This is a genomic window from Cypionkella sp. PAMC25878 (genome assembly GCF_058135695.1).
Map to the genome: position 1 here is coordinate 4,111,415 of NZ_CM176871.1, position 54,377 is coordinate 4,165,791.

Here is a 54,377-nt window from a genome sequence, read left to right on the forward strand (position 1 = left end):
AAGATCGCGTCATAACTTCATATCAATTAAGAATAAACTTTGACAACAGGGCGTGTTTCCGCCATGTTTGGCCTTACAGATGTCCCTCTGTGAAAACAGGCAGTGGCGGGCGTGGTAAGACCCCTCAAAGGCTCCCCCCTCGGCGCACCAGTTCGGCAAATGTCGGGCTGCGGATGATGCTCAGTTAAGGCGGCCCTGGTGTGCTCTGACACCGTCAAGGGGCCGCCTAAACATTTGTGCAGACCGCTGGCCACCAAACCGAATTCTGTCGCAGAATTCGGCACGTTTTCTGACTTCAGAAAACGCCTCCGCCTATCAGTTCAGGCGTGCTTCGCCAACCGCGCCTCCAGCACATCAAACGGCAGTCCCGGCTCGTCCTTGGCACAGCGGATCACCAACGAGGTTTTCACGTTCGCCACATTTTCGGCCTTCAAAAGCTGTTCGGTCAGGAACGACTGAAAGCTCGACAGATCGGGCGCCACGCATTTCAGAATGAAATCAATCTCACCGTTCAGCATATGGCATTCACGCACCAACGGCCACGCACGGCAACGGCCTTCAAAGGTTGACAGATCGGCCTCGGCCTGACTTTGCAACCGTACCATCGCGAAGACCTGCACCTCAAACCCCATCTCGCGTGCGTCAATATCGGCGTGATAGCCCTTGATATAGCCCGCCTCCTCCAGCGTGCGCACCCGACGCAGGCAGGGCGGCGCTGAAATCCCCACCCGGCTGGCGAGTTCCACATTGGTCATCCGACCATCCGCCTGCAATTCCGCCAGAATGCGACGGTCAATCGGATCGAGTTTGCTGCCGGCCATATGGGCCTCCTTTTTGGCTTGTATCTATGCCTACACCCCGCCCTGCGCAACATTCTTTCACAACCGCGCAAGATGTTTTCGCAAAACACCCACGCGCCGCACAATTCCGCCATGCGTTTGCCAGCCCTTCCCCCGCGCACGGGCAACGCATATATCAAGCTCCACACGATTCCGGGGATGCGCCATGACCACGACACGCCACAGTAAAGTTCTGATCATAGGCTCCGGCCCCGCAGGATACACGGCGGCGGTTTACGCCGCCCGCGCCATGCTGGAACCCATTTTGGTGCAAGGCCTGCAACCCGGCGGGCAGTTGACCATCACCACCGAGGTGGAAAACTGGCCCGGTGACACCCATGTGCAAGGCCCCGATCTGATGGTGCGGATGCAGGCGCATGCCGAGGCGATGGGAGCGGAAGTGATCTCCGACTACATCACCAGCCTTGATCTGCAGAGCCGTCCCTTCACCGCCACATCCGACTCCGGTACCACGTATACCGCTGATGCTGTGATCTTGGCGACGGGTGCGCAAGCCAAATGGCTGGGTCTGCCGTCGGAAGAAAAGTTCAAGGGCTTCGGCGTCTCGGCCTGCGCCACCTGCGACGGTTTCTTCTATCGGGGCAAAGAGGTGGTGGTGATCGGCGGTGGCAATACGGCGGTGGAGGAAGCGCTGTTCCTCACCAACTTCGCCACCAAGGTCACCCTGATCCACCGCCGCGACACCCTGCGCGCCGAGAAGATCATGCAGGACCGTCTGTTCAAGCACCCGAAGATCGAAATGCTGTGGGACTCGGAAGTCACCGAGGTTCTGGGCTCTGACGCCCCCACTTCCGTCACCGCCGTCCGCACCCGCAATCTGAAAACCGGCGAAGTCAAAGACGTGCCCTGCCACGGCTTCTTCGTCGCCATCGGCCATTCCCCCGCCTCAGAGCTGGTGAAAGACCAGTTGCCGCTGCATGAGGGCGGCTATGTGCAGATTGAGGCAGGCTCCACTCGCACCGCCATTCCGGGCGTGTTTGCGGCGGGCGATCTGACAGACCACATCTACCGTCAGGCCGTGACCAGCGCCGGGATGGGCTGCATGGCCGCACTCGACGCCGAACGTTGGCTGCAAGAGCAATCCGAGCAATAGGCGCGATGCGCCTGCTCGCCATCTCGGGCAGCCTGCGCTCCGCTTCGACCAACACCGCATTGCTGCGGGCTTTGGCCGAAGCGGCCCCGCAAACTGTCACGCTCTATGAAAATATGGCCGACTTTCCGCTGTTCTCGCCCGACTTTGAGGCAGATACCCCCGCCCCAGTGCTAGCCTTCGCCGCAGCCATCGCCAGCGTTGACGGCCTCATCATCGCCTGCCCGGAATATATCCACGCCCTGCCCGGCGCCTTCAAAAATGCGTTGGATTGGTTGGTGTCGCGGCCCGAGTTGATCCACAAACCCATCGCCCTGTTGCACGCCTCGCATCGGGGGGAGGATGTTCTGGCCGATCTGCGTCGCGTGCTCGCCACCGTGTCAGATCGCTTCGCGCCCGATATATTCGCGCGCTTCCCCTTGGGCAAGCTGACCCCGCCCGATGTGGTCGCCCACATGGCCCAGCCCACAAACCGCGCCGCCCTACTGGCATTTCTGGCGCGGTTTACGGATTTCATCGCCGAGGCTGACCGCCCCGGCTAAGCCTCAGTGCGCGTTGACCGGTGCCATATCATGCTGACGCGCCAGCGAAAACGCGAGGGCTCGGTCGGCGACCAAAGCCAGTTGTTCGCCATCCTCGCCATGCACGGCATAAACGGTTTTCATGCCGTTGATCTGCGCCCGCACCTTTTCCGGCAGGCTTTCCACCGCGATGGGGCGCACATAAACGATGCGGTTTTCCGCCTCGGGCAATGCTTCGAATTTCACATCCATCATCATCTCTCCTTATTTGCGGCCAATACGAATGGTCTGCACAATGGTGTCGGGCACCATCCGGCGCAGGTCGATATGCAACAGCCCGTGGTCCAGATCAGCGCCTGCCACCTCAACCCCGTCGGCTAAAACGAACGAGCGTTGAAACGCCCGCGCGGCGATACCGCGATGCAGGAACACCCGCTCGCCCAGATCATCGCTTTGCCGTCCGCGCACCACCAGTTGACGATCCTCAACCGTGATCGCCAGATCTTCATCGCGAAAGCCAGCAACGGCCAAAGTGATGCGGTAGGTGTTCTCGGAGGTGGCCTCGATGTTAAACGGCGGATAGCCTTCCGAGGCGGTTTTGGCGGTGCGCTCGACCAGCCGTTCCAGCTGTTCAAACCCCAGCAGAAAGGGGTGCGAACCAAAAGTAAGTTTCGTCATGACCGATGCCCTTTGCAACAAGCGACATTGAAGCCGGGCCCAGACTGCGGCACCCGACCCCTTGAATATGGGGGCAGCGGTGCAAGCCCGCAAGTGGTGGATTGCCCAAGAAAACTTAAAGCCTGATGCAGAGATTTTCCGCCGATTTCAGGCGAATCACTGTATCCTAACGCCAAGCCATAAAGACTGGATTCGATCCTGCCATGAATGCCTCCTCCGAGATGAACTTTGAAGACATGCTGCGCGTGAAGCTGGAAGTGCTGCGGCGCGAGCATCGCGATCTGGATGAGGCGGTTTATGCGCTGGAAACCGCAGGCCGTCCTGATGTGCTGACGCTGCGGCGGCTGAAAAAGCAGAAATTGCAGATGAAGGACCAGATCGTGCGGATTGAAGATCTGCTGATCCCGAATATCATCGCCTGATCTGCCACGCCCTCGGCTAAAACCGACGCCCGCGCTACCAGATCGCTGGCTTTTCCTTGCCTCCCCCGCCTGCATTGCTATGAAGCGCTTGCAAACAGCCGGAGGCGCCAATGTCTGTTGATGTCGGGATCATCATGGGAAGCCAGTCAGACTGGCCGACGATGAAAGAAGCGGCCCTTGTGCTGGATCAGCTTGGCATCTCGTATGAGACAAAGATCGTCTCGGCCCACCGCACCCCGGATCGGCTGTGGGCCTATGGTAAAGCAGCGGCCGGTCGTTTGCAGGTGATCATCGCAGGCGCGGGTGGGGCTGCACATTTGCCCGGTATGATGGCCTCGAAAACCCGCGTGCCGGTGATCGGCGTGCCGGTGCAGACCAAGGCTTTGTCGGGCGTCGATAGCCTGTATTCCATCGTGCAGATGCCGAAGGGCTACCCGGTTGCCACCATGGCCATCGGTGCCGCTGGTGCCGCCAATGCGGGCCTGCTGGCAGCCGGGATTCTGGCGCTGCATGATCCGGCTTTGGCCGCACGGCTGGATGCATGGCGCGAGGCCCTGTCGGCCTCGATCCCTGAGGAGCCGAAAGATGAATAACCTACCCCTCGGCGCGACAATCGGTATTCTGGGCGGCGGTCAGTTGGGCCGGATGCTGTCGGTTGCGGCCTCACGCCTCGGCTATAAGACCCACATCTTTGAACCCAGCCAGAACCCGCCCGCCGCCGATGTCGCACATGCCGTCACCAGCGCCAGCTATGACGACATCGCCGCGTTGCAAAAATTCGCGGCCTCAGTCGATGTGATCACCTATGAGTTCGAGAACATCCCCACCGCCGCCCTTGACGCCTTAGAGGCCCTGCGCCCGATCCGCCCCAATCGCCGCGCCCTTGCGATCAGTCAGGATCGTATCCTAGAGAAAGACTTCCTCACCAGCCTCGGCCTGACCTGTGCCCCCTACGCTGCCGTGCAGACCCTGCCCGATCTGGAGGCCGCGATTGAAAAGATCGGTGTGCCTGCGATCTTGAAAACCACCCGGCTCGGCTATGACGGCAAGGGACAGGCGCGGATCAAGACCGCCTCGGATGCGGCCGAGGCGCATGCCAGCATGGCGGGGGCGGCTTGCGTGCTCGAAGGCTTCATCGACTTCAGCCACGAGGTTTCGGTGATCGCGGCGCGGGGGGTGGATGGCTCGGTTGCCTGCTACGATCCGGGCGAGAACGTGCATAAGGATGGCATCTTGGCCACCACCACCCTGCCCGCCAAATTGTCACCCTCGATGCGATCGGATGCGATCTTGCTGGCGGCGCGGATATTGAACGCGCTGGAGTATGTCGGTGTGATGGGGGTGGAGTTGTTTGTCACCCCAACCGGATTGATCGTGAATGAGGTAGCCCCACGGGTCCACAATTCGGGGCATTGGACGCAGAATGGCTGTGCTGTCGATCAGTTTGAGCAGCATATCCGGGCCGTGGCGGGGCTGCCGCTGGGTGATGGCGGGCGACATTCGGATGTGGTGATGGAGAACCTGATCGGTGACGATATGGATCGGTTGCCGGATCTTCTGAAAGAAAACGACTGCGCGGTGCATCTGTATGGCAAGGCCGAGGCAAGGCCGGGGCGGAAGATGGGGCATGTCAATCGGGTGATCCGAAAGGCCTAGTGTCCACGCGTGGACACAGCCGTCACTAGAGAGAAATCAAGGACTTAACAGGGTGTCATTCACACTTTGTTAAGCTTTGAGTATGGCTCAGGAACACACCACTGCGATCACCATAAACTTGCAGGTCGGCTTTTTCTTCACCGGCGCTACAACAGCGGGTTTTTTCTTGGTTGTGGTGGCCGCGGCTTTTTTGGTGGTTGATTTCTTCGTGGTGGCTTTCGGCGTGGTCTTCGTGGCCGATTTCACCGCTACGGCAGGCTTGTTGCAGGTCTTCTCCGGCTCGGCCAAAAGCGCGCGATAGACCGCTTCGCTCGGCTCCATCTCGCCGGGGGCGACCTTTTTCGCGTCATAATACGCCGCCATCGCGCGACGCGAGCCGTTGCCCCAATCGCCATCCACCGGCATGCCATAGCAGCCGATGCGGTCGAGTTCGGTTTGCACGCCCAAAGCCAAATTCTCGGGCAAAGGCGCATTCAGGCTGCGGGTGTCACTGTCCAATAAGGCCAGCTTATCATCGCCCACACCTTGGCCGATCACTGCGATGCCACCCGGAGGCGCAAGCGCGGTGGTTTGATCCGCCACCACGTCAAACGCGGGCAGCGCGTCTTCGGCGACGGGTGCAACCTCCGCCGGGGGCACGAAGAAGAACTGCTCACGCAACGAGGATTGCTCCCACGGGGTTTGCTTGCCACCCGTGGCGGTTTCCACATCATTGCGCACCGCGATCATCAGATCGGAAATATTCTGCCCCGGCTTGGCGATATGGGCCAGCAAGGCGGCGGTAAACGGGCTGTTCACCGCACCTTCGGTCTTGTCCCAAGCCACCTGCCCCGGTGCTGTGGCAAAGGCGACGAAGGTGCCAGCGCCGCCGTCAAACTGTGCCAGACCGCCCGCTTCTGCCGCGCCGCGCACGGCTTCGGGCAAGGGATTGTCGCGGCAGGCATCGACGAACAACAAAAGCTGATTAGTCTTTCCTTTCAAAGCCTTGGCGATGTCGTCCAACCGCCAGGTTTCGGTATCCAACGCCTTGGTATCCGCCAGTCGCGCATTAACCGGCACCAAATGGTTGACGCCGTCTTTCTGAAACGCATGGCCCGCGTAGAAGAACAAAACCGTATCGGCCTCATCGACCTGTGCCGCAAAAGTGCCGAGCACCGCCTGAAACACCGCAGGGCCGACATCGGTGAGCAAAGTCACCTCAAACCCTAGATTGCGCAAAGCATTTGAGACGCCTTGCGCATCCTCCACCGGGGTATTCAGACCCGGCAGCACGGTGTAAGCCTGATTGCCGACCACCAGCGCCAGCTTGCGGCCCGCAGCTTCCGCAGCCGCTGGCAATATGCCAAGCGCCAGGATGCCAAACAGGCAAAGCCGCAGAAAATGCCCGAGTCGATCAAACATCAGCACAACCCATTCTTCAAATGTGCCTGTAGTTTAGCCGAAAACCTGCTTTTCGCAAAGTCTTCTGTTCGGCCGCTGCGGTCTGGATTTTCTGCCCCTAAGACGGGTTGCGGTGATCTTGGCTCAAACGGCACGCCAAGCCCTGCGAGCAGTATGGGTCAGATAACACCAAACCGCGTTAAGCCTCGGGTGAGTCTGTATCGCAGCCGCCGCTGAGTTGCAGATCGCGCGCGTCGCGGGCCAAGGCCTCATATCGGATGCGGAACGCCTCCAGCGCCTTTTCGTCCAACTCTTCCAGATCGAGCAAAGCGTTATGCGCGCCGTTGGTGGCGCGGATCAGCTCATCCAGTTTCAGCTGAATGGCTTGGGTGTCGCGGTTCTGGGTATTCTGGATCAGGAACACCATCAGAAAGGTGATGATCGTGGTGCCGGTGTTGATCACCAGCTGCCACGTGTCGGAATAGCCGAACAACGGTCCGGTGATGATCCAGACGGCAATCACCCCGCAGGCCAGCATGAAGGTGCTGGGCCGTCCGCAGAACCGCGACACTGCCTTTGCAAGCCCGGCATATCCCAGCTTCGCCATCGGTTATTCCTTGTTGAAAGCGATGCGCAGCGCATCGGTGTAGCTGAGGTTATGATCAAAGCGCCCGGTGTCCAGAAAGATCAGGGTTTCGGCGATCACAACCGGATTCAGCATCATGAACGTGTGGGTTACGGGCAGTTCGATCTGATCACTCATCCCCGCGAGATGGGTGCTGGCGACCGAAACCTTGCCATCATCCGGGCCGGGAATCACCACCGAGGTGATCGGGTTCAAGGATTGCGTGCCCGCGATCACGCCCACGGGGTAATCCGGCTTTGGCAGCTCTTGCGGCACAGCGCCGGGGTCGGTGCCAAGTTGCAAGCCAGCGGGGCCGTTCATCCACTCAAACGCGCCGATCTCACCGAACGTATCGACCAGTTCTGAGCCGTGATTGGGTGGCCCGAGCATGACAACGCGGCCCATTTGGTCGGGCTTGTGGCTGGCCAGCCAGTAACGCGCAAGGATGCCGCCCATCGAATGGGTGACAAAATCGACCTTCGCACCTTGGGGGCATTGGGCGACGCGGCTGCCTACTCCGGCGGCGAGTTCGGCAATCGGGGCTGCGGTGGAGGGATAACTTTCGTTGATCACAAGGTGGCCCTTGGCCTCTAGTGCGGCCTGCATCGCGACCAATGAGGTTTCGGTGCGTGCAAGGCCGTGCAACAGGACAACACAATCGGCCAGAGCGGGGTCATTCTGTCCAAACGCCGCTAATAGGATAAAAACCATCGCTTTTCTCATGCAGGCATTAAAGCGCATCTTATGTGCAGGGCAAGCGGGGTTTGCGGCTTGTGTCCGCGCGGGTGGCTGGTAGAAATTGCGCGTCCGGGTCGTTCCGGGCATTCTCAGGGCGGGGTGAAAATCCCCACCGGCGGTATAGCCCGCGAGCGCCTTTGGCTTTGGTCTTTCGGGGCTTTGGCCTTGGGGTCAGCAGATCCGGTGTAACTCCGGGGCCGACGGTATAGTCCGGATGCAAGAGAATGCGCGCAGCCTCAACCGTTTTGCGGGGGGTGTTGGCGTGTCATGTCCCCCTGATTGATGTTGGTCTTGAAGGAGGACAGACATGAATCAGACGAATATTCCGCTGAAGGGCGCTGCCTTTATGGTGCTGGCGGGGATGGCCTTTGCGGCGGCCAATGCGATCACCTGGACCGTCACCTATAAGATGGGCTTCAAGCCGCAATCGGATGCGTTCTGGCAATATGCCATCGCGACGCTGTTCTCGTTGCCGTTCATCTGGCGACAGGGGCTGGCAAGTATGAAAACTGGACATCCCTGGCTGCATGGCTTGCGGATCGTGTTGTCGGTGCTGGGGGTGCAGGCATTCACCCAAGCTTTTGCGGCTGGCATGGCGCCCTGGCATGTGGTGGCCTTGGTGATGACCTCACCGTTTTTCGTAATGATCGGGGCGGCTTTGTTGCTGCGTGAGCGGGTGGCGGCAAACCGCTGGCTGGCGGCGTTGATCGGCTTTAGCGGTGCGATGATCCTGTTGCGACCATGGGAGGGCGCGTTGACCCTCGCCACGCTCTATCCCGTTGCCGCCGCGATCTGCTGGGGCGGGGCGTCGCTGATCACCAAGCGGCTGACCGCGACCGAGCCGCAAACCGCGATCACCCTATGGCTTTTGCTGTTGCTGACGCCGATCAATGGGTTGTTCTCGCTGCACGCAGGGTTTGAAATTCCAACCGGCAGCATCCTCGCGCTGCTGATCCTTGGCGGCGTGGTGATGTATGCCGCCCAGCATTTCCTGACCTTGGCTTACGCTGCCGCCGATGCGGGGTTTGTGCAACCGTTTGACGATCTGAAGCTGTTCTCCAACATCGCGGTCAGCTGGCTGGTGTTGGATTTCGCGCCGGAAGGTGCCTATTGGTTGGGCGTCGCCCTCATCCTTGCGGGCTCGATGTATCTGCTGTGGTCGGAACGGCAGGGGCAAAACCATCCCATTGCGGTATAGGCCCTTGACCTTGCGGCACGGGGGCTTCAGCCTAACGCCATGTCCAAACGCCCCACCCGCCTCGCCACCCGCGCGCTGATCTTGCATGAGGATCGGCTGCTCTTGGTCAACGCCTATCCCGGCGCGCGCTCTGATCTGTGGTGCGCGCCGGGCGGCGGCGTGGAATCCGGCACCTCGCTGCCCACCAATCTTGCCCGCGAAGTGCATGAAGAAACCGGACTTTCTGTCATCGTCGGCGCGCCTGCGCTGATCAATGAATTCCACGATCCGGTGTCAGGCTTTCATCAGGTCGATATCTTCTTCCGCTGCACCATCACCGCAGGCGCGATCAACGCCAGTTGGCGCGACCCCGAAGGCGTCGTCACCCAGCGGCGGTTTTTCAGCCGGGCTGAATTGGAATCAGGCCGCATCCGCTTCAAACCCGACAGCTTGATTGCCACCACATGGGGCGAGGGCATCCTCTATGACCCGCTGGAAGTCATCGTCAGATGAGCCGCTTGCATGAGTAGGGCTTTCGTCAAAGAAGGCGATGGCGACCTCGACCCCCTCCCCGATCTGCCGCTGTCGCCACATCCAAACTACGTCACCCCGCGCGGCCTTGCCGCTTTGCAATCGCGCCTGCGCGATTTGCAAACCACACTCGCCACCTTGAAATCCCGTTCCGAGCGCCTCGATAAACTCCCCGAAGCCGCCGCCGAGCGTGACATCCGCTACATCGAGGCCCGCCTGCGCACAGCTCTCTTGATTGACCCCACCACCCTGCCCCTCACCGAAGTCGCTTTCGGCTTGGCCGTCACCGTTGCAGACCACAACGGCCAGCAGACCACCTACGAGATTACCGGAGAGGATGAAGCTGACGCCCCGCTGCACCGCATCGCGCCACAATCGCCGCTCGCCCGCGCGTTGATCGGCGCACAGGTGGGGGATGAGGTCATATGGCGCAAACCCTCCGGCGCCGTCACTTTGGAAGTCCTGAGAATAAGCCATGCTGATCCGTGAGTTAGACCCAAGCCGCGACCTCGCCATCCTCACCACCCTGCAAACCGAGGCGCAAGATTACTGGCTGCTCGCCGACGGCCATTGCGACCCCGCGCAAAAGGCCGCCGCGTTTTTCACCGACACACCCCCGAACTGCGACCCAGCCCACAGTCATCGGCTTGGACTGTTCGATGACGGCCAACTCAGCGGAATAGCCGAACTGTCTTTCGGCTTCCCCAACCCCGGCGATGCCTATCTCGGCCTGATGCTGCTCGCCCCCCGCCTGCGTGGCAGCGGTTCCGGGCCAATCTTGCTGGCCGAGATTGAATCCCGCGCCCGCGCCGCCGGATCGCCAATCCTCTATCTCGCCGTGTTAGAGGCCAACCCACGCGGCCGCGCGTTCTGGCACCGCATGGGCTTCGCCCCCACGGGCGTCACCGGACATGACCCAGACACCGGCCACATTATGCACCGCTTGGCGAAACCTTTGCGCGCTTAACTCAGCGCATAGCTGAAATGCCCGGTCCACCAGCCATGATCGCTGGAGAACCGAGCCGCAAGTTTGGTCAGCCCGGCGATGATGCCAAGCGGCCCCAACACCAGTGCCGCGGTCTTCAGCCCGCCGGGTTCGTTCAATCTGGCAACTTGGGTTAAAATAACCCCCAGCAGCGCGGTGATCAGAACATCCAGCCCAAGATTCATCCAGACCAGCGTTTCGGGATCATACTCATCCGCCGTGATCATGATGGCATTGAACGCCCCGAACAGCAGCACAATGCTCATGCCTATCACCACATAGGCGTTGGTTTTTGCCTGTTTTGCAGGATCGGCCATGTCAAAACCTTTCAGGATTGGAATGGCGAAGTCTGGGCATAACACAGGCATTTTGGCAAAAGAAAAGGCGCGGCACCGCGCCCCTGCGCCCTCCATCCAGAGCGCCCTATACCGTCACCGCATCCCAGCCGCCCGTGGCAAGCGCCCACCGCGCGTAAGCGCTAAAAGGTCTTGCGGCGGCACGCCGCGCGATCAGATCATGCCTGTAACGACGGGCGGCGGCGAGGCCTTGACCAACCGCGTCACAACCCCGGAAAAGCCGCTGGATAGATCAGCCGGTCGGTCGGCACATCATCTCCCGGCCGCGCGATCAGGGTGTATTCCAACGGGTATTCCGAGATCAAAGCTGCCGCCCGCGCCTGCGAAAACCCGGCGCGCACGTAGAACGACGGCTTGCCGACCACGACCAAAGTGCTGGGAAAGTCCTTATCAGCCCATTTCGGGGAGGCCTTTACCCGCACCAGTTCCGGCAGCCAAGCCATCAAACGCGAACCTAAACGATACTGCCCCGTCAGGGCAGGCATCGGCGCAAGCGCGCCATCTTGCCATTCGGGCCGCACCGCCACCGGGGCCACGCAGCCCCAGCCTGCGGGGGCGGTCATCCGACTGATCGCGACATAAGCGCCGATTTTCCCCTGCCAATGCGAGACAAATTCCACCCACATCACGCCATCGCTGCGCAGCTTCCTCACCAGATCGGCTTCGTCCCCGGTCGGAAACGCCGCACGCAGCAGCGCGTCGACTTCCGCTTGCTCCTCCACCCGCATCTCTCTGACAGTATCCGGTCCGATCACCACAGCGGTCTCCAAAAGAAAAAGGGCGCCCCAACCGGAACGCCCTTTCCGTAACATGCCTGAATGGCGGATTAAATCATGCAAGCATGATTACATCATGCCGTCCATGCCGCCCATGCCGCCCATGCCGCCGCCCATGCCGCCGCCAGCGCCTTTAGGCTCCGGACGATCAGCAATCATAGCTTCGGTGGTGATCAGCAGCGATGCAACCGAAGCTGCATCTTCCAGCGCGGTGCGCACGACTTTCGCCGGGTCGATCACGCCGAATGCGAACATGTCGCCATATTCTTCGGTCTGTGCGTTGAAGCCGAAGGTCACGTCGGTCGACTCGCGCACCTTTCCAGCCACAACAGCGCCATCCACACCGGCGTTCTGTGCGATCTGACGCAGCGGAGCCTCCAGTGCTTTACGGACGATATTGATGCCGTTGGTCTGGTCCGGGTTCGCCCCAACCATACCTTCCAGCACTTTGCCGGCTTGGATCAACGCCACGCCACCGCCAACAACGATACCTTCTTGCACGGCCGCACGGGTCGCGTTCAAAGCGTCGTCAACGCGGTCTTTGCGCTCTTTGACTTCGATTTCGGTCATGCCGCCAACTTTGATGACAGCAACGCCGCCAGCCAGTTTCGCCACACGCTCTTGCAGTTTTTCACGGTCGTAGTCCGAAGTGGTTTCTTCGATCTGGGTGCGGATCTGCGAAACGCGGGCTTCGATCTCGGCCTTGACGCCAGCGCCATCAATGATGGTGGTGTTGTCTTTGGTGATCGAGACTTTCTTGGCTTTGCCGAGCATGTCGATGGTGACCGACTCCAGCTTCATGCCCAGATCTTCCGAGATCACCTGACCGCCGGTCAGAACTGCGATATCTTGCAGCATGGCTTTACGACGATCGCCGAAGCCCGGAGCTTTCACAGCCGCGATTTTCAGACCGCCGCGCAGTTTGTTGACCACGAGGGTCGCAAGCGCTTCGCCTTCAACATCTTCCGAGATGATCAGCAGCGGGCGCTGCGATTGGATCACGGCTTCCAGCAACGGCACCATCGGCTGCAGCGACGAGAGTTTTTTCTCGTGCAGCAGGATCAGCACGTCTTCCAGATCGACAATCATCTTGTCAGCATTGGTGACGAAGTAGGGCGACAGATAGCCACGGTCGAACTGCATGCCTTCGACAACGGTGGTTTCGGTTTCCAGACCCTTGTTTTCTTCAACAGTGATCACGCCTTCGTTGCCGACTTTCTGCATCGCGTCAGCAATTTGACGACCGATTTCAGCTTCGCCGTTGGCCGAGATGGTGCCAACTTGTGCCACTTCTGCGGTGTCTTTCACAGGGCGAGCAGCCGCTTTGATCGCAGCCACAACCTTGGTGGTTGCCATGTCGATGCCGCGCTTCAGATCCATCGGGTTCATGCCAGCAGCAACTGCTTTCATGCCTTCTTTGATGATCGCTTGCGCCAGAACGGTCGCGGTGGTGGTGCCGTCGCCAGCCTCATCATTGGTGCGGGAAGCGACTTCCTTCACCATTTGCGCGCCCATGTTCTCGAACTTGTCCGCCAGTTCGATTTCTTTGGCAACCGTCACACCGTCTTTGGTGATGCGCGGTGCGCCGAAAGATTTGTCGATCACAACGTTACGGCCTTTCGGGCCCAGCGTGACTTTGACAGCGTCAGCCAAGATGTTCACGCCGCGCAGCATGCGGTCGCGGGCATCGGACTCAAAACGTACGTCTTTTGCAGCCATGGTGCAAACTCCTCTAATCGGTTGGATTGGAAAGCGGGCTCAGGGCGAAGGCCCGAGCCCTATGCCTTAGGAAATGATCCCGAGGATATCGCTTTCTTTCATGATCAGCAGATCTTCGCCGTCAAGTTTCACTTCGGTGCCCGACCATTTGCCGAACAGAATCTTGTCGCCAGCCTTAACCGACGGTGCGATCAGCTCGCCACTGTCTTTGCGTGCGCCCGGACCTGCCGAGACGATCTCGCCCTCAGCCGGTTTTTCCTTGGCGCTATCTGGGATGATCAACCCGCCCTTGGTTTTGTCTTCGCCTTCGATGCGACGGACCAATACGCGGTCATGCAGCGGTGTGAATGCCATCTGGTTACACTCCCTTGAGTTTCCAGGTTTGAATGAGATTAGCACTCGTATTGCCTGAGTGCTAACGACGCTTGAGTTAGGCCCTCTGCCCCTTACAGTCAACACCCGCTTGCGCAAATTTTTTGCGACAGAGGCCAGATCGGCAGCCAAGTTCCGCCTTCGCTGCGTGGTTCGGGCTTGGCCTTACGCCTGCAAAATGCAACCCTTGTGCTACCTCCAAAAGCAGGACGCCATGCGCCAAATTTTATCTATAGTCATGGCCCTGTTGGCCTTTACCACGCCGGCCCTTGCCGAGTGCCAAGGCCGAAACCTGATTGCCGCCCTCTTGCCTGAGGCGCAAACCGCCCTGCGCGCCGAGGCCGCCAAGCAACCCTTCGCCATCGGCAATTTTTGGCTGGCGACCAAAGGGACCGAGGAAATCACCCTCGTTGGCACTTATCACTTCGACGATCCGCGCCATGCTTCTGCGCTGGCCGCGCTTGCGCCCGCATTGGCCAAGGCCAAGGTCTTGCTGGTGGAGGCTGGCCCGAAAGAGCAGGAATCGCTGAAAGCCCGCATGGCCGACGACCCATCCTTGATCGTCAATACCGATGGCCCCACCCTGCCCGAAGTGCTCTCGCCCGAAGACTGGCAACATCTGCGCGATGCGGCTTCGGCGCGCGGTGTGCCCAGCTTCATGATCGCGAAATTCCGCCCGTGGTATGTCTCGGTCCTGTTGGCGATGCCCCCGTGCAGCATGGACCTCGCCACGATGCCCGAGGGCTTAGACTCGCAAGTGATCGCAGCCGCCACCGCGCAAGGCCTGCCCGTTGAGGCGTTGGAGCCCTACGACACGCTGTTTTCGATTTTCGGCGATATGTCGCAACCCGAGCAACTCGACATGATCACCTCAGCCCTCGCGCTGGAAGACAAATCCGCCGATATGGCCGTCACCCTCGCCGACGCCTATTTCGCCGAAGAAGGTCGGCTGATCTGGGAGTTTTCCAAGCTGCAAACCCTGCAAATGCCCGGTTTCACCCCCGAACGGGTCGAGCGTGAATTTGCGGTGATGGAAAAGCTGATGATGAACGACCGCAACCAGTCCTGGATTCCGGTGATCGAAGCCGCGAGCGCCAAAGGCCCGGTGCTGGCGGCTTTCGGCGCGCTGCACCTGTCGGGCGATCAGGGCGTGCTGAAGTTGTTGCAGGACGATGGCTACACGATCACCCGGCTACCGCTTACTCCATAAAGGTCTGTTATGAAACGATTGCTGATGTTTGTGGTTGTCATAACGCTCGCCGTTCTCGGGACCGGTGGCTATCGCTATTACGCTTGGATCAACAACACCGCAGGTGCGCCTGATCCGTTTGATGAGGTGGGCATCGAGTTGCATCAGATGATGCCGGGTTTCGTGCAGGACTGGGGCTGCACCCGGTTGAAGGTCCATTTCGGCGATAAAACCCTGCCGCCCTATGGCTGCCAGTCGGAAATTGATCCGGGCAAGTGGCATTAACCTACCCTGCGTTTGCGGGGGGCCGCGACCTTGCGACCCCGTGACAATCCGCCCCCCTGCCCCTATAAGCCGGGCAAAATCCAATCGCGAAGGTTTGCCCCATGACCACTCTCGTTTTCGGCCACAAATCCCCCGACACCGATGCCACAATGTCGGCGATCATCTGGGCTTGGTATCTGACCCATGTCAAAGGCGGCGATGCCGAGCCACGCCTGCTGGGGACGCCGAACACCGAAGCCGCCTTCGTGCTGAAACACTGGGGCTTTGCGCAGCCTGAAATCATCCAAGATGTCGCCCCCGGTCAGCAAGTTGTGATCGTTGACACCAACAATCCGGCTGAACTGCCACCCTCGATCAACGAGGCCACCATCATGGCGATCATCGACCATCACATGCTGGTCGGCGGTTTGAAGTCCAAGACCCCGATCAATGTGGTGATGCGGCCCTTAGCCTGCACGGCCACTGTGATGCACGATATTATGGGCGCCGATCTGGCGAAATGCCCGCGTGAAATCAAAGGCGCGATGCTGTCCTGCATCTTGTCCGACACACTGGAATTCCGCTCTCCCACCACCACCCCGCATGATCGCGCCGTGGCCGAGGCTTTGGCGGCTGATCTGGGCGTGTCGATCCCGGAACTGGCAAGCGCGATGTTCGCCGCGAAATCCGACGTGTCGGCGTTTTCCGATGCGGCTTTGCTGCGGATGGACAGCAAGGAATACAATGTCGCCGGGCGCGAGCTGCGGATTTCGGTGCTGGAAACCACCTCACCCGCAACTGTGCTGGCCCGCAAGGCGGCGCTGATGGCCGCGATGCCCGGTGTCGCCGCCGAGGATGGGGCTGAGCAAGTGCTGCTGTTTGTCATCGACATTCTGCGCGAAGAAGCCACGTTGCTGGTGCCGAATGATCTGGTGAAGGCGCTGGCTGAGGCTTCCTTTGGCGTGATCGTGACGGGCGATACCGTGCTGATCCCCGGCCTGATGAGCCGCAAAAAGCAGATCATCCCGGCACTAAAGCTTTAAGTCGCAGCAATTTCCAAAGGGGCCGGAGCCGCTCCGGCCCTTTTGCGTTTGTGTTCAAGGTAGGCACAGACAAAGTACGCCCTCATCCCCGCGAAAAGGCCGCCCCATGACGCAGATCATCGCCAACCTTGCTCAAATTTCCGCCCGTTATGACGCGGTGTTTTGCGATCTGTGGGGCTGCCTGCACAACGGCGTCACCCCGTTCCCGGCAGCGGTGGCCGCCTTGCAAGCCTTCCGCGCCAAGGGTGGCCGGGTGATCTTGCTCACCAATGCGCCGCGCCCGAAATCCAGCATTGTCAAACAGTTGGATGAAATGTCCGTGCCGCGCGACGCTTGGGATGATGTGGTGACCTCGGGCGATGCCGCGCAATATGCCATGCTGACCGGGGCGGTAGGCCATAAAGTGCATTTCATCGGTGCGCCAAAGGATGAAGTTTTCTTCACCGATTTCGCCGAAGATCTGCAAGCGGTTGCCGCTGCCAATCCCCCGATAGAACGCGTGCCCACCAAAGACGCCGAGGGCCTTGTGGTGACGGGTCTGGTGGATGATCTGACCGAGACGCCCGACGACTACCGCACCACCCTGTTGCTGGCGAAAAACCTCGGCCTGCCCATGCTTTGCGCCAACCCAGACATCATCGTGCATTGGGGCGCCAAGCTTTTGTATTGCGCGGGCGCGCTGGCGAAAGAATATGAAGCGATGGGCGGCACGGCGCTCTATTTCGGCAAACCGCATCCGCCGATTTATGATCTGGCGCAGCGGCGCTTGCAGGTTTTGGGTGGCCCAGGAGACGCGCGTATCCTCTGCATTGGCGACGGCATCCACACCGATGTGCAGGGCGCGATTGGCGAAAGCCTTGATGCGCTTTTCGTCACCGGGGGCATCGCGCATGAAAGCTTCGGTGCAGATTCCAACAATCCGGACAAGGACTTGCTGGAAGATTGGCTAGAGGCGGGGATGCTGTCGCCCAGCTATAGCATTGGCCACCTGCGCTAGCGCAGCAACAAAATTACCCTAGAAGTCGTTTTTGCGCACAATTACTGCGCTTTAGATTTGCGCCGCACCGCAGCATCTGCTACGCTGCATCAGCACATCCAAGGGATTCGCATCATGCTGGATAACCAACCGCGCGGCACCATCTGCATCGAAGACCTTGAAATCGGCATGGTGCGCACGTTGCAAAAAACCATAACCGACCGTGATATCGAACTTTTTGCCGAGGTTTCCACCGATCATAACCCGGTGCATCTGGACGACTCCTACGCGCAGGACACAATTTTTCAGGGCCGCATCGCGCATGGCATGCTGACCGCCGGGCTGATTTCAGCGGTGATCGGAGAGCAACTTCCCGGCCATGGCACTGTTTATCTTGGACAATCTCTGAAATTCCTCGCCCCGGTCCGCCCCGGCGATACCGTTGAGGCGGTGGTGAAAGTGCTGGCCATCGACCATTCTCGCCGCCGCGTGACCCTTGAAACCCATTGCGCGGTGGGCAATACCGTGGTTCTGAAAGGCGAAGCGCTGGTTCTGGCGCCAAGCCGCAAGTTCGACTAGGGGCCTCTGCCGCCCCACCCTGGGATAAGATGCAAATAAACCAGCATTGGCAAGGGCTTGACCCTGACACACGCGGCGCTTCGGTGGCGATGGGCAACTTTGACGGCGTGCATCTGGGCCATCAATCGGTGATCGACCGCGCCCGTCCACATGGCCCCTTGGGTATCGTGGCGTTCGAGCCGCATCCCCGCGAATACTTTGCCCCCAACGCCCCGCCGTTTCGGTTGATGAACGCCGAAGCCCGCAGCAACCGCTTGGCCAAACTGGGGGTTAAGCAGTTGTTTCAACTGCCGTTTAACGCCCAAATGGCCAGCTTTACGCCGGATGATTTCGCGCGGCAGGTGCTGGCCGATGGCCTTGGCGTCGCTCATGTCGTCGTCGGGGCCGATTTCTGCTTTGGCAAAGGCCGCACTGGCAAGGCAGTTGATCTGCAAGCGCTTGGAAAACAATACGGATTCGGCGTCACCATCGCAGATCTGGTCAAAACCGCAGGCCGCGAGATTTCCTCCACCGCGATCCGCCAAGCCCTGACCGATGGCCGTCCCCGCGATGCGGCCTCGATGCTCGGACACTGGCACCGGATTGATGGCGAGGTGATCCACGGCGAAAAACGTGGGCGCGAATTGGGCTATCCGACGGCGAATATGTCGGTGCAGGGGCTACATCTGCCGAAACTTGGGGTTTATGCGGTGAAAGTTGACGTGCTGACCGGGCCGCAGATCGGCAGCTATCACGGGGCGGCCTCGCTTGGCGTGCGTCCGATGTTTGGCGAAAACACCCCGAATCTTGAGACCTATATCTTTGATTTCAAAGGTGATCTCTATGGCCAGCACGTCTCTATCGGCCTTGTCGATTACCTGCGGCCCGAGATGAAATTCGACGGGCTGCCCGGACTGATGGTGCAAATGGCCGCCGATGTCACCCAAGCGCGCACCATCCTCACCACACTCTAGCCCTTCCCTTTTCCGCGCGCCCACGTCATTTTGCTGCCATGACAAACCTGCGCCCGAAATTCTGGGAAACCGTTCCCCTCGCCAAAATGACCACTCCCGAATGGGAGGCGCTTTGTGATGGCTGCGGCAAATGCTGCCTGAACAAGATCGAATATGAAGACACCGGTGAGGTCGAATACACCCGCGTCGCCTGCCGCTTGCTGGATAATGAAACCTGCCGCTGCAGCAACTATGCGCGACGGTTTGAGTTTGTGCCGGAATGTATTCGCCTCAATCCCAAGACCTTGAAAAAGATCAGCTATTGGCTGCCCGCCACCTGCGCCTACAAGCTGTTGCAGCAGGGCAAAGCTTTGCCGGACTGGCACCCTTTGGTTACGGGTGACCCCGAGTCCACCCATACCTCTGGCCAATCGATGCGGGGTCAGACCGTCTCGGAAGTCACGGTCGATGAAGATGATTGGGACGATTATATCATTCAGGAAAATCTCTGATGTATTTCACTTCTGACAACGCCTCGGGCGCGCACCCCGAGATTCTGGCGGCGCTGACCCGCGCCAATGACGGCTTTGCCCGCAGCTATGGTACCGATGCGATCATGGACCGCGTCACGGCGCAGGTGCGCGAGGTGTTCCAGCATCCCGAGGCCGCGGTTTACCTTGTGACCACCGGAACCGTCGCCAATGCCCTGTCGCTGGCGATCTACACCAAGCCTTGGTCGGCGGTCTTTGCCCATACCGAGGCGCATATCGCCACCGACGAATGTGGCGCGCCAGAGTTTTACACCGATGGCGCGAAACTGATCGGCGTGCCCGGCGATCATGGCAAGATGACACCGGAAAGCCTTGCGCAAACCATTGGCCGGATTGGCGAAGTGGGCGTGCATGGCGTGCAGCGCGGCATGGTCTCGATCACCAATGTCACCGAGGCTGGCACGGTTTATACGCCTGCGGAGGTCGCCGCTTTGACCGCTGTGGCCAAGCAATGGGACCTGCCTTGCCATCTCGATGGCGCGCGCTTTGCCAATTCTTTGGCGGCGACCGGGGCCAGTGCGGCAGAAATGACATGGCAGGCGGGTATTGATGTGGTCTCATTTGGCGGCACCAAAAACGGCTGTCTCGGGGTTGAGGCGGTGGTGATGTTTGATCCCGAAAAGGCGTGGGAGTTCGAGTTGCGCCGCAAGCGGGCGGGACATTTGGTCTCAAAGCACCGCTTCCTGTCGGCACAGATGGAAGCCTATCTGACGGATGATCTGTGGTTGCGGCTGGCATCCCACGCCAATGCGATGGGCGCGCGATTGGCGCAGGGCGTCGCAGGCGCAGGTGCTACGCATCAGCATCCGGCGCAGGCCAATATGATGTTCCCGGAATGGGCGCTTGGCACCCATGCGCGACTGGAGGCTGCGGGGGCGGCCTATTACCAGATGCCTGCAAGCACGGGGATGGAGGCCGCGCGACTGGTCACATCATGGAACACCACCGAGGCGGACGTTGATCAGTTCTTGGCCGTTCTACGCGGCTAAGCAGCGTCCAGATGCGCCTGAACGCTTGCGGCGATGGCGGCGGCGTGGGTGATCGCCACCATATGCCCCGCCTTTTGCACAACCAACCGCGTGGCTTGTGGCAGGCGCAGCGCCAAGGCGCGATGCACCGCGTCGATGATAGCGGGGCTGTCAGCGCCCTCAATCAGCAGGACCGGGACATCAACGACTTCTAGCCCACCGGGGCGCAAGATGCCTGCGGCATCGTCAAGCAACGTCGGATTCTGCGCCACGATCAGATGGATACGATCCACCATGTAGGCGCGGGTGCGTTCCGGCAGATTGGACAAACAGTCGTCTGAGCCCCAATGACCGTGGAACAGTGCCGCTGCGGCTTCGCGGTCCCCGGCCTCGACCAGTTCGGCAAAGCCAAGGTGGTCGGCGCGGAAACGCTCATAGGCGGCGGCGGCGACGGCCTTGCTTGCGGCGAAGATCACCGGCTCGACCAGCGTCAGGCTGCGCACCAGATCAGGGCGCTCTACCGCGATGCGCAGGGCCACGGTGCCGCCAAAGCTGTGGCCGATCAGGTCAATCTTTGCACCCAGCCCTAGGCTTTCCGCCATTGCAACCGACTGCGCAGTGGCCAGTGCGTGCATATCAGTGCCCGGCAGCCAATCTGGCGCGCGGCCATGCCCCGGCGCGTCGGTGGCTGTAATCGTGACGCCATGCAAGGCCGCAGCCAGCCCCGACCACGCCCCGGCATGGGCAAGGCTGCAATGCAGCGCCAGTACCGGATGGGTGCCGCCGCGATGCCAGACACGATGCGGCGGCAAGGCGATTTGGTGCAGATCTTCAGGCATTAAGAACTTCCCAAGGTTACAGCTTACCAGACAGATAGAGGTCGAGGTCGTCCAAGCGGTCCTGACCCCAGAGCCGCTCCTCCCCAACCATATAGAACGGCACGCCGAATACACCGCGCGCCACCGCTTCTTCAAGGTTCGCCATATAGGTTTCCGCCGCCATCAGCATGTATTTGTCGGCGATCTTCGGATCAAAGCCGTGGGCGGCGAGGATTTCCTGCACCACCTCGTCCTCGGCAATGTTGCGGCCCTCGGCCCAGACCGCGCGCGGGAAGGCCTGCACCAAACCGCCCAGATCGCCACCGCCGACCTTGGCCGCCGCGATGATCGCATAAGACGCAGGCGCGGGGTTGACCGGGAAATGCGCGGGCTGCAAATCCAGCTTCAACCCCAGCCGCGCCGACCAGCGGCGGAGTTCCTGTATCCGGTAGGTTTTGCGGGAGTCGTGGCGATCCGCCAGCACCTGACCGCCGGTGCGCGGGAACAAAGCCGGGGCGTTGAGCGGAATATAACGGATGGTTGCGCCATGTTTGGCGGCAATAGCCTCCAGCCTGTCGCCTGCCAGATAGCAAAACGGCGAGATTGGCGCGAAGTAGTAGTCGATCTGCGGCATTTCATGCGCCCCCTAGGCTTCAAGGTTTGCAAGACCCTAGCTGGGTGATAAGCGGTGTCAACGATCCGAATCTGGCCCCCGGAGATCCCCATGCCCGCTATGACTGAGCCGAAACTGATTTCCGGCAACGCAAATCTATCACTCGCCAAATCCATCGCCCGTCGCATGTCGATGCATCGCGGCATGTCGGTCAATCTGGTCGATGCAAGGATTGAGCGCTTCAATGATCAAGAGATTTTCGTTGAGGTGTTCGAGAATGTGCGCGGCGAGGATATGTATATAATCCAGCCGACCTCGAACCCCGCCAATGACAACCTGATGGAGCTGTTGATCATGACCGACGCGCTGCGGCGCTCGTCGGCCAATCGGATTACCGCCGTGATCCCGTATTTCGGCTATGCAAGGCAAGACCGCCGCGCCAAGGCCCGCACCCCGATCACCGCCAAGCTGGTGGCCAATATGATCGCCGAGGCTGGGGTGGATCGAGTTTTGACGCTGGATCTGCATGCGGCGCAGATCCAAGGGTTTTTCGACATTCCGGTGGACAACCTTTATGCTTCGCCAGTTTTTGCTCTAGATATCGAGCATCACTTCAAAGGCCAGATGCAGGATCTGATGGTGGTCTCGCCGGATGTTGGCGGGGTGGCGCGGGCGCGGGAATTGGCGAAGCGGATCAACGCCCCCTTGGCCATCGTGGACAAGCGCCGCGAGAAGGCCGGTGAGATTGCTGAGATGATCGTGATCGGCTCGGTTGAGGGCAAGAAGTGTATCATCGTCGACGATATCTGCGACACTGCCGGGACTTTGTGTAAAGCGGCGGAAGTGTTGATGGAGAATGGCGCGACGGAAGTGCATTCATATATCACCCACGGCGTTCTCTCGGGGCCTGCGGTGGAGCGGGTTACCAATTCGGTGATGAAATCCTTGGTGATCACGGATTCGATCGAGCCGACCGAGGCGGTGAAGAACTGCCCGAACATTCGGATCGTGCCAACCGCACCGATTTTCGCGCAGGCGATTTTGAACATCTGGAACGGAACCAGCGTTTCGTCGCTGTTTGAGACGGATACACTGGTGCCGATTTATGAGGGCATGTATCAGCGGCCCTGATCATCCGAAGCCGAAAAAGGAAAGGTCCCAACTCGGGACCTTTTTTATTTGTTTTGTATCAATATGTTAGCGTGGCCGCTTTAACGAAATCTTTACGAATTCGCGACTTAAGCTCCGAGTTGCTCTTTTTGAAATACTCCCGCCGGAGGCTTCAACGCTCCAACCTCTCAATACAGCTGCCAGTCATCCTCACTCGCCGCCGAGCCCATGGCGATCCAGTCGGCGCGGACGCGGGCGACGCGGGTGTCGCCCCACGTGCGGAACACCAGATGGAAACCCGTCTCGGTTATATTCTCGGCGGTGATGTCGGCGCGGGACGTGTGTTTGTGATCAATGTCCCACATTGAGATTGAGGCCATCACGGTGGGCGCCTCGGTGAACGCCTCTTTGAACATCACCACATGACGGCTTTCGCGCGCGCCCTGCCCTGTCCACATCACACCGCCATCGGCAAAGTCTGAGAACAGGATGCGGCTGCCCTGTTGAATACCGATGGTGTTGGAGGTGATGCGTTTCATGCGTACTCGGATTCTATAACTGCAACGTAGCAATGAATTTCGGCGAAACTAGGTTAAATGCGGGTTAAAGCTGCAGCTATCGCAGGATTTTTGATGGGACTTCTGGCAGTTAAACCGCAAACCCGCCGAAATGAAAAGGCCCCGACAAAGCGGGGCCTGATCCATTCTGTCGCAGCAGGTTTAGAAACCTGCAGCGGCGCGCATCGCGACCAGATCGGCCATCGCCTTGTCGGCAGCGTCTTTGTCAACCGCAACGGCGGTGGCCTCAGAAGCATCCGCGATCAACTGATCCATCAGCGCAGCGTTCAACTCCTCAACCGGCACCGCACGTTCGGCCAGAACCGAAACGCTGGTGGCGCTGATTTCAGCAAAACCGCCGGTGACGACGAAGGATTTAGCGCCTTCAGCCGACACAACTTTCAACACGCCGGGGCGCAGGGTGGTGATGGTGGGGGCATGCCCCTCCATCGCCGTCAGGTCGCCATCGGCGCCCGGGATTTGCACTTCGGATGCCACAACCGAGGCCAGACGGCGCTCGGGCGACACGAGGTCAAATTGCAGCGTTCCAGCCATGATGCCCCCTTAGGCCGCAGCCGCAGCAAGACGCTGTGCTTTGGCTTTCACGTCTTCAATGCCGCCAACCATGTAGAAGGCTGCTTCTGGCAGGTGATCGTATTCGCCAGCCACAACTGCTTTGAACGAAGCAATGGTGACATCCAGCGGAACCTGCACACCGTCAGAACCGGTGAACACCTTCGCCACGTCGAACGGCTGCGACAGGAAGCGTTGGATCTTCCGGGCGCGCGACACGGTGAGTTTGTCTTCTTCGGAAAGTTCGTCCATGCCAAGGATGGCGATGATGTCTTGCAGCGATTTGTAGCGTTGCAGAACACCTTGGACCGAACGGGCCACCAAGTAGTGCTCCTCACCGATCACAGCCGGGTCCAGAAGACGCGAGGTCGAGTCCAGCGGGTCCACAGCCGGGTAGATGCCGAGTTCCGAGATCGCGCGCGACAGAACCGTGGTTGCGTCCAAGTGGGCGAACGAGGTTGCCGGAGCAGGGTCGGTCAAGTCATCGGCAGGAACATAAATAGCCTGCACCGAGGTGATCGAACCGGCTTTGGTCGAGGTGATCCGCTCTTGCAGAGCGCCCATGTCGGTCGCCAGCGTCGGCTGGTAGCCCACGGCGGACGGGATACGACCCAAGAGAGCCGACACTTCCGAACCCGCTTGGGTAAAGCGGAAGATGTTGTCGACGAAGAACAGAACGTCAGTACCGGACTGGTCGCGGAACTGTTCTGCCAAGGTCAGACCCGACAGAGCCACGCGCAGACGTGCGCCCGGTGGTTCGTTCATCTGGCCGTATACAAGCGCCACTTTCGATTTGGTCATGTCTTCGAGGTTGATAACCCCGGATTCGATCATCTCGTGGTAAAGGTCGTTGCCTTCACGGGTACGTTCGCCAACGCCTGCGAACACCGAGAAACCCGAGTGAACTTTGGCGATGTTGTTGATCAATTCCATGATCAGAACGGTTTTGCCCACGCCAGCGCCGCCGAACAGACCGATTTTGCCGCCTTTAGCATAGGGGGCCAACAGGTCGATGACCTTAATGCCGGTGACCAGCACTTTGGATTCGGTGGCTTGCTCGGCGAAGGACGGAGCCTTCTGGTGGATCGAGCGGTATTCAGTCGCCACAACCGGGCCTTTTTCGTCCACCGGCTCGCCGATGACGTTCAGGATGCGCCCCAAAGTTGCGTCGCCAACCGGAACTTGGATCGGAGCACCGGTGTCGGACACAGGCGCGCCGCGCACGAGGCCTTCGGTTGCGTCCATAGCGATGGTGCGGACGGTGTTTTCGCCAAGATGCTGGGCCACTTCGAGGACCAGTTTCTTGCCGTTGTTGTCAGTGATCAGCGCGTTCAGAATTGCGGGAAGATCGCCCGTGAACTGCACGTCAACCACGGCGCCGATGATTTGCGTCACCTTGCCTGCCGCGGCAGCTGCTTTCGGTGCTTTTGCCATGTTGTTTCTCCGGTTCCTCAGAGCGCTTCCGCGCCCGAAATGATTTCGATAAGCTCTTTGGTGATCGCAGCCTGACGCGAGCGGTTGTAGATCGTGGTGTATTTGGTGATCATATCGCCTGCGTTGCGCGTTGCGTTGTCCATCGCGCTCATCCGCGCGCCCTGTTCAGAGGCGCCATTTTCCAGCAAAGCCGTGAAGATTTGCGTGGCAATACTGCGCGGCAGCAAATCGGCCAGAATGGCTTCTTCGCTGGGCTCGTAGTCATAAAGCGCCGTTGCGGCACCCGCCTCAAACTTCGCTGGGATCACCTGCAACGCGGTCGGGATCTGGGCGATCACCGACTGGAAGCGGTTGTAGAAGATGGTGACCACATCGCATTCGCCAGCTTCAAAGCGGGCCAGCACGTCACGCGCGACGTTCTGCGCATTGACGTAGCCGACGCGCTTGACCTCACCCATGTCGACATGGCCCACCATGTTCGCCGCAAAATCCCGGCGCAGCTGTTCGCGGCCTTTTTTGCCAACGGTGAGGATCTTCACCGTTTTGCCAGCCGCGATCAGCTCGTTCGCCTTCGCACGGGCCAGCCGCACGATGGTCGAGTTAAAGCCGCCGCAGAGCCCGCGCTCTGAGGTCATCACGACCAGCAGTTGCACTTGGTCGCTGCCCGTCCCGGCCAGAAGCCGGGGCGCGCTGGCCGATTGTCCAACCGAAGACGCAAGGCCGCCCATCACCGCATTCATCCGCTCGGCATAGGGCCGGGCAGCTTCAGCGGCTTCTTGGGCGCGGCGCAATTTTGCCGCCGAGACCATCTGCATGGCTTTGGTGATTTTGCGGGTGTTTTTCACACTCGCAATCTTGTTTTTTAAGTCCTTAAGGCTGGGCATTGTCTATCCCCCTGCCCTTAGGCGAAGTCTTTGGCGAATGCCGCGATCTCAGCTTTGATGGCTTTCTCCAGATCGCCCGCAACTTTGCGGTCGTTCACGGTGATATCATCCAGCAAAGCTTTGCCAGCGCCGCGCAGGTGCTTCAGAAGGCCCGCTTCAAAACGGCCGATGTCTTTCACAGCCACTTTGTCCAAAGCGCCGGAGGTGCCCGCGTAGATCACGCAGACAATCTCGGCGTTGGTCATCGGCGCGTATTGCGCTTGCTTCATCAGCTCGGTCAGGCGCGCGCCACGGTTCAGCAATTGCTGGGTCGAGGCGTCAAGGTCAGAGCCGAACTGCGCGAAGGCAGCCATCTCGCGGTACTGCGCGAGTTCCAGTTTGACCTTGCCAGCCACCGATTTCATTGCGTTGGTTTGCGCAGACGAGCCCACACGCGACACCGACAGGCCGGTGTTCACAGCCGGGCGGATGCCTTGGTAGAACAATTCGGTTTCGAGGAAGATCTGGCCATCGGTGATCGAGATCACGTTGGTCGGAATGAACGCCGACACGTCGCCGCCTTGGGTTTCGATGATCGGCAGCGCGGTCAACGAGCCCGAACCAAAATCTTCGTTCAGTTTCGAGGAGCGTTCCAGCAAACGGCTGTGCAGGTAGAACACGTCGCCCGGATAAGCTTCACGGCCCGGCGGGCGGCGCAGCAGCAGCGACATCTGACGGTAAGCCACGGCTTGTTTGGAGAGGTCATCATAGATGATCAAAGCGTGACGGCCATTGTCGCGGAAGAATTCTGCCATCGAGGTCGCAGCATAGGGGGCAAGGAACTGCATCGGGGCCGGGTCAGACGCGGTTGCGGCCACCACGATGGTGTATTTGATCGCGCCGGTTTCTTCCAGCTTCTTCACCAACTGTGCCACGGTCGAACGCTTTTGACCGATAGCCACATAGATGCAGTAGAGCTTTTTGTATTCGTCGTCGCCAGCAGCCTCGTTATAGGACTTCTGGTTCAGAATGGTGTCCAAAGCCACGGCGGTTTTGCCGGTCTGACGGTCACCGATGATCAATTCGCGCTGGCCACGGCCAACCGGGATCATCGCGTCGACAGCTTTCAGGCCGGTTGCCATCGGCTCGTGCACCGATTTGCGCGGGATGATGCCGGGGGCCTTCACGTCAGCCTGACGACGCTCGGTCGAGGCAATCGGGCCTTTGCCGTCGATCGGGTTGCCAAGGCCATCGACAACGCGGCCCAGCAGGCCATTGCCAACCGGCACGTCCACGATGGACTTGGTGCGCTTGACGGTGTCGCCTTCTTTGATGTCTTGGTCGGAACCGAAAATAACGATACCGACGTTGTCGACTTCAAGGTTCAACGCCATGCCGCGGATGCCGCCGGGGAATTCCACCATCTCACCGGCTTGGACATTGTCCAGCCCATGCACACGGGCAATGCCGTCGCCAACGCTGAGAACGCGGCCAACTTCGGCCACCTCTGCATCTTTGCCAAAGTTCTTGATCTGGTCCTTAAGGATCGCAGAGATCTCAGCAGCCTGAATTCCCATCACCCAACCTCTTTCATTACATTCTGGAGCGCCGCGAGCTTTGCCTTGACCGAGGTGTCGATCATCGACGAGCCGAGCTTGACGATAAGACCGCCGATGAGGCTTTCATCAACGGTGGTTTTAAGTTTGACTTCTTTGCCGACCTTGGCCTTCAGGCTGGCCGCAAGCGCCTTGGCCTGAGCTGCCGAAAGCGCTGTCGCCGAGGTGACTTCCGCCGTCACTTCGCCTTTTTCAGCGGCGATGCGGGCGGTCAAATCGCTGACCAGCTGCGGCAGCACGAACAAGCGGCGGTTGGATGCCATCAAGGCGATGGTATTGGTCATCACCGTGGAAAGACCCATCTTGGCAGCAATCGCCGCCATAGCACTGGCTTGATCTTCGCGCGCCACAACGGGCGAGGCGATCATGCTGGCAAGCTCGGGGCTGGCAGCCAAGGCCGCTCCCAAAGCATCGGTATCGGCCTCAAGCGTTTTAAGACCGTTTTCTTCTTTCGCAATCTCAAACAAGGCCTGCGCGTAGCGCGAAGCGATGCTCAAGGAGATTGAAGCTGGTTCGGACACGTCAACCCTTCCGCTGTTAGGCCCCTCACAATGACCGCATCCGGGTTACAACCCATTTGCGGCGCATACTTGGGGCATGCGTCTTCTCGATTTCGGGCGTCTCTAGCAGACGATTGGCCATCCCGCAACGGGGAAGGACACTCAATATCCGCGTGCGCGCGTGCGATATATCGGCATGGCGGTTTTGTCGCAGGGGTGGCGGGTTTGGGCGGCGGTCGATCACGCGGGCTTCACCTTTTCGGCATTGCTTTGTTTATCAAGGCGAAACAATGGGTTTGCGCGGGATGCCCCTCCAAGCCGCTGCAAACGCGTCATATATTTGTAACAGACTTGGTTGCCCAAAGCGGCGCTGGCGTGATCGCTTCAAAGCGCTATGAGCCTTGGCAATACATCAGTGATTCTCAGATGTCAGAGATAGTGCCTGCAACGCACAGGTTAGCGTCCTGAACCCGTCCGCTACGCAGCGTCGGCAGCGCCGCCCCCACGCCGTCCAGCACCCGCAGCGGCTTGCGCACCGCAGCACCCAAACCGCCGCGCGTCGGGGCGTAGACCTGTTTGCTGGCTTCCACCATCAGCACCCCGCCCGCCAGCCATGGTAGCCTACGGCCAAAGCCCTCCCAAAAGTTCGAGGTGCCAAGCCAGAACCGGCTTTCGGAAGGGGGGGCAAACAGCGAGGTCATGCTGCGCTCTGGGGTGAAGCCATGCGCCTTCAGTTGCGCCTCAAGCTGGCCGCCGGAATAAGGGCGGCCAAAGCCAAACGGCGTGCCATCGCGGCGCGCCCAGAGGCCTGCGCGGTTTGGCACCACGAACAGCGCGCGCCCTCCGGGGCCAAGCACGCGGTGAGCTTCTTCCAACACGGCGGTGGGGTTATCCGAGGTCTCCAACCCGTGCATCAGCACCAGCCGATCCACATGCCCGGTCGGCAGCGGCCACAGGGTTTCCTCACATAAAACCGAGACATTCGCCATTCCGGCAGGCCATGGCATCACCCCCTGTGGCCCCGGCATCAGCCCAATCACCCGCCGCGACTCTGCCAAATAGGGCCGTAGCAACGGCACGGCAAAACCGAACCCCGCCACGGTCTGCCCCGCAAGCGGTGGCCACAGACTGACCACCTGATCGCGGATCGCCCGCTGCGCCACCCGGCCCAACTGAGTGCGGTAGTAGAAATTGCGCAGATCGAGCACATCAAGATGCATGGGGTCGGGGCTTCCTCGGCGGTAAAATCGTGGCAATCATAGCCGGATGCGTCCGTATGGCTATGGCCGAAACCCATCCCCTGCCGATTAAGCAGACCGCTTGCGGCAAGGCCACGGAATTTCTCAAATTCCGTCTGGTAGGCCGCCTGATTATTCAGCACTCTGGCGCAAATCTGGAAAGGCTGCCCGCATGACCCTGGAACTTGTCACCATCCCCTGCCTGAAAGACAATTACGCCTATCTGCTGCATGATCCGGCCAGCGATGAGACGACGCTGATCGACGCCCCCGAGGCAGCCCCGATCCTTGCCGCGTTGAAATCCCGTGGCTGGCATCTCGATCAAATCCTGCTAACGCATCACCACTGGGATCATATCGACGGCGTCGGCCCGATTGTTGAAGCCACCTCCGCCACCATCCTGGGCGCTGCCGCTGACGCCCACCGCCTGCCGCCCTTGACCCGCGAACTGGTTGAGGCTGATCAGGTGAAGGTCGGGGATGAAATCGGCTATGTCATTGATGTGCCGGGCCATACCGTCGGCCATATCGCCTTCTATTTCCCCGTCGCGGGCCTGTGCTTCACCGCCGACAGCCTGATGGCCGCAGGATGTGGGCGCTTGTTTGAGGGCACCCCGCAGCAGATGTTTGAAAGCCTTGCCAAGCTGCAACAACTTCCCCCCACCACGCTGATCTGCTCGGGGCACGAATATACAGCCGCCAACCTTGCTTTCGCGATCACCGTCGATCCCGAGAATGCAGCGCTGCAAGCCCGCATCCGCGCCGTGACGCGCGAGCGCTCCGGAAACCGCCCCACCGTGCCGGTCACGCTATCAGAAGAATTGGCGACCAACCCTTTTCTGCGCGCGCAAGACCCCCATATAAGGGCTCATCTGGGTATGGCTGATGCAACCGATGCCCAAGTCTTCACCGCAATCCGCGCGCAAAAGGACAAATTCTGAGTCCTTTCAGCACCGCGCCCATCACAAATTGCATCACTGCCGACAATTTACGAAATCTTGCTGAAATAGGGCTTGAAGATCGCAGAATAAAACCGATCCTTTACCTTATGAGGCCATGGTTGGATTAGGGCCACCCGCCCGTCCGACCCGCAGGACAGGAGCACGACCAAGTGCCATCATTTTCGACGACCCTCGAACAAGCCATCCACGGCGCTTTGGCGCTTGCCAATGCCCGCCGCCATGAACTTGCCACCTTGGAGCATCTTTTGCTCTCGCTGATCGACGAGCCTGACGCTGCCCGCGTCATGAAGGCTTGCTCGGTCAACCTCGATGATCTGCGCAAGACCCTGAACGACTTCATCGACGACGATCTGTCGACTTTGGTCACAGATGTCGAAGGCTCTGAAGCCGTGCCGACTGCCGCCTTCCAGCGCGTCATACAGCGCGCGGCGATCCATGTGCAAAGCTCGGGTCGCACCGAAGTCACCGGGGCCAATGTTCTGGTCGCAATCTTCGCCGAGCGCGAATCCAACGCCGCCTATTTCCTGCAAGAACAGGATATGACCCGCTATGACGCGGTGAATTTCATCGCCCACGGCGTCGCCAAAGACCCGTCTTACGGCGAAGCGCGCCCGGTCACGGGTGCCGAAGAACACCACCATGAGACGCCGAAAGCAGAAGCCGGCGAGGCCAAGGAATCCGCGCTGTCGAAATACTGCGTGGATCTGAACGTCAAGGCGATGAAGGGCGATGTCGATCCCTTGATCGGGCGGGAAGATGAGGTGGAACGCGCGATCCAAGTGCTCTGCCGCCGTCGCAAGAACAACCCGCTGCTGGTCGGTGATCCGGGCGTGGGTAAAACCGCGATTGCCGAAGGGTTGGCGAAGAAAATCGTGGATAAACAAACACCTGAGATTTTGGCGCATGCCACGATCTACAGCCTTGATATGGGCGCATTGCTGGCAGGCACCCGTTATCGTGGTGACTTTGAAGAACGCCTGAAAGCGGTCGTCAAGGAAATGGAAGATCACCCCGACGCGATTCTGTTCATCGACGAAATCCATACCGTGATCGGCGCGGGGGCCACCTCTGGCGGCGCGATGGATGCCTCCAATCTGCTGAAACCGGCTTTAGCTGGCGGCAAGCTGCGCTGCATGGGCTCCACCACTTACAAGGAATTCCGTCAGCATTTTGAGAAAGACCGTGCTTTGGCCAGGCGCTTCCAGAAGATCGACGTGAATGAACCATCTGTGCCGGATGCGATCAAGATCCTGATGGGTCTGAAGCCGCATTTCGAAGAACACCACGACCTGCGCTACACCAACGATGCGATCAAATCGGCGGTGGAACTGGCGGCGCGCTATATCCACGACCGCAAACTGCCAGATTCGGCGATTGACGTGATCGACGAAGCCGGGGCGGCGCAGCATCTGCTGGCGGATTCGAAAAAGCGCAAAAGTTTGGGCGTAAAAGAGATTGAGGCTGTGGTGGCCAAAATCGCCCGCATCCCGGCCAAGACCGTGTCGAAAGACGATGCCGAAACCCTGCGCGATCTGGAAAAGACCCTGAAACGGGTGGTGTTCGGGCAGGATAAAGCGGTGGAAGCTTTGTGCTCGGCAATCAAACTCGCCCGCGCGGGCCTGCGCGAGCCGGAAAAACCCATCGGCAACTACCTGTTCGCAGGGCCGACGGGCGTGGGCAAAACCGAGGTCGCCAAACAGTTGGCCTCATCCTTGGGCGTCAAGCTGCTGCGTTTTGATATGTCAGAATACATGGAGAAACATGCCGTTAGCCGTTTGATCGGCGCACCTCCGGGTTATGTCGGCTTTGATCAAGGCGGTATGTTGACCGATGGCGTCGATCAAGACCCGCATTGCGTGCTGTTGCTGGATGAGATGGAAAAGGCGCACCCGGATGTCTACAACATCCTGCTGCAGGTGATGGACCACGGCAAGCTGACCGACCACAATGGCCGGACAGTGGATTTCCGCAACGTGATCCTGATCATGACCTCGAACGCAGGCGCTATGGAGCAGTCGAAAGAGGCGATCGGCTTTGGCCGCGCCGCGCGGACTGGCGAAGACACCGCCGCGATCGAGCGGATGTTCACGCCGGAATTCCGCAACCGTCTCGATGCGGTGATCAGCTTCGCCCGCCTGGGCAAAGAGGTGATCATGGAAGTGGTGACCAAATTTGTGCTCCAACTTGAAGCGCAACTGATGGATCGCAACGTCCATATTGACCTGACCCCCGAAGCCGCCGCTTGGCTGGGTGACAAGGGCTATGATGACAAAATGGGCGCGCGGCCTCTGGGCCGGGTGATTCAGGAATACATCAAGAAACCTTTGGCCGAGGAGTTGTTGTTCGGCAAGCTGACCAAAGGCGGTCTGGTGCATGTCCATGTCAAAGACGGCGAACTGGCTTTGACTTTTGAGGAACCGCAAAAGGCCCGCCTGACCGGGCAAAAACCGCCCCTGCTTACGGCGGAATGATCAAGACTTTAACCTTTTCAATGGCCCTCGCCTTCCCGGCGGGGGCCATTGAATTGGCGTTCCCCGCTGATTGTCGCTTGGGCGATACCTGCTATATCCAACAATATGTAGATCACGACCCCGGCCCCGGCGCGCAGGATTTCACCTGTGGGCCACTGTCGTATCAGGGCCATGATGGCACCGATATCGCTTTGCCCTCCCGCGCTGCGATGTTTGCGGGCGTGAATGTGCTCGCCGCAGCGCCGGGAACGGTGAAGGGTCTGCGCGATGGCGTGGCCGATTTCGTAGCCCCGGTGGCGGATCGTGAGTGCGGTAATGGGGTGCTGGTCGATCATGGCGGTGGCTGGGAAACCCAGTATTGCCATATGAAACAAGGTTCTGTGCGGGTGAAGGTGGGCGACGCAGTTGTGCCCGGTTCGGTGCTGGGCCAGATCGGCCAATCCGGCATGGCGGAATTTCCACATCTGCACCTGTCGGTGCGCCATAACGGCGTGGAACTTGACCCCTTCGCGCCGGACAGCCTGACCAGTTGCGGCCCCCCCGGCCCCGAAATTTGGGATCATCCGCTGGCTTACCAGCCCGGCGGGGTGCTCAGCCTTGGCATCAGCGCCGCCATTCCCGACTATCAGGCGATCAAGGCCGGGCTTGCCAGCCCTGCCCTTCCCAGCGATGCGCCTGCTTTGGTGGTCTGGGCCTATCTGTTCGGTCTGCAAGCGGGGGATGCAGCTTTGTTCCGGCTGACGGGGCCTGAGGGCGAGCTTCTGACTGAGCGTTCTGTGATCGAGAAACCGCAAGCGCAGGCGTTTCGGGCTGTCGGGCGGAAGCTGAAAGCGGCGGAATGGCCAGCAGGCCGCTATCAGGGTGAGGCGATTTTGCAGCGCAGCTGGGTGGAATTGGGGCGTGAGCAGATCGAGATTACTGTGGGTCAGTAGTTAAGAAATGATGAGCGCCCACCCCTTAACCCCTTGATTTTATAGAAACCGCAGCCCTGTCCACGCGCGGACACTATCTTTCGGTCAGCTTCAACTCAATCCGCCGATTTTGCGCCCTCGCCTGCGGACTGTCCCCGGTAGCCACGGGCTGATACTCGCCAAACCCGGACGCAGCCAATCTCTGCGGCGGGAAGCCCAGATTGTCCTGCATGAACCGCACCACAGACAAAGCCCGGGCTTGGCTCAGTTGCCAGTTATCCTTGAACGCCCCCGTCCCCGACAACGGCACGTCATCGGTGTGACCATCCACCCGGATGATCCAGTCGATCCCCGGCGGAATTTTCCCCGCCACCTCATCCAAAATCTTCACCACATCGGCGATCTGAGCCTGCCCCTCGGGCGCCAAATCGGCCGAGCCGGGGTTGAACAGAACCTCGGACGAGAACACGAACCTGTCGCCAACAACCCGCACGCCTTCACGCCCCGCCAAAAGCTGCGAAAGCTGGCCGAAGAATTCGGAGCGGAATTTCGCAAGATCGGCATTCTCGGCTTCTAGTCGCAGCCGCTCGGCCGCTTCCATTTCGGCACGCTTCTTCTGCTCGGAGGCGACCTGCGCCAAAGCCGCGTTCAACTGGCTGCCTAAGGCTTCGATCTGCACCTTATTGGTGGAATCCACGGCAGCGGAGGCATCAAGCAGCCCCTGCAACTCGCCCAGTTGGACACGAAGGGCGGCGATTTGCTGGTTGAGCACCTCGGTCTTGCGGGCGGACTCAACGGATTTGGTTTGCTCGGCGGTCAGGGCTTGCTGAGCCACGGCAAGCAGGGTGGCGTTTTTGTCGCCTGCGGTGGCCGATTGCGCGGCCTTGGTGTTGGCGGCGGCCAGAAGCGTGAGGGTGTCTTCAGCCTTTTTGCGTTGATCTTCCAGCGCCAAGGTCATCGCCGTCAGTTCGGCATCCGAATTTTTCAGCTTGTCGCGCAGGGCAGCGAGGGCTGCGGCATCGACCAGACGCGTGGCTTCGGCCTCGGTGATTTTGGTTTGGGCGGCTTTGAGGTCGGCGGCGCTGGCGTCACCCTTTGCTTTCAGATCGGCCACCAAAGTTTCCAAGGCTTCACGCGGGGCGGCGGCGAGGCGGGCGGCCTCCGCGCTGGCGTCGAGCTCGGTGCGGGCTTTGGCGAGGGCGAGGTCGAGGGCCTGTTTTTCGGTCAGAAGTTTCGCGCCTTTGGCTTGTAGATCGGCAACTTCGGCGGTCAAGGCGGTCGCCTGCCCGCGTGCGGCGTCGCGTTCGGAGAGAAGCGAGGCGACTTGGGCTTCAAAACTGGTGATGCGGGTTTGGGCGGCGGCGATTTCACCTTCTTTGGTCGCAATTTGCCCGGTGAGGGTGGCGATCAGCGCGGACTGTTGCTCGCCTTTGGTCTGGGCTGCGGTCAGATCGGAGCTGAGCGTGCCGACTTCACCCTGCAAATCACTGACCTTTTGCCTTTCCAGCCCCAAGGCATCGGCAAGGCCCGCGATTTGCGCGGTGAGGCTGTCAAGCTCGGTCGATTGGGTGGTTATGGTGTCGCGCAACACCGATTGCATCACGGTGAAGATGGTGAGGACGAACATCAGCACCATCAACAGCGTGGTGACGGCGTCGACAAAGCCGGGCCAGATCATCGCGGAATCGCGTTTGCGGCGCAGCGCCATCTTAGCCCCGCGCGGGGATGCCGCGCGCCAGTTGGCGGACGGAGGCGGTCAGCGCCGAGATGTCGCCGCGCAGATCGGCGAGGCTTTCTTGCCGACCAGCGGAGATTTCCTCAAGGATACGCAGCAGTTGCACGTCGATTGAGCGCAGGCGCATCCGGCTTTCGGCGTCGGAATGGGCGCCACCTTCGGCTCCGGTGAGGGCGGCGATCAGGCGTTCTTGGCCTTCGGCGATGCGGTTGAGCGCTGCGGTTTGACCACTTTCGGCACCGATTTGCTCGGTCAGTTGGGCGACTGCCCCGGTCAAGTCGCCAAGCCCCTGCCTGAGATCGCCAAGCCCCTGCTCTAACCCCGCGAGGCCTTGCTCGACGCCGGAGCGGTTGGCCTCGACCTGCGCGAACAGGCTTTGCATCACTTCGATTTGCTCGGCCAGATGATCCAGCACGGCAGAGGTAACGCCCGCCTCGCCGCCCTCGGCATCGCCACTGGAGAAGCCGACGCGGGTGATCGAGGACAGCCATTCTTCCAATTCGCGCGCGAAACGGTTCTGGCCGTGGTTGGCGAACAGTTCCAGCAGGCCAACGACCAGCGATCCGGCGAGGCCCAAAAGCGACGAGGAAAACGCGGTGCCCATGCCGCCGAGTTGGCTTTCCAAGCCCTTCATCAGCTTGCTGAACACCTCCATCCCGGATTCGCCCTGCTGTGGTGCGAGCGAGCGGATGGTTTCGACGATGGCGGGGACGGTGGTGGCAAGGCCGTAGAAGGTGCCGAGAAGTCCGAGGAAAACCAATAGGTTGATCAGGTAGCGCGTGATGTCACGGGCTTCCTCAATCCGGGTTTCCACCGATTCCAAAATCGAGCGCGAGGCGGAGGAGGAGATTTGCATCCGCGCGCCACGGGTGCGCAACAGCTGCGCCAAGGGCGCGAGAAGGCGCGGTGCGGCGGCGTCTTCATAGCCGGTGTCATGGCGCACGAAACGCTCAATCCACGACACCGATTGCACGAGGGTGAAGACCTGCCAGAAGCAGGTCACGACGCCCAAAGCGAAGACCAGGATGATGAAGCCATTCAGCAGCGGGTTGGTGTCGATGATGCCAAGCACGGTGCGATGGATCAGCCACGCGCCTGCGCATACCAGTGCCACGGCCAGAAGCATGGTGACAATCTGGCGAATGGGTTGGCTGAAGAAGGTCGACTGCTCGGCCTTAGATATTTCCATTTAGACGGTTCCGCCCCGATGTTCTGCTCGGGTAAAGCATAGCAGGCGGCGGGCATCTGCCAAGTAAAACCCTTACAGATTGCGAACTTGTGTGGAAAGCCATGTCAAATCGGGGTCGGCGATGCCGAGCTCGGCGAGGTGATCGGCGGTGGCGAAAAGGTAATCACGGTTGGGACCGCGCCCGCCTGTGGCATGGGCGATGATTTGCGCCTGTTCGGTGAGGGGGAGATTGCCGCAGTATTGGTCATGGTCGGGGTCGATCACATAGGCTAAGGCAATGATAATGCGACCATCTGACAGAGTGAGCGACAGAGTGATTTCTAAATATGCCGAGGAAATCAGCTCGCGGTCGCGCAAAGCTTGCAGGGTTTCCGCCTCGGCCCCCGGGGTGACGCGGAAGGCGACGCCATCGCAAATCGCACCCTGCGCGTGATCAAGCGCAAGCACAAGGCCGGGGCTTTCGACGCTGCCGCGATGGTGGATCGAGCGCATACAAAAGCTGCGGTGCCAATCGGTGGCGCGGGCGATTTGGCGCTCGGCGACGGGGAAATCCGGGTTCCAGATCAGCGAGCCATAGCCGAAGACCCAAAGCGGTTCTGGTATTTCTTGGCTGTCTGGCATTGGCTATCCCTCTGTTCGGCTTAGGTGTAAGCATTGGGCAAAGCAAAGAAAAGGGGCGAGGATGCGCGCGCTTTTGTGGATTGTGCTGGCGGCTACGGCGGCGTGGACCGGCTATTGGTGGGTGGGGGCATCGCAGATTGAAAGCGAGGTCAAGGCGTGGATTGCGCAGCAACCGCCGGGGGTGGTGAGCGCTTCCAGCGTGGAGGTGCATGGCATCCCGAACCGCTTTGATCTGACGGTTTCCGATCTGGTGCTGGCTGATCCGGCGCAGGGCGTGCAGGTTTCCAGCCCGTTTGTGCAGGTTTATGCGATGACGTGGAAGCCGTGGCATGTGATTGCGGCTTTGCCTTCGGGTCAGGTGATTACGCTGCCGGATCAGGTGGTTACGGTTGGCTCTGAGAAACTGCGGGCGAGTGTGCAGGTGCATCCCTCGACCGCGCTTGCGCTGAATGAGTTGGTGGGTGAGGCTTCTGGTGTGAAGCTGACCTCGGATGCGGGCTGGACGCTGGGGATCAATACCGCCTCGGTTTCGATGGCCGAGGATGTGACCCGCGCCAACACCTATCGGCTGGGGCTGCGGGTGGCCGAAATTGCGCCGGATGCTGCGGTGTTGCAGGCTTTGGCGGCGACGGATTTGCCCGATCTGGTGGATGAGGTGTTTCTGGATGGTCATGCTGTGCTGACCGCGCCGCTGGACCGCAATGCGGTGACATCCAAGCCTGAACTGATGGCGCTGGAGATTGCGGATGCACGGGTGAGTTGGGGAGCGTTGAAGTTTTCCGCCAAGGGGGTGCTGACGGCGGGGCCGGATGGGCTGGCGGAAGGCGAGATCGCGTTGCGGGTGGAAGGCTGGAAGCGGCTGCCGCCGATCTTGGTGGCTTTGGGGCTGGTGAAGCCGGATGTGGCGCCGACGGTGGAGCGGATGCTGGGGATTGTGGCACAGCAGGGCGGCGATTTGGAGGTTTTGCAGATCAAGCTGATCTGTAAGGATGGCGGCATGGTGCTGGGGCCGCTGCCGTTGGGGCCTGCGCCCCGGATGCGGAATATGGGCGGGGCTTAGGTTATCGGCAGTAGGCCGAACCGCGCCGCTCTGCGGTGTCAAAGTGCAGATGGTCTTCGTGATAGCCGTCGGAGCCAGGGCCGAGGGTGGTGCCGAAGATGCCGCAGGCGGCTTTCTGGGCACGACGGATCTGTTTGTTGTAGTCGCGCGCTACGGTCCATTCTTTGCCGTCTGAGAAGATAAACCCAGCGATATCAATGGCTTTTCCGCGCCCGTGTTCTGAGATTTTTGCGCCCCGGACGTTGTTGCGGCTGCGGCACATGTAGCTGCCGAAGATGTGCAACTGCACCACCTCACGGTTGCCGAAGGCGGGGGCCATGCCTTCGCGCATCCAGCGTTTCAGCGCGAGCGCGGTGTCGCAGTCGATTGTGGCGGGCTGGCTGAATGGGATGCCGTCGATGGCGGTGACGCGGACAGGCTCGGCGATGCCGCAGCCTTTTGTGCGTGAGGTGACGGCGGGGATTTCTTGGCCCCGGATCGCAGGGTCGCCGCAGACGGAGCCTTTGCGGGATTCCTTTTTGGATTTGCGGCTGGGGGTGGCTTCCGGCTCGGGCTGGGCCATCGCCACTTGTTCGACTTCAGCTTGCAATCCCTTGGGGCGAGGCCGGGGTCGCAGCGTCGGGGCAACCGCTGCGATTTCTGGGGCGGCTTGTTGTCGTGCTGGCTCCACGGTGGTTTGCGGCGCGGCGGCGAGTGTGGTTGGGCGATGCCGGGGGCGGAGGATGGGCGCGACCACAGGCGTTTCGGGTTGCGCAACGGTGGGGCGTGGGGCGGGATGGGGGGAGGATTTCGGGGCCTCGGCCATCGCCATCCCAGCGAGTACCGCCAAGATCAGTGTGAGGGGGCCAATGGCCCGCATGTTAGGCCTCGCCTGCGGGCTTTGCCGCAGCTGGGGCGCGACCGAAATCGGGGGCGGAGGTGTCTTGCCCGGCCTCAATAATGCCGCGACGGATGGCACGGGTGCGGGTGAAATAATCGTGCAGATGATCGCCGTCCCCCATGCGGATGGCGCGTTGCAGCACGAACAATTCCTCGGCAAAGCGACCCAGAATATCCAGCACCGCGTCTTTGTTGGTCAGGAACACATCGCGCCACATCGTAGGGTCAGAAGCCGCGATGCGGGTAAAATCGCGAAAACCCGAGGCGGAATATTCGATCACTTCAGAGTTGGACACTTGTGCGAGGTGATCCGCGACGCCCACCATCGTGTAGGCGATCAGGTGTGGGGTGTGGCTGACCACGGCTAAGACCTGATCATGGTGCGGCGGGTCCATCAAATTGACCTTGGCCCCCATGCCGATCAGCAGAGATTGCAGGCGTGCGAGGGCCGCAGGGTCAACTTCGGGTGCCGGGGTCAACAGCCACCAGCGGTTTTGAAACAGCGTCGCAAAGCCCGAGCGCGGGCCGGAATATTCGGTGCCTGCCATCGGGTGGCCGGGAATAAACTGAATGCCTTCAGGGATATAGGGGGCGACGGCGGCGATCACGGCTTGTTTGACCGAGCCTACATCGGTGACGGTGCAACCCGGCATAAGATGCGGGCCGATTTCTTCAGCAATCGCCGCCATAGCACCCACGGGAACGGCAAGCACGACCAGATCAGCGCCCTGCACGGCTTCGGCAGCAGTGGCGTAAACATGATCGCACAGGCCCAGTTCCAAGGCGGTCGCGCGGGTTTCAGCCGATTTGGCGTGACCAACGATCTGCCCCGCAAGGCCGTTGGCGCGCATCGCATGGGCCATCGACGAGGCGATCAGGCCCAGTCCGATCAGGGCCACCCGGCTGTAGATTTGCGTCATTTCACACCCTTGAACTGCGCAATCGCGTGGACGACGCGGCGGCACGAGGCCTCATCCCCCACGGTGATGCGCAGGCAGTGCGGCAGTTTGTAGCTGACGACGCGGCGCACGATCAGGCCCTGCTTTTGCAGGAACAAATCGCAGGCCTCGGCTTCTTCCGGGCTAGCAAAGCGGGCGAGGATGAAATTGGCAAGCGAGGTGTCGGAGGGGATGCCAAGCTCGGCCAAAGCCTGCGCAAGCCACGTCCGCATCCGGGCGTTGTCGGTGCGGCAGCGGTTGACGAAATCCTGATCACGCACGGCGGCTTCGGCGGTATCCAGCTGGGTGTTCGACAGGTTAAACGGGCCACGAATGCGGTTCAGCACGTCGATGATTTGTTTGGGGCCATAGCCCCAGCCGATGCGCAGACCGCCCAGACCGTAGATTTTCGAGAAGGTGCGGGTCATCACGACGTTGGTGCGGGATTCGATCAGGGCGAGGCCGGCATCAAAACCTTCAACAAACTCGGCATAGGCACCGTCGAGCACCAGAATGGCCTGCGCAGGCAGGCCCGCAGCAAGGCGTTCGATCTCGGCGGCAGAAATCATCGTGCCGGTGGGGTTGTTCGGGTTGGCGATAAAAACCAGCTTTGTCCGACGGTTGCAGGCTCGAAGGATGGCATCGACATCGGTGGTGCGGTCGCGCTCGGCCACTTCAACCGGGGTGGCCCCTGCGGCGAGGGCCGAGATGCGATACATCAGGAAGCCGTGTTCGGTGAACACCACTTCGTCTTTCGGGCCGGCATAGGCTTGGCACAGGAAGGTGATGATTTCATCGGAACCGACACCGCAGATCACGCGGCTGGCGTCGAGGCCATGCACGTCGGCGATGGCTTGGCGCAAGGACGCGTGGTCTGTGTTGGGGTAGCGGTGCAGGTTGTGGACCGAGCGGGCGAAGGCGTCTTTGGCTTTGTCAGACGGGCCGAACGGGTTTTCGTTCGACGACAGTTTCAGCACATTGGTCACGCCTGCGATGGCGGCTTTGCCACCTTCGTACAGAGCGATGTCCATGATGCCGGGCTGTGGGCGGATTGCGTCGTTCATCGGATTCCCCAAGTGTTGCGCGGGTTTTAGCGAGGGGGCGGGTGCAATGCCAGCAACATTTGGCCTATCGGGCTGCGCAAGGGGCTAGCCCTTGCGCAAATGTCTCAAACCGCGAGGAAGTTGGTGAACTGCCACGGATCGTCTTCGTCCCGATCCTCGGCAAAACGGTTGATGCGGTTTTGCAGCGGGGTCCAGTCGGTGTAGTGGCACTCGATGCGGCCCAAGTAGGGGCGTTGGACGTCGAGGCAGCGGGCGTGGTCCATCTCATCGGCTTCGACGAAGCCCATGCGGGGGTTTTCGGCGGTCCAGACCATTGCGGCGAGGACGGCGGAGGTCACCTGCATGCCGGTAGCGTTCTGGTAAGGGGCCAAAGCGCGGGCTTCTTCGATGGTCAGGCGCGAGCCATACCACATAGCCCCTTTGGCGTGGCCGTAGAGAAACACGCCCAGATCGTCGCCGCCGCCGATGATTTCATCAGCGGTCAGGATGTGTTTTTGTTCAGGGAGTTTTCCTGCGCCATTGGTTTCGTGCAACGATAGGATCGCGTCCGGGCATGGGTGGTAGGCGTAGTGGCAGGTCGGGCGGTAAAGGGCGCGGGGGCCGTCCCAGACCGTGTAATAGTCGGGGATCGACAGCGATTCATTGTGGGTGACGACGAGGCCAAATTGCGGGCCTACATCGGGGCACCAAGAGCGCACGCGGGTATCGGCGCCAGGGCGGTCGATCCAGATCGCATAGCCGGGGCCGGATTTGAATTTGTGGCCGTTGGGGGGTAGTTTTTTCTCATGCGTGCCCCAGCCGAGTTCGGCGGGTTGGTAGCCTTCCGAGAGCAGGCCATCGACCGACCAGGAGTTGACGAAGGTGCCTTGGGGCTTGGGGCGGGCAGAGACCTGAGTGTCGCGCTCGGCAATGTGAACGCCGTTGACGCCAAGGGTCATCGCGAGCCGGGCCCAGTCTTGTTGGGTCTTGGGGTCGGTTTTGACGCCAGTATCTTTGGCGAGGCGCAGCAGCGCTTCCTTCAGCAACCAACTGACCATGCCTGGATTGGCGCCGCAGCAGGAGACTGCTGTCGGGCCGCCGGGATAGGTTTTGCCCAACGCGCGGACCTTTTCGCGCAGGGGATAATTGGTACGGTCGGCGTTCGGCAGCGGCGAGTTGAAATAGAAACCGGGCCAAGGCTCCACGACGGTGTCGATATATTGCACGCCAAGCTCTTGGCAGAGCTTCATCAGTTCGATGGAATCTACGTCGACGGAAAGGTTAACGATGAAGCCTTTGCCATTCGGGAACAGGCTGCGCAGGGTTTCGGCGAAGTTGTCCTGCGTCAACGCCAGTTGCAGGTGTTTGATGCCATGTTCGGCCAGCATCGGCGCGAATTCAGCCGAGGGCTCGATCACGGTGAACTGGTCGCGGTCGAAATCGATGTGGCGCTGGATCAACGGCAGAGTGCCACGGCCAATCGAGCCGAAGCCGATCATCACCAAGGGGCCGTCGATGCGGGCGTGTACGGTGTAGGTCATAAGGTCCTCAATGCTTGTCGGTTTTCGCCGACAGCCAATCCATCAGAGCGAGCAGAACGCCCGAGGTCACGAAGGTCAGGTGGATGATCACCATCCAGCGCAAAGTGTCGGGGGTGACGGCATAAGCCGAGTCTGGCTTACCTAAGCCCATGAATACCTTTAGCAAGTGAATACCTGAAATCGCCACGATCGAGGCGATCAGTTTCATTTTCAGGCCCGAGAAATCGACCTTGCCCATCCAATCGGGTCGGTCATCGCTGGTGATGTCCAGCTTAGAGACGAAATTCTCATAGCCGGAAAACAGCACGATCAGCAGCAGGTTGGCGGCAAGGCTAAGGTCGATCAGGGTCAACACCGAAAGGATACTTTGATCGGCTGTCATCGTCAGGACTTGTGGCGCGTAATAAGCCAATTCCTTTACGAAAATCACTACTAGCATCGCAAGGCTGACCACCAGCCCAAGATACATCGGCGCCATCAACCAGCGGCTGGCGAACAGACCCTGTTCAAACTTCGATTCAAGCGTGGGTTTGTCTGACATCACGGGCTCCGATGAAAGAGAAAAGGCCCGCCATAAAGGCGGGCCGATCATAACGGTTTCGCCTCTGCCGAGTGGGGCAGAGCTTAGTTTTTGGCGTAATATTCGACGACCAGGTTCGGTTCCATGACGACCGGATACGGGATGTCGCCCAGACCGGGGGTGCGGATGAACTTCACGGTCAGTTTATTGGTGTCGATTTCCAGATAATCCGGGGTATCACGCTCGGTCAAAGCCAAAGCTTCGGCGATAATCGCGAGTTGACGCGACTTTTCGCGAACGGCGATGATGTCGCCCTCTTTGACACGGTACGACGCGATGTTGACGCGGCTGCCGTTGACGGTGACGTGGCCGTGGTTCACGAACTGACGCGCTGCGAACACGGTCGGCACCAGCTTGGCGCGGTAGACGACGGCATCGAGGCGACGCTCCAGCAGACCCACCAGCATCTCGCCGGTATCGCCTTTGACGCGTTCTGCTTCGGTGTAGATTTTGCGGAACTGCTTTTCGGTCAGATCGCCGTAATAGCCCTTCAGTTTTTGCTTAGCGCGCAACTGAGTACCGAAATCCGACAGCTTGTTCTTGCGGCGCTGACCGTGCTGGCCGGGGCCATATTCGCGCTTGTTCACCGGGGATTTCGGACGGCCCCAGATGTTTTCGCCCATGCGGCGGTCAATTTTGTACTTGGCAGAGGTGCGTTTTGTCATCTCTGATCTCCTTCTTAAGTTACGAAGGGCGTTGTCCTTTAACCCGAAGGTTCGACAGGGTTCTTCTTGCGAAGTCCACCAACACCAATGAAAAGCCCCGGACTTTCATCCGGGACGTAGGGCGGCTTATACAGTCGGCCTAAGCAGAGTCAACCGCTGCAGACCACTTTATGCCGCCAGTTCGTGCCGCAGGATGGCGGCCTCGGACCCCGAGATATTACGGCGGGCGTAATCGCCGTAGGCGTGCGGATTTTCTGCGATCTCGGGCAGGATGTGCAGCAGGCCTTCGCGCTGTACCGGATCGACAGTATCGAGCGCGGTGTTGGAGGGGTGGAAGCTTTCGGTTTCCAGCCCATTGGCCCAGACGATATTGTGCTGCTCCAACAGGATATGCACATAAGTCACCTCGCGTAGCACATGATCAACGGCGATGGTGGCGTCGTTGACCAGATCTTCGGCGGCGACCAGCACTTCCGATGTGTTGAACAAGGCCTGTGCTGCGGCACCTTTGACCAGCATCCGGTGCTGCGGCGAGACCAACAAATCCTCATCCGGGCGGTAGAGGCCCATCGAATTTGCCCGAAATCGAATGGGCCGCAGATGTGGCATGGCGTAAAGCCGCGCGCCGGACATCCGCCTGTGACCGGTCCAGAGAACCTCTTGCGGGCCATTGTCGCGGGTCAGGATCATATCACCGCTGCGCAGGTGACGGATTTGCTGCACACCGTCGGGCGTGGCCACGCGTGTATCAGGCGTAAAGCAAATCACCCCGCCTGCGACGCGCGCCCCTGCCCCGGAATGGGTGCGGTCAATCGCGGTGCGCACCACCCACAAATCCTGATCGCAGGGCGGCAGATCGCCGACCAGCATCAACAGATGCGCCCCGGTGTCCGGCACCGGAATGATGGTTACCGTGAAGGACTGATGCCCATCGGTGACGATAAAGCCCTGATCGGGAAGATCAGGATAGGGATCTGTTTCGTATTCCGGCTTAACCTCGCCACCCACCGCTACACCCACCAGTCGGCGCACCATGCGCGCCGCCCGTTTGCGTAAATCCGCCGCCCCTTCAGCCTGTTCCAAAAGTAGCAACCCCTGAGGACCGTCCACACGCACGGCCGCACCCGTCCAGCGCCATGCGGCACCGACGCTCAGTAAGTCCAAGGATGCGGCCTTGAGGCCGTCTACTTCTGTTTGTGACCAAGAGATGACGAACGTGCCCAAAGAGCCCGTTTTCATGCCTGTTTGCCTGCTCGTTTTTTTTGTTTCTTATCTGGAAACGTTAACAGAGGGTTACGCGAATTCCTATGGTAAAAAGGCAACAGAGCAAGTGAATGTTGCTTTATACAACCTTGAGTTGAGCCGGTGTTCTTCGGCCGATTCGATTTGCTTAGAACTTGAGGTTCAGGTTCAGCCCGCCAACCAACTGGCCTTCCGGCTGCTGATCAAATTCCTTGCTCAGATAGCTGACGCCATAGAACACCGAGGCCTTTTCGCCCTGCCAATGCACCCCCGCGCGCAGGCGTGAGCGGTCTTCGGTCAGGGTGGCCACGCCATCTGCGGGCAGCAAAGCCGAGTCAAACACCCGCGCGATATCACCGCCGAGAATAAAGCTAACGCCTTGATCGCGCGTGCCTTCCACAGCGCGGTAGCGCTGGCCTGTGACGCCTTCGCGCACCATCAGATCATCGCGGCCCAGCGTGCCGATCACCAGATCGCCGCCAACGCGCACAAAGCTTTCGACCCCGGCTTGCGCCTGCACGAAGGGGCGCAGTTCGGCCCGATCCCCGAGTGAAAATTTGTGGCCCAGTTCAGCCTCCAGCGTCGGATAGATGCCATTGCCGATCTGGTTGTCGATCACCGTGGGCTTCTCCAGCCCGACCATGTTGTGAATCCATTTCTGGAAATTGCTGATCCCGGTCTGCGGCCCCAGCAGCACCAGCTCGGTGCCGACGCTGACATCATTGCCGTGCCAGTCAAATTGCGTGTGCAGCCCAAACGACAGTTGCGCGGCATAGCGGCGGTCTGTTGGCGGCGGCGAGACCAGATCTTCGGGCGCTACGATCTGCGCCGAGCCGCGGAATTCGAGGATCTCGCCGGGTGTGGTTGGCAAAGCGCCATCCCACGCATAGCCCCGGATGCGGCTGACCTGATAGCCGCCGGTGCGCCAGCGGTCTTTTTGGTCACCCAATGCGTCATTGGTGAACATGCGGCCCCAACCCAGCGTCACCCGATCTTTGGCATGGGCGGGTAGGGCGGCGGCAAGCGTCGCGGCAATCGCCAAGGTTTTTACAAAGTCCAACATCTCGATCCCCAACTCCGCCGTCTTTTGGCCTATTCTGCCACAAACCGCGCTTTTTATCGTTATAGTTTAACTGCCACCTGAGCAGTGCATCTGCTGTTGTTGCATTTGCACTATGGCAAGAAGATGGAAAACATATTCTTACTGCAAAAGAATTTTCCGCACGAAAGGATGTGAGATGGCCACAGCATTCTACCATGACGAACGGTGCCTATGGCACACGGGCGGCGAGCAGGCGCTGTTTATGCCCGCAGGTGGCTATGTACAGCCGCCCTCTGCCACCGGATTTGCGGAGAACCCTGAGACGAAACGGCGGTTCAAGAACCTGCTGGAAGTGGCGGGGATGTGGCCGCAACTGGAGGTGCGCACGGCTGCGCCATCAAGTCGGGAAGATTTACTGCGGGTGCATACCGCCGCTTATCTCGACCGCCTTAAGGCAATGTCCGACACAGGCGGCGGCAATATCCCGCCGCATTTCGCGCCGTTTGGGCAGGGCAGCTATGAGATCGCCTGCCTGTCTTCGGGGCTGGTGAAGCAGGCGGTGGAGGATGTGGTGACGGGCGTGTCCTCAAGGGCCTACGCGCTGTCGCGGCCGCCGGGCCACCATTGTTTGCCTGATGCCTCGATGGGGTTTTGCCTGCTGGCGAATATCCCGGTGGCGCTGGAGGCGGTGCGCGCCAAGCATGGGCCGTTGCGGGTGGCGGTGGTGGATTGGGATGTGCATCATGGCAATGGTACCCAGACGATTTTTTATGATCGCGCCGATACGCTGACGATATCCTTGCATCAGGAAAACTGCTTTCCGCCGGGCTATGGCGGGGCGGAAGATCGTGGTATCGGTGCGGGGCATGGCACAAATCTCAACATTCCGCTGCTCGCAGGCTGCGGCCATCAGGCTTATCTTGATGCCTTTGAGCTGTTGGTGACGCCAGCGCTGCGGGAGTTCAAGCCTGATCTGATTGTGGTGGCTTCGGGCTACGATGCCTCTTGCGTCGATCCTTTGGCGCGGATGCAGGCGACATCTGAGACGTTTCGGGCGATGGCGCGGCAGGTGTTTGGGTTGGCGGAGGAGCTGTGTGGCGGCAAGATTGTGGTGGCACATGAGGGCGGCTATTCCGACATTTATGTGCCGTTTTGCGGGCTCGCCGTGGTCGAGGAACTGCTGGGCACGCGCAGCCCGGTGATCGACCCGCTGCTGGAAATGTCTGATCTGCAACAGCCGCCCGCCGATCTGATCGCGTTTCAGCGGGCAAGGCTGGAAGCGCAGGCTTGGCGGATTTTCGGCTGATCACGAAGGTTTTCCGCCCAAGGCAAAGCACACCCTTCCCTGCGCTTGCGCCAGACTGTATCATGCCGCGTGAACGGGTCTGAAACGACCAACGGCAGAGGCAAAGCCACCAAAAGGTGGGAAAGCGCGAGCAATACTACGCGCAGGGGAGCAGGGCATGACAAGTTTGGCAATGCGACGTTTGATGATCGCGGTGGCAATGGGTGCGATTTTGACCGGGTGCCAAGAGGGCAAGGGCCCGCTGGCCGCCAAGGCTCCACCGGATGGGACGGCGCAAGGTGAGATTCCGGCCTCATCGAAATCTGTCAAGCTGGTGGACCGCGATGTGGAAGACCCGTCGATTTTTCAGGCCACCGATCAGGCTTTGTGGGACGGCCGCCCCTCGCTGGGCGGTGTCTGGGTGGCCTCGCCCGACGCAAAAGACCCCGAGCGGGTGATACTGCGCAACACCGCCAACGGCAAATTCGTCATCGGCGCGCTGTTCCGGCGCGAGTTGGACAATCCGGGACCGAAGCTGCAAATCTCATCGGATGCGGCGGCGGCTTTGGGCTTGCTCGCGGGCGAACCGGGCAAGGTTTCGGTGACGGCTTTGCGGCGTGAGGAAGCGGCGAAGACAGCACCCGATGCCAACAAGCCCATTCTCGACGCGGCGGAAACCGTGGCGACCGAAACGCTCGACCCGATCCCCGGTGCGGCGGCGGCGATTGACCGCGCAGCACCGAAGGGTGGCAAGCCAACCGCGCCGCCGATTGCAACCGTGCCCGCCAGCGGAAAACCTGCGGCGGCGGCCCCTGCCCCGGCGGCAGCTAAGGCTCCGGTTGCCAGCGGCAAGGGTGGATTGATCCAGGTCGGCATCTTCTCGGTTGAGGCCAATGCCAAACGCGCGAGCGACCAGTTGAAAGCCGCAGGGATCACGGCTGATATCCGCGCAGAAACGGCCCAAGGCAAAAGCTTCTGGTCTGTGACAGCGCGCGGCGACAAGGCCCTGATGGGTAAAATCAAGCAGGCGGGATTCAAGGACGCCTATTTCCTGAAAGGCTAACCCAATGATCTTCCGTTTATTTTCCGCAGCCGCTTTGTTTTTGACCGCCAGCCTGCCGGGTCAGGCGTTTGAAACCAGCGCAATAGCGGCATGGGTTTATGATGTGACCACTCATACCGTGCTGATGGATAAAAACGGGGAAGAGGCGTTGCCGCCAGCCTCGATGTCTAAGCTGATGACGGTTGAGATGCTGTTTCAGGCGCTGAAAGATGGCCGGGTGCAGATGGACACCAGTTTTGGCGTCTCGGCTGAAGCGATGAAGTTCACCGATTTGAACGGCTCGACCATGTTCTTGCAGCGCAACGACCGCCCCACGGTCAGCGATCTGATCCAAGGCATGGTCGTGAACTCGGGCAACGACGCCTGCACCGTGGTCGCCGAAGGGTTGGAGGGCAGCGAGGCTGAATTTGCCAAGAAGATGAACGAACGCGCAAAGGTTTTGGGCCTCGAAAACTCGACCTTCGCCAATTCATCGGGTTGGCCGGACCCCGGCCAGCGGATGAGCATGAAGGATCTTGGCCTGCTGTCGGTGCATCTGATCACCACCTATCCCGATCTCTATCCGGTGTTTTCGCAGACCGAATTCAACTACAAAAACCGCGCGCCGGCCAATGCCAACAACCGTAACCCCTTGCTCGCCTTGGGGATTGGTGCGGATGGCTTGAAAACCGGCCACACGCAAGAGGCCGGGTTTGGCATGGTGGGATCTGTCAAACAAGGCGAGCGCCGGATCGTGTTTGCGATCTCGGGCATGGCCTCGGCAGAAGAACGCTCGAAAGAAGCCGAGAATATCGCCAACTGGGCATTCCGGCAGTTTGCGCTGAAAACTGTGGCGAAAGCCGGCAGCGAAGTGGCGCAAGCCGAGGTGTTCATGGGCGAGGCGGCCAGCGTGGCCTTGGTGCCAGCCGAAGATTTGCGCCTGCTGATCCCGGCGGGGGCTGCCGAGGCTGTGCAGGCCGAAGTCAGTTATACCAGTCCGATTAAGGCGCCGGTGCTGAAGGGCACCAAACTCGCCGAATTGCTGGTGCATCTGCCCGACATGCCGGATCGCCGAATTGATCTGGTGGCCGGGGCCGATGTTGGCGCGGGCGGGTTCATGACCCGGCTTAAAGCTGCTGCGCAGAAGTTGCAGGCTGATTATCTCGGCGATAAGACCGGCGAAAAGGCTCCGGCGACGTGAGCGTTTTCCTTTCGTTTGAAGGCATTGACGGTTCTGGTAAGTCTACCCAAGCCCGGTTGTTGGCCGAGGCTTTGCGCGCACGTGGGCTGGTGGTGTGTCTGACCCGCGAACCCGGCGGCAGTGCCGGGGCCGAGGAAATCCGGCGTCTGGTGCTGGAGGGCGCGGCGGATCGTTGGTCAACCGAGACCGAGTTGTTGCTGTTTACAGCTGCACGGCGTGATCATCTGGAGAAGACCATCCGTCCGGCTTTGGCGCGGGACGAGGTGGTGATCTCGGACCGGTTTGCGGATTCATCGCGGATTTATCAGGGCCTGACTCGCGGCGATCTGCGCGACACGGTCGACCGATTGCACGCGCTGATGATCGGGATGGAGCCGGATTTGACCGTGCTGATCGACATTGATCCCGCCGAAGGGCTGGCGCGGGCCGTGGCGCGGGCTGGACGCGAAATGCGCTTTGAGGGCATGGGCTTGGGAGTGCAGGAAAAGGCCCGCGATGGCTTTCTGGCGCTGGCTGCGGCACATCCGGCGCGGTTCCGGGTGATCGCTGGCGCGCGTCCGGCTGAGGTGGTGGCGGCGGATGTCTTGGCTGCCGTTCTGGCGCGGCTATGAGCGAGGATCTGCCCGAACCCGACCGGATTGAGGGCGCGCCGCATCCGCGCCATACCGCGCGGTTGATCGGGCAGGCGCAGGCGGAAGCCACGTTTCTGCAAGCCTTCAACGGCACAAGACTGCATCACGGCTGGCTGATTACTGGGCCGCGCGGGGTCGGCAAGGCGACTTTGGCGTGGCGGATCGCTCGGTTTCTGTTGGCGACGCCCGACGATGACGGCGGGATGTTTGCGCCGCCGCCGCCAGACAGTTTGGACATACCGGACAACCATCCGGTGTCGCATCGCATGGCGGCGCTGACGGAATCGCGGATGTTTTTGCTGCGCCGTGCGCCGAATGACAAAGGCGATCGGCTGCAAAGCGTGATCTCGGTAGACGAGGTGCGCAAGATGAAGTCGTTCTTCGCGCTGTCGGCTGCGGATGGCGGGCGGCGGGTGGCGATCATTGATTCCATTGACGAAATGAACGTCTCTGCTGCCAACGCCTTGCTGAAACTGCTGGAGGAACCGCCCGCAAAGGTGACGATTCTGATGATTTCGCATCAGCCCGCCAAGCTTTTGCCGACCATCCGCTCACGTTGTCGCGAATTGCGGTTGGGGCCGTTGTCCGCGGAAAATTTGTCCGATGCGCTGACGCAAGCGGGCGGCGATGTGGAGCCTGCGGATCGTGTGGCGTTGGCGGAACTGGCGGGCGGCTCGGTGGGTGAGGCGTTTCGGATGACCAATCTCGACGGGCTGAAGCTGTATGAAAACCTGATCCGGCTGTTTGCCACCCTGCCCCGGCTGGACCGCCCCCGCGCGCAAAACCTGGCCGAGGCGGGGGCGGGCAAGGGCGCGGAAGCACAGTTCGAGCTGATCGTCACACTGCTGGATTTGTTTCTCGCACGTCTGGCTCGTGCGGGCACGCTGCAAATTTTGCCGCCCGAGGCTGCGAAGGGGGAAGGTGATCTGATCGCCCGGCTGTCGCCGTCGCCCGATCATGCCCGGACTTGGGCCGATGTGGCGCAACATTTGGGCTTGCGCGCGCGGCGCGGCAAGGCGGTGAACCTTGACCCTGCTGCGCTTCTGATGGATATGGTTCTGCATATCAATGAGACGGCGACAGAGCTCGCCTAGAGGTGCAGCATGGCTTTTGAGATTGTTGACAGCCATTGCCATCTCGATTTTCCCGACTTTCAGGGCGAGTTGCCGCAGATCATCGCGCGGGCGCATGAGGCTGGGGTCAGTCGGATGGTGACGATCTGCACGAAGCTGCATAATTTGCCAAATGTGCGGGCGATTGTGGCGGCTTATCCCTCGGTGTTTTATGCCGCAGGTATCCATCCGATGAGCGCGGCGGAACATCCACCGGTGAGCGTCGAGGATCTGGTGGCGCTGGCTGACGATCCGAAGTTTGTCGGCATTGGGGAGACCGGGCTGGACTATCACTACACCGCCGAGACGGCCGAAATTCAACAAAAGTCGCTGCGCATCCATATTGAGGCGGCGCAGGAAACCGGGTTGCCGTTGATCATCCACTCGCGTGCGGCGGATGATGATATGGCGCGGATTTTGGCCGAAGGCATGGCCACGCGCCCCTATGCCTGCGTCATGCATTGCTTTTCCTCGGGTGAGGCTTTGGGACAGGCGGCGCTTGAGATGGGGTTTTATCTGTCGATGTCGGGGGTGGCGACCTTCCCTAAGTCGCAGGAATTGCGCGATATTTTCGCCCGCGCCCCGTTGGATCGGATTTTGTTGGAGACCGACAGCCCGTATCTGGCGCCGCCGCCCTATCGCGGGCGCCGCAATGAGCCAGCCTATACCGCTTTCACGGCACGGGTCGGAGCAGGGGTGTTTGGGGTTTCGGAAGAAGCCTTCGCCGCCGCCACCACCGCGAATTTTGACCGCCTGTTCCCCCGCGCGGCCCGCAAAGCACAGGCGGCATAATGGCGACGCTGCGGTTTACCATTCTCGGTTGCGGGTCGTCGGGCGGCGTGCCTCGGCTGGGCGGTGATTGGGGCGATTGTGACCCGCTGAACCGCAAGAACCGTCGCCGCCGCTGCTCGCTTTTGGTGGAGCGGTTGGCGGGCGATGCGATCACGCGGGTGCTGATCGACACCTCGCCGGATATGCGCGAGCAACTGCTGGATGCCGGGATTGGCACGCTGGACGGCGTGGTGTTCACCCATTCGCACGCCGACCACACCCATGGCATTGATGACCTGCGCCAAATTGTCTTCAACATGCGGCAGCGGCTGGCGGTCTGGGCCGATCATCCGACGCAAGAGGCGCTGCTGGCACGGTTCGCCTATGCGTTTGTGCAACCCGAAGACTCGCCCTACCCGCCAATCCTTGATCTGCACACCATTGGACATGGGGCTTTTGAGGTGCCGGGACCTGCCGGGGCGATACGGTTTGAACCGATGGTGGTGGATCACGGCTCGATGGAAGCTTTGGGGTTTCGGATTGGTGGTCTGGCCTATATCCCCGACGTGGTGACTATCCCCGCGGCAGTTTGGCCGCAACTTCAAGGACTTGAGTGCTGGATCATCGACGCTTTGCGCCGCAAGCCACATCCAACTCATGCACATCTGGCGCTGACATTGGAGTGGATCAATCGGGCGCGTCCGGCGCGTTCGGTGATCACCAATATGCATCTGGATATGGATTACGACACGCTGTTGGCGGAGCTGCCAAAAGGCGTGATCCCCGCGTTTGACGGCATGGAGCTGGTGTTTGAGAATGTCGTATGAGCGCGTTGCTTGACGTTATTCTGCCGGTGTTTTTGCTGATTGGCTTTGGGTATGCAGCGGCGCGCGCCAAGCTGTTCAGCGACAGTGCTATCGATGGTGTGATGCGCTATGCGCAAAGTTTCGCGCTGCCAGTGCTGTTGTTCAAGAATGTGGCGACGCTGGATTTGGCCACCGCCTTCGCGCCGGGTCTGCTGATATCCTTCTATACCGGGGCGGCGGTCTGCTATGCTTTCGGGTTTTGTGTGGCACGCTTTGGCTTTGGCCGCCCCTTGACGGATTCGGTGGCGATTGGGTTCGCCTGCACGTTTTCCAACTCGCTGCTACTGGGGGTGCCAATCACCGAACGTGCCTATGGCACCGAGGCCCTGGCCGGGAATTTTGCAATCATCTCGATCCACGCCCCGCTGATTTACACCTTTGGCATCGTGTTCATGGAATGGGCACGCTCGCGTGAACTGGGGGGCCGGAGTCACCGCGATCTGGCGCAGCAGGTGCTGCGGGGGGTGTTTACCCAGCCGCTGGTGGTGGGGCTGATGATCGGCTTCGCGGTGAACCTGAGTGGGGTGCCGCAGCCGGGATTCTTCATGGCGGCGGTGGATATGATGGCGAAATCGGGCCTGCCGGCGGCACTGTTTGGATTAGGCGGCGTGCTGCTGCGCTATCATCCCGAGGGCGATAAGGGGTTGATTGCGACGGTGTGCTTTGCCTCATTGCTGCTGCATCCGGCGATTGCCTATAGCTTGGGGCGCTTTGGCTTTGGCTTGGATGTCAATGGCTTGCGGTCGGTCACCGTGACCTCGGCGATGGCACCGGGGGTCAATGCCTATATGTTCGCCAGTATGTATGGCGTCGGCAAGCGGATCAGCGCGACGGCGGTGCTGGTGGCGACGGGGCTGTCGATTTTCACTTCTTGGGGCTG

At 60.3% G+C, this 54,377-nt stretch carries 60 protein-coding genes and 1 riboswitch (1 of these 61 cut by a window edge); of the genes, 30 read left to right on the forward strand and 30 right to left on the reverse strand.

Going from position 1 to position 54,377, the window contains the following annotated elements:
* Positions 1-320: 320 nt before the first annotated feature.
* Entirely contained in the window at positions 321-821 is a 501-nt protein-coding gene (locus ACS5RD_RS20250; RefSeq protein WP_054007010.1) for an Lrp/AsnC family transcriptional regulator, read from the reverse strand.
* Positions 822-1,005: 184 nt separating this feature from the next.
* Here ACS5RD_RS20250 and trxB point away from each other — a divergent pair, with 184 nt between their 5' ends.
* A complete protein-coding gene (gene trxB, locus ACS5RD_RS20255; protein ID WP_054007009.1) occupies positions 1,006-1,953 on the forward strand; it encodes a thioredoxin-disulfide reductase in 948 nt (315 codons plus the stop codon).
* 5 nt (positions 1,954-1,958) lie between these two features.
* Complete coding sequence (locus ACS5RD_RS20260) at positions 1,959-2,492, forward strand: NADPH-dependent FMN reductase (RefSeq protein ID WP_489928880.1); 534 nt, start codon at positions 1,959-1,961, stop codon at positions 2,490-2,492.
* A gap of 3 nt (positions 2,493-2,495) precedes the next feature.
* Here the strand turns inward: ACS5RD_RS20260 and ACS5RD_RS20265 are convergent, their stop codons facing one another.
* Positions 2,496-2,723: a DUF1150 family protein gene (locus tag ACS5RD_RS20265; protein WP_054007182.1), complete on the reverse strand. Its 228-nt coding sequence runs from the start codon at positions 2,721-2,723 to the stop codon at positions 2,496-2,498.
* Positions 2,724-2,735: 12 nt separating this feature from the next.
* Positions 2,736-3,149: an Hsp20 family protein gene (locus tag ACS5RD_RS20270; RefSeq protein ID WP_054007007.1), complete on the reverse strand. Its 414-nt coding sequence runs from the start codon at positions 3,147-3,149 to the stop codon at positions 2,736-2,738.
* A 203-nt stretch (positions 3,150-3,352) separates the two neighbouring features.
* Here ACS5RD_RS20270 and ACS5RD_RS20275 point away from each other — a divergent pair, with 203 nt between their 5' ends.
* From ACS5RD_RS20275 to ACS5RD_RS20285, 3 genes are all read left to right on the forward strand, one after another.
* Positions 3,353-3,571, forward strand: a complete 219-nt coding sequence (locus ACS5RD_RS20275) for a YdcH family protein (protein WP_304927167.1) — start codon at positions 3,353-3,355, stop codon at positions 3,569-3,571.
* A gap of 110 nt (positions 3,572-3,681) precedes the next feature.
* Positions 3,682-4,164, forward strand: coding sequence for a 5-(carboxyamino)imidazole ribonucleotide mutase (gene purE, locus ACS5RD_RS20280; protein ID WP_054007005.1), 483 nt, complete (start codon positions 3,682-3,684; stop codon positions 4,162-4,164).
* A complete protein-coding gene (locus ACS5RD_RS20285) occupies positions 4,157-5,227 on the forward strand; it encodes a 5-(carboxyamino)imidazole ribonucleotide synthase (RefSeq protein ID WP_489928881.1) in 1,071 nt (356 codons plus the stop codon). Before purE ends, ACS5RD_RS20285 begins: the two co-directional genes overlap by 8 nt.
* Positions 5,228-5,314: 87 nt before the next feature.
* Here the strand turns inward: ACS5RD_RS20285 and ACS5RD_RS20290 are convergent, their stop codons facing one another.
* From ACS5RD_RS20290 to ACS5RD_RS20300, 3 genes are all read right to left on the reverse strand, one after another.
* On the reverse strand, positions 5,315-6,628 hold the full coding sequence (locus ACS5RD_RS20290) for a caspase family protein (protein WP_489928882.1): 1,314 nt from the start codon (positions 6,626-6,628) through the stop codon (positions 5,315-5,317).
* A 178-nt stretch (positions 6,629-6,806) separates the two neighbouring features.
* A complete protein-coding gene (locus tag ACS5RD_RS20295; protein ID WP_489928883.1) occupies positions 6,807-7,214 on the reverse strand; it encodes a low affinity iron permease family protein in 408 nt (135 codons plus the stop codon).
* Positions 7,215-7,217: 3 nt separating this feature from the next.
* Positions 7,218-7,943: an esterase/lipase family protein gene (locus ACS5RD_RS20300; RefSeq protein ID WP_082351649.1), complete on the reverse strand. Its 726-nt coding sequence runs from the start codon at positions 7,941-7,943 to the stop codon at positions 7,218-7,220.
* 108 nt (positions 7,944-8,051) lie between these two features.
* Positions 8,052-8,200, forward strand: a riboswitch (FMN riboswitch).
* A 77-nt stretch (positions 8,201-8,277) separates the two neighbouring features.
* Here ACS5RD_RS20300 and ACS5RD_RS20305 point away from each other — a divergent pair.
* From ACS5RD_RS20305 to ACS5RD_RS20320, 4 genes are read left to right on the forward strand one after another with little or no spacing between them, the layout of a single operon-like run.
* Positions 8,278-9,168 (forward strand): DMT family transporter, encoded by an 891-nt coding sequence (locus tag ACS5RD_RS20305; protein WP_489928884.1) that lies wholly within the window; start codon positions 8,278-8,280, stop codon positions 9,166-9,168.
* Between the two features lie 39 nt (positions 9,169-9,207).
* Positions 9,208-9,660 (forward strand): NUDIX domain-containing protein, encoded by a 453-nt coding sequence (locus ACS5RD_RS20310; RefSeq protein ID WP_054007000.1) that lies wholly within the window; start codon positions 9,208-9,210, stop codon positions 9,658-9,660.
* 9 nt (positions 9,661-9,669) lie between these two features.
* Positions 9,670-10,167, forward strand: coding sequence for a GreA/GreB family elongation factor (locus ACS5RD_RS20315; protein ID WP_489928885.1), 498 nt, complete (start codon positions 9,670-9,672; stop codon positions 10,165-10,167).
* Positions 10,154-10,645 (forward strand): GNAT family N-acetyltransferase, encoded by a 492-nt coding sequence (locus ACS5RD_RS20320; RefSeq protein WP_489928886.1) that lies wholly within the window; start codon positions 10,154-10,156, stop codon positions 10,643-10,645. The genes ACS5RD_RS20315 and ACS5RD_RS20320 overlap by 14 nt, the downstream gene beginning before the upstream one ends.
* On the opposite strand, the gene ACS5RD_RS20325 is transcribed toward ACS5RD_RS20320, so the two are convergent.
* The 4 genes from ACS5RD_RS20325 to ACS5RD_RS20340 all read right to left on the reverse strand — a co-directional run bounded on the left by ACS5RD_RS20325 (position 10,642) and on the right by ACS5RD_RS20340 (position 13,868).
* Complete coding sequence (locus tag ACS5RD_RS20325) at positions 10,642-10,980, reverse strand: hypothetical protein (RefSeq protein ID WP_489928887.1); 339 nt, start codon at positions 10,978-10,980, stop codon at positions 10,642-10,644. The two genes, ACS5RD_RS20320 and ACS5RD_RS20325, sit on opposite strands and share 4 nt — an antisense overlap.
* Positions 10,981-11,222: 242 nt before the next feature.
* On the reverse strand, positions 11,223-11,777 hold the full coding sequence (locus ACS5RD_RS20330; RefSeq protein ID WP_489928888.1) for a GNAT family N-acetyltransferase: 555 nt from the start codon (positions 11,775-11,777) through the stop codon (positions 11,223-11,225).
* Between the two features lie 87 nt (positions 11,778-11,864).
* Positions 11,865-13,514, reverse strand: coding sequence for a chaperonin GroEL (groL, locus tag ACS5RD_RS20335; RefSeq protein ID WP_489928889.1), 1,650 nt, complete (start codon positions 13,512-13,514; stop codon positions 11,865-11,867).
* A gap of 66 nt (positions 13,515-13,580) precedes the next feature.
* A complete protein-coding gene (locus ACS5RD_RS20340) occupies positions 13,581-13,868 on the reverse strand; it encodes a co-chaperone GroES (RefSeq protein WP_054006994.1) in 288 nt (95 codons plus the stop codon).
* A 232-nt stretch (positions 13,869-14,100) separates the two neighbouring features.
* Between ACS5RD_RS20340 and ACS5RD_RS20345 the strand changes: the two genes are divergently transcribed.
* From ACS5RD_RS20345 to ACS5RD_RS20380, 8 genes are all read left to right on the forward strand, one after another.
* Positions 14,101-15,096 carry a TraB/GumN family protein gene (locus ACS5RD_RS20345; protein ID WP_489928890.1) on the forward strand — a complete coding sequence of 332 codons (996 nt, stop codon included), beginning with the start codon at positions 14,101-14,103 and terminating at the stop codon, positions 15,094-15,096.
* 9 nt (positions 15,097-15,105) lie between these two features.
* On the forward strand, positions 15,106-15,360 hold the full coding sequence (locus ACS5RD_RS20350) for a hypothetical protein (protein ID WP_489928891.1): 255 nt from the start codon (positions 15,106-15,108) through the stop codon (positions 15,358-15,360).
* 101 nt (positions 15,361-15,461) lie between these two features.
* The gene (locus ACS5RD_RS20355) at positions 15,462-16,382 is read left to right on the forward strand and encodes a manganese-dependent inorganic pyrophosphatase (protein ID WP_489928892.1); all 921 of its coding nucleotides are present in this window, start codon (positions 15,462-15,464) and stop codon (positions 16,380-16,382) included.
* 106 nt (positions 16,383-16,488) lie between these two features.
* The gene (locus ACS5RD_RS20360) at positions 16,489-17,379 is read left to right on the forward strand and encodes a TIGR01459 family HAD-type hydrolase (protein WP_489928893.1); all 891 of its coding nucleotides are present in this window, start codon (positions 16,489-16,491) and stop codon (positions 17,377-17,379) included.
* A 114-nt stretch (positions 17,380-17,493) separates the two neighbouring features.
* Positions 17,494-17,937 (forward strand): MaoC family dehydratase, encoded by a 444-nt coding sequence (locus tag ACS5RD_RS20365; RefSeq protein WP_054006990.1) that lies wholly within the window; start codon positions 17,494-17,496, stop codon positions 17,935-17,937.
* A gap of 29 nt (positions 17,938-17,966) precedes the next feature.
* Positions 17,967-18,890 carry a bifunctional riboflavin kinase/FAD synthetase gene (locus ACS5RD_RS20370; protein WP_489928894.1) on the forward strand — a complete coding sequence of 308 codons (924 nt, stop codon included), beginning with the start codon at positions 17,967-17,969 and terminating at the stop codon, positions 18,888-18,890.
* A 38-nt stretch (positions 18,891-18,928) separates the two neighbouring features.
* Complete coding sequence (locus tag ACS5RD_RS20375; protein WP_489928895.1) at positions 18,929-19,381, forward strand: YcgN family cysteine cluster protein; 453 nt, start codon at positions 18,929-18,931, stop codon at positions 19,379-19,381.
* Positions 19,381-20,409, forward strand: coding sequence for a threonine aldolase family protein (locus ACS5RD_RS20380; RefSeq protein WP_489928896.1), 1,029 nt, complete (start codon positions 19,381-19,383; stop codon positions 20,407-20,409). Before ACS5RD_RS20375 ends, ACS5RD_RS20380 begins: the two co-directional genes overlap by 1 nt.
* Here the strand turns inward: ACS5RD_RS20380 and ACS5RD_RS20385 are convergent.
* Both ACS5RD_RS20385 and ACS5RD_RS20390 read right to left on the reverse strand, forming a co-directional pair.
* A complete protein-coding gene (locus ACS5RD_RS20385) occupies positions 20,406-21,227 on the reverse strand; it encodes an alpha/beta fold hydrolase (RefSeq protein ID WP_489928897.1) in 822 nt (273 codons plus the stop codon). The two genes, ACS5RD_RS20380 and ACS5RD_RS20385, sit on opposite strands and share 4 nt — an antisense overlap.
* A gap of 16 nt (positions 21,228-21,243) precedes the next feature.
* Complete coding sequence (locus ACS5RD_RS20390) at positions 21,244-21,840, reverse strand: 2-hydroxychromene-2-carboxylate isomerase (RefSeq protein ID WP_054006985.1); 597 nt, start codon at positions 21,838-21,840, stop codon at positions 21,244-21,246.
* A 90-nt stretch (positions 21,841-21,930) separates the two neighbouring features.
* On the opposite strand from ACS5RD_RS20390, the gene ACS5RD_RS20395 reads away from it, so the two are divergent.
* Entirely contained in the window at positions 21,931-22,950 is a 1,020-nt protein-coding gene (locus ACS5RD_RS20395; protein ID WP_054006984.1) for a ribose-phosphate pyrophosphokinase, read from the forward strand.
* Between the two features lie 167 nt (positions 22,951-23,117).
* Here the strand turns inward: ACS5RD_RS20395 and ACS5RD_RS20400 are convergent, their stop codons facing one another.
* The 7 genes from ACS5RD_RS20400 to ACS5RD_RS20430 form a co-directional block, all read right to left on the reverse strand.
* On the reverse strand, positions 23,118-23,468 hold the full coding sequence (locus tag ACS5RD_RS20400) for an H-type lectin domain-containing protein (protein ID WP_489928898.1): 351 nt from the start codon (positions 23,466-23,468) through the stop codon (positions 23,118-23,120).
* 180 nt (positions 23,469-23,648) lie between these two features.
* Positions 23,649-24,041 carry a F0F1 ATP synthase subunit epsilon gene (locus tag ACS5RD_RS20405; protein ID WP_489928899.1) on the reverse strand — a complete coding sequence of 131 codons (393 nt, stop codon included), beginning with the start codon at positions 24,039-24,041 and terminating at the stop codon, positions 23,649-23,651.
* Between the two features lie 9 nt (positions 24,042-24,050).
* Positions 24,051-25,493, reverse strand: a complete 1,443-nt coding sequence (gene atpD / locus ACS5RD_RS20410; protein ID WP_489928900.1) for a F0F1 ATP synthase subunit beta — start codon at positions 25,491-25,493, stop codon at positions 24,051-24,053.
* Positions 25,494-25,510: 17 nt separating this feature from the next.
* Positions 25,511-26,377, reverse strand: coding sequence for a F0F1 ATP synthase subunit gamma (locus tag ACS5RD_RS20415; protein WP_489928901.1), 867 nt, complete (start codon positions 26,375-26,377; stop codon positions 25,511-25,513).
* Positions 26,378-26,394: 17 nt separating this feature from the next.
* Positions 26,395-27,933, reverse strand: a complete 1,539-nt coding sequence (gene atpA / locus ACS5RD_RS20420; RefSeq protein ID WP_304927983.1) for a F0F1 ATP synthase subunit alpha — start codon at positions 27,931-27,933, stop codon at positions 26,395-26,397.
* A complete protein-coding gene (locus tag ACS5RD_RS20425; protein WP_054006978.1) occupies positions 27,933-28,493 on the reverse strand; it encodes a F0F1 ATP synthase subunit delta in 561 nt (186 codons plus the stop codon). Before ACS5RD_RS20425 ends, atpA begins: the two co-directional genes overlap by 1 nt.
* A gap of 401 nt (positions 28,494-28,894) precedes the next feature.
* The gene (locus ACS5RD_RS20430; RefSeq protein WP_489928902.1) at positions 28,895-29,692 is read right to left on the reverse strand and encodes a class I SAM-dependent methyltransferase; all 798 of its coding nucleotides are present in this window, start codon (positions 29,690-29,692) and stop codon (positions 28,895-28,897) included.
* A gap of 190 nt (positions 29,693-29,882) precedes the next feature.
* Here ACS5RD_RS20430 and gloB point away from each other — a divergent pair, with 190 nt between their 5' ends.
* The 3 genes from gloB (at position 29,883) to ACS5RD_RS20445 (ending at position 34,074) form a co-directional block, all read left to right on the forward strand.
* Positions 29,883-30,650 (forward strand): hydroxyacylglutathione hydrolase, encoded by a 768-nt coding sequence (gene gloB / locus ACS5RD_RS20435; protein ID WP_054006976.1) that lies wholly within the window; start codon positions 29,883-29,885, stop codon positions 30,648-30,650.
* Positions 30,651-30,820: 170 nt separating this feature from the next.
* Positions 30,821-33,142, forward strand: coding sequence for an ATP-dependent Clp protease ATP-binding subunit ClpA (gene clpA / locus ACS5RD_RS20440; protein ID WP_489928903.1), 2,322 nt, complete (start codon positions 30,821-30,823; stop codon positions 33,140-33,142).
* Positions 33,139-34,074, forward strand: coding sequence for a M23 family metallopeptidase (locus tag ACS5RD_RS20445; RefSeq protein WP_489928904.1), 936 nt, complete (start codon positions 33,139-33,141; stop codon positions 34,072-34,074). The genes clpA and ACS5RD_RS20445 overlap by 4 nt, the downstream gene beginning before the upstream one ends.
* A 73-nt stretch (positions 34,075-34,147) precedes the next feature.
* Here the strand turns inward: ACS5RD_RS20445 and ACS5RD_RS20450 are convergent, their stop codons facing one another.
* From ACS5RD_RS20450 to ACS5RD_RS20460, 3 genes are all read right to left on the reverse strand, one after another.
* A complete protein-coding gene (locus ACS5RD_RS20450; RefSeq protein ID WP_489928905.1) occupies positions 34,148-35,761 on the reverse strand; it encodes a peptidoglycan -binding protein in 1,614 nt (537 codons plus the stop codon).
* 1 nt (position 35,762) lies between these two features.
* Positions 35,763-36,977 carry a biopolymer transporter ExbB gene (locus ACS5RD_RS20455; RefSeq protein ID WP_489928906.1) on the reverse strand — a complete coding sequence of 405 codons (1,215 nt, stop codon included), beginning with the start codon at positions 36,975-36,977 and terminating at the stop codon, positions 35,763-35,765.
* A 72-nt stretch (positions 36,978-37,049) separates the two neighbouring features.
* Entirely contained in the window at positions 37,050-37,580 is a 531-nt protein-coding gene (locus ACS5RD_RS20460; RefSeq protein ID WP_489931412.1) for a gamma-glutamylcyclotransferase, read from the reverse strand.
* Between the two features lie 79 nt (positions 37,581-37,659).
* Here ACS5RD_RS20460 and ACS5RD_RS20465 point away from each other — a divergent pair, with 79 nt between their 5' ends.
* Positions 37,660-38,658, forward strand: coding sequence for a DUF2125 domain-containing protein (locus ACS5RD_RS20465; RefSeq protein WP_489928907.1), 999 nt, complete (start codon positions 37,660-37,662; stop codon positions 38,656-38,658).
* 1 nt (position 38,659) lies between these two features.
* Here the strand turns inward: ACS5RD_RS20465 and ACS5RD_RS20470 are convergent, their stop codons facing one another.
* The 8 genes from ACS5RD_RS20470 to ACS5RD_RS20505 form a co-directional block, all read right to left on the reverse strand.
* Positions 38,660-39,517: an extensin-like domain-containing protein gene (locus tag ACS5RD_RS20470; RefSeq protein ID WP_489928908.1), complete on the reverse strand. Its 858-nt coding sequence runs from the start codon at positions 39,515-39,517 to the stop codon at positions 38,660-38,662.
* A gap of 1 nt (position 39,518) precedes the next feature.
* Positions 39,519-40,457, reverse strand: a complete 939-nt coding sequence (locus ACS5RD_RS20475; protein WP_489928909.1) for a prephenate/arogenate dehydrogenase family protein — start codon at positions 40,455-40,457, stop codon at positions 39,519-39,521.
* Entirely contained in the window at positions 40,454-41,539 is a 1,086-nt protein-coding gene (gene hisC / locus ACS5RD_RS20480) for a histidinol-phosphate transaminase (protein WP_489928910.1), read from the reverse strand. Before hisC ends, ACS5RD_RS20475 begins: the two co-directional genes overlap by 4 nt.
* Before the next feature lie 104 nt (positions 41,540-41,643).
* The gene (locus tag ACS5RD_RS20485) at positions 41,644-43,059 is read right to left on the reverse strand and encodes a homospermidine synthase (protein WP_489928911.1); all 1,416 of its coding nucleotides are present in this window, start codon (positions 43,057-43,059) and stop codon (positions 41,644-41,646) included.
* A 7-nt stretch (positions 43,060-43,066) separates the two neighbouring features.
* Entirely contained in the window at positions 43,067-43,600 is a 534-nt protein-coding gene (locus ACS5RD_RS20490; protein ID WP_054007179.1) for a TIGR00645 family protein, read from the reverse strand.
* Between the two features lie 83 nt (positions 43,601-43,683).
* On the reverse strand, positions 43,684-44,304 hold the full coding sequence (gene rpsD, locus ACS5RD_RS20495) for a 30S ribosomal protein S4 (protein WP_054006965.1): 621 nt from the start codon (positions 44,302-44,304) through the stop codon (positions 43,684-43,686).
* Between the two features lie 168 nt (positions 44,305-44,472).
* A complete protein-coding gene (locus tag ACS5RD_RS20500) occupies positions 44,473-45,543 on the reverse strand; it encodes a Hint domain-containing protein (protein ID WP_489928912.1) in 1,071 nt (356 codons plus the stop codon).
* A gap of 151 nt (positions 45,544-45,694) precedes the next feature.
* Positions 45,695-46,609 (reverse strand): lipid A-modifier LpxR family protein, encoded by a 915-nt coding sequence (locus tag ACS5RD_RS20505; protein WP_489928913.1) that lies wholly within the window; start codon positions 46,607-46,609, stop codon positions 45,695-45,697.
* A gap of 175 nt (positions 46,610-46,784) precedes the next feature.
* Between ACS5RD_RS20505 and ACS5RD_RS20510 the strand changes: the two genes are divergently transcribed.
* From ACS5RD_RS20510 to ACS5RD_RS20545, 8 genes are all read left to right on the forward strand, one after another.
* The gene (locus ACS5RD_RS20510; RefSeq protein ID WP_489928914.1) at positions 46,785-47,894 is read left to right on the forward strand and encodes a class II histone deacetylase; all 1,110 of its coding nucleotides are present in this window, start codon (positions 46,785-46,787) and stop codon (positions 47,892-47,894) included.
* Between the two features lie 157 nt (positions 47,895-48,051).
* Positions 48,052-48,936 carry an SPOR domain-containing protein gene (locus ACS5RD_RS20515; RefSeq protein WP_489928915.1) on the forward strand — a complete coding sequence of 295 codons (885 nt, stop codon included), beginning with the start codon at positions 48,052-48,054 and terminating at the stop codon, positions 48,934-48,936.
* A 4-nt stretch (positions 48,937-48,940) separates the two neighbouring features.
* On the forward strand, positions 48,941-50,116 hold the full coding sequence (locus ACS5RD_RS20520) for a D-alanyl-D-alanine carboxypeptidase family protein (RefSeq protein WP_489928916.1): 1,176 nt from the start codon (positions 48,941-48,943) through the stop codon (positions 50,114-50,116).
* On the forward strand, positions 50,113-50,727 hold the full coding sequence (gene tmk / locus ACS5RD_RS20525; RefSeq protein WP_489928917.1) for a dTMP kinase: 615 nt from the start codon (positions 50,113-50,115) through the stop codon (positions 50,725-50,727). The genes ACS5RD_RS20520 and tmk overlap by 4 nt, the downstream gene beginning before the upstream one ends.
* Positions 50,724-51,842: a DNA polymerase III subunit delta' gene (locus ACS5RD_RS20530; RefSeq protein ID WP_489928918.1), complete on the forward strand. Its 1,119-nt coding sequence runs from the start codon at positions 50,724-50,726 to the stop codon at positions 51,840-51,842. Before tmk ends, ACS5RD_RS20530 begins: the two co-directional genes overlap by 4 nt.
* Before the next feature lie 9 nt (positions 51,843-51,851).
* Positions 51,852-52,652, forward strand: a complete 801-nt coding sequence (locus ACS5RD_RS20535) for a TatD family hydrolase (RefSeq protein ID WP_489928919.1) — start codon at positions 51,852-51,854, stop codon at positions 52,650-52,652.
* The gene (locus ACS5RD_RS20540; protein ID WP_489928920.1) at positions 52,652-53,458 is read left to right on the forward strand and encodes an MBL fold metallo-hydrolase; all 807 of its coding nucleotides are present in this window, start codon (positions 52,652-52,654) and stop codon (positions 53,456-53,458) included. Before ACS5RD_RS20535 ends, ACS5RD_RS20540 begins: the two co-directional genes overlap by 1 nt.
* Positions 53,455-54,377, forward strand: partial view of an AEC family transporter gene (locus ACS5RD_RS20545; protein ID WP_489928921.1) — the 5' portion only. It continues 19 nt past the right edge of the window; only the first 923 of its 942 coding nucleotides appear in the window; its start codon is at positions 53,455-53,457; its stop codon lies beyond the right edge, outside the window. The genes ACS5RD_RS20540 and ACS5RD_RS20545 overlap by 4 nt, the downstream gene beginning before the upstream one ends.

What these genes read in the sequence shown, in the direction of transcription:
- ACS5RD_RS20250 (WP_054007010.1), bottom strand. Translation starts at nt 821, where the DNA reads ATGGCCGGCAGCAAACTCGATCCGATTGACCGTCGCATTCTGGCGGAA.
- trxB (WP_054007009.1), top strand. Translation starts at nt 1,006, where the DNA reads ATGACCACGACACGCCACAGTAAAGTTCTGATCATAGGCTCCGGCCCC.
- ACS5RD_RS20260 (WP_489928880.1), top strand. Translation starts at nt 1,959, where the DNA reads ATGCGCCTGCTCGCCATCTCGGGCAGCCTGCGCTCCGCTTCGACCAAC.
- ACS5RD_RS20265 (WP_054007182.1), bottom strand. Translation starts at nt 2,723, where the DNA reads ATGGATGTGAAATTCGAAGCATTGCCCGAGGCGGAAAACCGCATCGTT.
- ACS5RD_RS20270 (WP_054007007.1), bottom strand. Translation starts at nt 3,149, where the DNA reads ATGACGAAACTTACTTTTGGTTCGCACCCCTTTCTGCTGGGGTTTGAA.
- ACS5RD_RS20275 (WP_304927167.1), top strand. Translation starts at nt 3,353, where the DNA reads ATGAATGCCTCCTCCGAGATGAACTTTGAAGACATGCTGCGCGTGAAG.
- purE (WP_054007005.1), top strand. Translation starts at nt 3,682, where the DNA reads ATGTCTGTTGATGTCGGGATCATCATGGGAAGCCAGTCAGACTGGCCG.
- ACS5RD_RS20285 (WP_489928881.1), top strand. Translation starts at nt 4,157, where the DNA reads ATGAATAACCTACCCCTCGGCGCGACAATCGGTATTCTGGGCGGCGGT.
- ACS5RD_RS20290 (WP_489928882.1), bottom strand. Translation starts at nt 6,628, where the DNA reads ATGTTTGATCGACTCGGGCATTTTCTGCGGCTTTGCCTGTTTGGCATC.
- ACS5RD_RS20295 (WP_489928883.1), bottom strand. Translation starts at nt 7,214, where the DNA reads ATGGCGAAGCTGGGATATGCCGGGCTTGCAAAGGCAGTGTCGCGGTTC.
- ACS5RD_RS20300 (WP_082351649.1), bottom strand. Translation starts at nt 7,943, where the DNA reads ATGGTTTTTATCCTATTAGCGGCGTTTGGACAGAATGACCCCGCTCTG.
- ACS5RD_RS20305 (WP_489928884.1), top strand. Translation starts at nt 8,278, where the DNA reads ATGAATCAGACGAATATTCCGCTGAAGGGCGCTGCCTTTATGGTGCTG.
- ACS5RD_RS20310 (WP_054007000.1), top strand. Translation starts at nt 9,208, where the DNA reads ATGTCCAAACGCCCCACCCGCCTCGCCACCCGCGCGCTGATCTTGCAT.
- ACS5RD_RS20315 (WP_489928885.1), top strand. Translation starts at nt 9,670, where the DNA reads ATGAGTAGGGCTTTCGTCAAAGAAGGCGATGGCGACCTCGACCCCCTC.
- ACS5RD_RS20320 (WP_489928886.1), top strand. Translation starts at nt 10,154, where the DNA reads ATGCTGATCCGTGAGTTAGACCCAAGCCGCGACCTCGCCATCCTCACC.
- ACS5RD_RS20325 (WP_489928887.1), bottom strand. Translation starts at nt 10,980, where the DNA reads ATGGCCGATCCTGCAAAACAGGCAAAAACCAACGCCTATGTGGTGATA.
- groL (WP_489928889.1), bottom strand. Translation starts at nt 13,514, where the DNA reads ATGGCTGCAAAAGACGTACGTTTTGAGTCCGATGCCCGCGACCGCATG.
- ACS5RD_RS20340 (WP_054006994.1), bottom strand. Translation starts at nt 13,868, where the DNA reads ATGGCATTCACACCGCTGCATGACCGCGTATTGGTCCGTCGCATCGAA.
- ACS5RD_RS20345 (WP_489928890.1), top strand. Translation starts at nt 14,101, where the DNA reads ATGCGCCAAATTTTATCTATAGTCATGGCCCTGTTGGCCTTTACCACG.
- ACS5RD_RS20350 (WP_489928891.1), top strand. Translation starts at nt 15,106, where the DNA reads ATGAAACGATTGCTGATGTTTGTGGTTGTCATAACGCTCGCCGTTCTC.
- ACS5RD_RS20355 (WP_489928892.1), top strand. Translation starts at nt 15,462, where the DNA reads ATGACCACTCTCGTTTTCGGCCACAAATCCCCCGACACCGATGCCACA.
- ACS5RD_RS20360 (WP_489928893.1), top strand. Translation starts at nt 16,489, where the DNA reads ATGACGCAGATCATCGCCAACCTTGCTCAAATTTCCGCCCGTTATGAC.
- ACS5RD_RS20365 (WP_054006990.1), top strand. Translation starts at nt 17,494, where the DNA reads ATGCTGGATAACCAACCGCGCGGCACCATCTGCATCGAAGACCTTGAA.
- ACS5RD_RS20370 (WP_489928894.1), top strand. Translation starts at nt 17,967, where the DNA reads ATGCAAATAAACCAGCATTGGCAAGGGCTTGACCCTGACACACGCGGC.
- ACS5RD_RS20375 (WP_489928895.1), top strand. Translation starts at nt 18,929, where the DNA reads ATGACAAACCTGCGCCCGAAATTCTGGGAAACCGTTCCCCTCGCCAAA.
- ACS5RD_RS20380 (WP_489928896.1), top strand. Translation starts at nt 19,381, where the DNA reads ATGTATTTCACTTCTGACAACGCCTCGGGCGCGCACCCCGAGATTCTG.
- ACS5RD_RS20385 (WP_489928897.1), bottom strand. Translation starts at nt 21,227, where the DNA reads ATGCCTGAAGATCTGCACCAAATCGCCTTGCCGCCGCATCGTGTCTGG.
- ACS5RD_RS20390 (WP_054006985.1), bottom strand. Translation starts at nt 21,840, where the DNA reads ATGCCGCAGATCGACTACTACTTCGCGCCAATCTCGCCGTTTTGCTAT.
- ACS5RD_RS20395 (WP_054006984.1), top strand. Translation starts at nt 21,931, where the DNA reads ATGCCCGCTATGACTGAGCCGAAACTGATTTCCGGCAACGCAAATCTA.
- ACS5RD_RS20400 (WP_489928898.1), bottom strand. Translation starts at nt 23,468, where the DNA reads ATGAAACGCATCACCTCCAACACCATCGGTATTCAACAGGGCAGCCGC.
- ACS5RD_RS20405 (WP_489928899.1), bottom strand. Translation starts at nt 24,041, where the DNA reads ATGGCTGGAACGCTGCAATTTGACCTCGTGTCGCCCGAGCGCCGTCTG.
- atpD (WP_489928900.1), bottom strand. Translation starts at nt 25,493, where the DNA reads ATGGCAAAAGCACCGAAAGCAGCTGCCGCGGCAGGCAAGGTGACGCAA.
- ACS5RD_RS20415 (WP_489928901.1), bottom strand. Translation starts at nt 26,377, where the DNA reads ATGCCCAGCCTTAAGGACTTAAAAAACAAGATTGCGAGTGTGAAAAAC.
- atpA (WP_304927983.1), bottom strand. Translation starts at nt 27,933, where the DNA reads ATGGGAATTCAGGCTGCTGAGATCTCTGCGATCCTTAAGGACCAGATC.
- ACS5RD_RS20430 (WP_489928902.1), bottom strand. Translation starts at nt 29,692, where the DNA reads ATGCATCTTGATGTGCTCGATCTGCGCAATTTCTACTACCGCACTCAG.
- gloB (WP_054006976.1), top strand. Translation starts at nt 29,883, where the DNA reads ATGACCCTGGAACTTGTCACCATCCCCTGCCTGAAAGACAATTACGCC.
- ACS5RD_RS20445 (WP_489928904.1), top strand. Translation starts at nt 33,139, where the DNA reads ATGATCAAGACTTTAACCTTTTCAATGGCCCTCGCCTTCCCGGCGGGG.
- ACS5RD_RS20450 (WP_489928905.1), bottom strand. Translation starts at nt 35,761, where the DNA reads ATGGCGCTGCGCCGCAAACGCGATTCCGCGATGATCTGGCCCGGCTTT.
- ACS5RD_RS20455 (WP_489928906.1), bottom strand. Translation starts at nt 36,977, where the DNA reads ATGGAAATATCTAAGGCCGAGCAGTCGACCTTCTTCAGCCAACCCATT.
- ACS5RD_RS20465 (WP_489928907.1), top strand. Translation starts at nt 37,660, where the DNA reads ATGCGCGCGCTTTTGTGGATTGTGCTGGCGGCTACGGCGGCGTGGACC.
- ACS5RD_RS20470 (WP_489928908.1), bottom strand. Translation starts at nt 39,517, where the DNA reads ATGCGGGCCATTGGCCCCCTCACACTGATCTTGGCGGTACTCGCTGGG.
- ACS5RD_RS20475 (WP_489928909.1), bottom strand. Translation starts at nt 40,457, where the DNA reads ATGACGCAAATCTACAGCCGGGTGGCCCTGATCGGACTGGGCCTGATC.
- hisC (WP_489928910.1), bottom strand. Translation starts at nt 41,539, where the DNA reads ATGAACGACGCAATCCGCCCACAGCCCGGCATCATGGACATCGCTCTG.
- ACS5RD_RS20485 (WP_489928911.1), bottom strand. Translation starts at nt 43,059, where the DNA reads ATGACCTACACCGTACACGCCCGCATCGACGGCCCCTTGGTGATGATC.
- ACS5RD_RS20490 (WP_054007179.1), bottom strand. Translation starts at nt 43,600, where the DNA reads ATGTCAGACAAACCCACGCTTGAATCGAAGTTTGAACAGGGTCTGTTC.
- rpsD (WP_054006965.1), bottom strand. Translation starts at nt 44,304, where the DNA reads ATGACAAAACGCACCTCTGCCAAGTACAAAATTGACCGCCGCATGGGC.
- ACS5RD_RS20500 (WP_489928912.1), bottom strand. Translation starts at nt 45,543, where the DNA reads ATGAAAACGGGCTCTTTGGGCACGTTCGTCATCTCTTGGTCACAAACA.
- ACS5RD_RS20505 (WP_489928913.1), bottom strand. Translation starts at nt 46,609, where the DNA reads ATGTTGGACTTTGTAAAAACCTTGGCGATTGCCGCGACGCTTGCCGCC.
- ACS5RD_RS20510 (WP_489928914.1), top strand. Translation starts at nt 46,785, where the DNA reads ATGGCCACAGCATTCTACCATGACGAACGGTGCCTATGGCACACGGGC.
- ACS5RD_RS20515 (WP_489928915.1), top strand. Translation starts at nt 48,052, where the DNA reads ATGACAAGTTTGGCAATGCGACGTTTGATGATCGCGGTGGCAATGGGT.
- ACS5RD_RS20520 (WP_489928916.1), top strand. Translation starts at nt 48,941, where the DNA reads ATGATCTTCCGTTTATTTTCCGCAGCCGCTTTGTTTTTGACCGCCAGC.
- ACS5RD_RS20530 (WP_489928918.1), top strand. Translation starts at nt 50,724, where the DNA reads ATGAGCGAGGATCTGCCCGAACCCGACCGGATTGAGGGCGCGCCGCAT.
- ACS5RD_RS20535 (WP_489928919.1), top strand. Translation starts at nt 51,852, where the DNA reads ATGGCTTTTGAGATTGTTGACAGCCATTGCCATCTCGATTTTCCCGAC.
- ACS5RD_RS20540 (WP_489928920.1), top strand. Translation starts at nt 52,652, where the DNA reads ATGGCGACGCTGCGGTTTACCATTCTCGGTTGCGGGTCGTCGGGCGGC.